The organism is Rhodococcus sp. G-MC3 (assembly GCF_030063335.1).
Classification (GTDB): domain Bacteria; phylum Actinomycetota; class Actinomycetes; order Mycobacteriales; family Mycobacteriaceae; genus Rhodococcoides.
Window position 1 is genome coordinate 1 of the sequence record NZ_JASISW010000007.1, and the last position, 57671, is coordinate 57671.

At 62.6% G+C, this 57671-nt stretch carries 45 protein-coding genes and 3 tRNA genes (1 of these 48 running past the window's edge); 22 read left to right on the forward strand and 26 right to left on the reverse strand.

Annotated features, from left to right (window positions below; all coding sequences use genetic code 11):
• Window positions 1-301: 301 nt before the first annotated feature.
• Window positions 302-775, reverse strand: coding sequence for a hypothetical protein (locus QMK17_RS09245; protein WP_283508478.1), 474 nt, complete (start codon window positions 773-775; stop codon window positions 302-304).
• A gap of 185 nt (window positions 776-960) precedes the next feature.
• Here QMK17_RS09245 and QMK17_RS09250 point away from each other — a divergent pair, with 185 nt between their 5' ends.
• From QMK17_RS09250 to QMK17_RS09270, 5 genes are all read left to right on the forward strand, one after another.
• Window positions 961-2205 carry a fatty acid desaturase family protein gene (locus tag QMK17_RS09250; protein ID WP_283508479.1) on the forward strand — a complete coding sequence of 415 codons (1245 nt, stop codon included), beginning with the start codon at window positions 961-963 and terminating at the stop codon, window positions 2203-2205.
• 110 nt (window positions 2206-2315) lie between these two features.
• A complete protein-coding gene (gene lysX / locus QMK17_RS09255; RefSeq protein ID WP_283508865.1) occupies window positions 2316-5600 on the forward strand; it encodes a bifunctional lysylphosphatidylglycerol synthetase/lysine--tRNA ligase LysX in 3285 nt (1094 codons plus the stop codon).
• A 94-nt stretch (window positions 5601-5694) separates the two neighbouring features.
• The gene (locus QMK17_RS09260) at window positions 5695-6606 is read left to right on the forward strand and encodes an alpha/beta fold hydrolase (protein WP_283508480.1); all 912 of its coding nucleotides are present in this window, start codon (window positions 5695-5697) and stop codon (window positions 6604-6606) included.
• Window positions 6607-6681: 75 nt separating this feature from the next.
• The gene (locus QMK17_RS09265; RefSeq protein WP_283508481.1) at window positions 6682-7689 is read left to right on the forward strand and encodes a beta-ketoacyl-ACP synthase III; all 1008 of its coding nucleotides are present in this window, start codon (window positions 6682-6684) and stop codon (window positions 7687-7689) included.
• Between the two features lie 79 nt (window positions 7690-7768).
• Window positions 7769-8167 (forward strand): PPOX class F420-dependent oxidoreductase, encoded by a 399-nt coding sequence (locus QMK17_RS09270; RefSeq protein ID WP_283508482.1) that lies wholly within the window; start codon window positions 7769-7771, stop codon window positions 8165-8167.
• A gap of 45 nt (window positions 8168-8212) precedes the next feature.
• Here the strand turns inward: QMK17_RS09270 and QMK17_RS09275 are convergent, their stop codons facing one another.
• Window positions 8213-9415 carry an MFS transporter gene (locus QMK17_RS09275; RefSeq protein ID WP_283508483.1) on the reverse strand — a complete coding sequence of 401 codons (1203 nt, stop codon included), beginning with the start codon at window positions 9413-9415 and terminating at the stop codon, window positions 8213-8215.
• A gap of 83 nt (window positions 9416-9498) precedes the next feature.
• Here QMK17_RS09275 and QMK17_RS09280 point away from each other — a divergent pair, with 83 nt between their 5' ends.
• From QMK17_RS09280 to QMK17_RS09290, 3 genes are all read left to right on the forward strand, one after another.
• Complete coding sequence (locus QMK17_RS09280; protein WP_283508484.1) at window positions 9499-10401, forward strand: LysR family transcriptional regulator; 903 nt, start codon at window positions 9499-9501, stop codon at window positions 10399-10401.
• Between the two features lie 4 nt (window positions 10402-10405).
• Window positions 10406-11002, forward strand: a complete 597-nt coding sequence (locus QMK17_RS09285; RefSeq protein WP_283508485.1) for a histidine phosphatase family protein — start codon at window positions 10406-10408, stop codon at window positions 11000-11002.
• Window positions 11003-11118: 116 nt separating this feature from the next.
• Window positions 11119-12582 (forward strand): phage infection protein, encoded by a 1464-nt coding sequence (locus QMK17_RS09290; RefSeq protein ID WP_283508487.1) that lies wholly within the window; start codon window positions 11119-11121, stop codon window positions 12580-12582.
• Here QMK17_RS09290 and QMK17_RS09295 read toward each other — a convergent pair.
• A complete protein-coding gene (locus QMK17_RS09295; protein ID WP_283508867.1) occupies window positions 12565-12861 on the reverse strand; it encodes a putative quinol monooxygenase in 297 nt (98 codons plus the stop codon). The two genes, QMK17_RS09290 and QMK17_RS09295, sit on opposite strands and share 18 nt — an antisense overlap.
• 93 nt (window positions 12862-12954) lie before the next feature.
• Here QMK17_RS09295 and QMK17_RS09300 point away from each other — a divergent pair, with 93 nt between their 5' ends.
• Window positions 12955-14490: an MFS transporter gene (locus QMK17_RS09300; RefSeq protein WP_283508488.1), complete on the forward strand. Its 1536-nt coding sequence runs from the start codon at window positions 12955-12957 to the stop codon at window positions 14488-14490.
• Here QMK17_RS09300 and QMK17_RS09305 read toward each other — a convergent pair.
• From QMK17_RS09305 to QMK17_RS09320, 4 genes are all read right to left on the reverse strand, one after another.
• A complete protein-coding gene (locus QMK17_RS09305) occupies window positions 14487-15395 on the reverse strand; it encodes a cutinase family protein (RefSeq protein ID WP_283508490.1) in 909 nt (302 codons plus the stop codon). The genes QMK17_RS09300 and QMK17_RS09305 overlap by 4 nt on opposite strands.
• Window positions 15396-15684: 289 nt before the next feature.
• Entirely contained in the window at window positions 15685-17136 is a 1452-nt protein-coding gene (locus QMK17_RS09310; RefSeq protein ID WP_283508492.1) for a glutamate synthase subunit beta, read from the reverse strand.
• Entirely contained in the window at window positions 17129-21718 is a 4590-nt protein-coding gene (gltB, locus tag QMK17_RS09315) for a glutamate synthase large subunit (protein WP_283508494.1), read from the reverse strand. The genes QMK17_RS09310 and gltB overlap by 8 nt, the downstream gene beginning before the upstream one ends.
• A 582-nt stretch (window positions 21719-22300) precedes the next feature.
• Window positions 22301-22383, reverse strand: a tRNA-Leu gene (locus QMK17_RS09320).
• A 164-nt stretch (window positions 22384-22547) separates the two neighbouring features.
• On the opposite strand from QMK17_RS09320, the gene QMK17_RS09325 reads away from it, so the two are divergent.
• From QMK17_RS09325 to pknB, 7 genes are all read left to right on the forward strand, one after another.
• On the forward strand, window positions 22548-23957 hold the full coding sequence (locus QMK17_RS09325) for an FhaA domain-containing protein (RefSeq protein ID WP_283508495.1): 1410 nt from the start codon (window positions 22548-22550) through the stop codon (window positions 23955-23957).
• Between the two features lie 198 nt (window positions 23958-24155).
• Entirely contained in the window at window positions 24156-24620 is a 465-nt protein-coding gene (locus QMK17_RS09330; RefSeq protein WP_283508497.1) for an FHA domain-containing protein FhaB/FipA, read from the forward strand.
• Window positions 24617-26047, forward strand: coding sequence for a PP2C family protein-serine/threonine phosphatase (locus QMK17_RS09335; protein ID WP_283508499.1), 1431 nt, complete (start codon window positions 24617-24619; stop codon window positions 26045-26047). Before QMK17_RS09330 ends, QMK17_RS09335 begins: the two co-directional genes overlap by 4 nt.
• Entirely contained in the window at window positions 26044-27501 is a 1458-nt protein-coding gene (locus QMK17_RS09340; protein WP_283508501.1) for an FtsW/RodA/SpoVE family cell cycle protein, read from the forward strand. Before QMK17_RS09335 ends, QMK17_RS09340 begins: the two co-directional genes overlap by 4 nt.
• Window positions 27498-28985 carry a peptidoglycan D,D-transpeptidase FtsI family protein gene (locus QMK17_RS09345; RefSeq protein WP_283508502.1) on the forward strand — a complete coding sequence of 496 codons (1488 nt, stop codon included), beginning with the start codon at window positions 27498-27500 and terminating at the stop codon, window positions 28983-28985. Before QMK17_RS09340 ends, QMK17_RS09345 begins: the two co-directional genes overlap by 4 nt.
• 7 nt (window positions 28986-28992) lie before the next feature.
• Window positions 28993-30453, forward strand: coding sequence for a serine/threonine-protein kinase (locus QMK17_RS09350; RefSeq protein WP_283508503.1), 1461 nt, complete (start codon window positions 28993-28995; stop codon window positions 30451-30453).
• A complete protein-coding gene (pknB, locus tag QMK17_RS09355) occupies window positions 30450-32369 on the forward strand; it encodes a Stk1 family PASTA domain-containing Ser/Thr kinase (RefSeq protein WP_283508505.1) in 1920 nt (639 codons plus the stop codon). Before QMK17_RS09350 ends, pknB begins: the two co-directional genes overlap by 4 nt.
• Window positions 32370-32387: 18 nt before the next feature.
• Here pknB and QMK17_RS09360 read toward each other — a convergent pair whose 3' ends face one another.
• On the reverse strand, window positions 32388-33044 hold the full coding sequence (locus tag QMK17_RS09360) for an aminodeoxychorismate/anthranilate synthase component II (RefSeq protein ID WP_283508507.1): 657 nt from the start codon (window positions 33042-33044) through the stop codon (window positions 32388-32390).
• A 25-nt stretch (window positions 33045-33069) separates the two neighbouring features.
• Window positions 33070-33843, reverse strand: a complete 774-nt coding sequence (locus QMK17_RS09365; RefSeq protein ID WP_283508509.1) for a DUF881 domain-containing protein — start codon at window positions 33841-33843, stop codon at window positions 33070-33072.
• A gap of 242 nt (window positions 33844-34085) precedes the next feature.
• On the opposite strand from QMK17_RS09365, the gene crgA reads away from it, so the two are divergent.
• Entirely contained in the window at window positions 34086-34349 is a 264-nt protein-coding gene (gene crgA, locus QMK17_RS09370) for a cell division protein CrgA (RefSeq protein WP_283508511.1), read from the forward strand.
• 87 nt (window positions 34350-34436) lie between these two features.
• On the forward strand, window positions 34437-34919 hold the full coding sequence (locus QMK17_RS09375; RefSeq protein ID WP_283508513.1) for a PH domain-containing protein: 483 nt from the start codon (window positions 34437-34439) through the stop codon (window positions 34917-34919).
• A 22-nt stretch (window positions 34920-34941) separates the two neighbouring features.
• Here the strand turns inward: QMK17_RS09375 and QMK17_RS09380 are convergent, their stop codons facing one another.
• Together QMK17_RS09380 and QMK17_RS09385 are read right to left on the reverse strand one after the other, a co-directional pair.
• Window positions 34942-35841, reverse strand: coding sequence for a rhomboid family intramembrane serine protease (locus QMK17_RS09380; RefSeq protein ID WP_283508515.1), 900 nt, complete (start codon window positions 35839-35841; stop codon window positions 34942-34944).
• 31 nt (window positions 35842-35872) lie between these two features.
• Window positions 35873-36400, reverse strand: coding sequence for a peptidylprolyl isomerase (locus tag QMK17_RS09385; protein WP_283508517.1), 528 nt, complete (start codon window positions 36398-36400; stop codon window positions 35873-35875).
• Between the two features lie 99 nt (window positions 36401-36499).
• Here QMK17_RS09385 and QMK17_RS09390 point away from each other — a divergent pair, with 99 nt between their 5' ends.
• A complete protein-coding gene (locus tag QMK17_RS09390) occupies window positions 36500-36886 on the forward strand; it encodes a hypothetical protein (protein WP_283508518.1) in 387 nt (128 codons plus the stop codon).
• Window positions 36887-36905: 19 nt separating this feature from the next.
• On the opposite strand, the gene QMK17_RS09395 is transcribed toward QMK17_RS09390, so the two are convergent.
• The 15 genes from QMK17_RS09395 to dnaA all read right to left on the reverse strand — a co-directional run bounded on the left by QMK17_RS09395 (window position 36906) and on the right by dnaA (window position 56371).
• Window positions 36906-38486, reverse strand: coding sequence for an alpha/beta hydrolase (locus tag QMK17_RS09395; protein ID WP_283508520.1), 1581 nt, complete (start codon window positions 38484-38486; stop codon window positions 36906-36908).
• Between the two features lie 122 nt (window positions 38487-38608).
• Complete coding sequence (locus QMK17_RS09400) at window positions 38609-39625, reverse strand: GGDEF domain-containing protein (RefSeq protein WP_283508523.1); 1017 nt, start codon at window positions 39623-39625, stop codon at window positions 38609-38611.
• Between the two features lie 275 nt (window positions 39626-39900).
• On the reverse strand, window positions 39901-40839 hold the full coding sequence (locus QMK17_RS09405; protein WP_442972733.1) for an acyl-ACP desaturase: 939 nt from the start codon (window positions 40837-40839) through the stop codon (window positions 39901-39903).
• A 393-nt stretch (window positions 40840-41232) separates the two neighbouring features.
• A tRNA-Ala gene (locus QMK17_RS09410) sits at window positions 41233-41305 on the reverse strand.
• A gap of 213 nt (window positions 41306-41518) precedes the next feature.
• A tRNA-Ile gene (locus tag QMK17_RS09415) sits at window positions 41519-41592 on the reverse strand.
• 109 nt (window positions 41593-41701) lie between these two features.
• A complete protein-coding gene (locus tag QMK17_RS09420; RefSeq protein WP_283508525.1) occupies window positions 41702-43090 on the reverse strand; it encodes a DUF3566 domain-containing protein in 1389 nt (462 codons plus the stop codon).
• Entirely contained in the window at window positions 43090-45636 is a 2547-nt protein-coding gene (gene gyrA / locus QMK17_RS09425) for a DNA gyrase subunit A (RefSeq protein WP_283508526.1), read from the reverse strand. Before gyrA ends, QMK17_RS09420 begins: the two co-directional genes overlap by 1 nt.
• Before the next feature lie 42 nt (window positions 45637-45678).
• Window positions 45679-47721, reverse strand: coding sequence for a DNA topoisomerase (ATP-hydrolyzing) subunit B (gene gyrB, locus QMK17_RS09430; RefSeq protein WP_283508527.1), 2043 nt, complete (start codon window positions 47719-47721; stop codon window positions 45679-45681).
• A 286-nt stretch (window positions 47722-48007) separates the two neighbouring features.
• The gene (locus QMK17_RS09435) at window positions 48008-49105 is read right to left on the reverse strand and encodes a PDR/VanB family oxidoreductase (protein ID WP_283508528.1); all 1098 of its coding nucleotides are present in this window, start codon (window positions 49103-49105) and stop codon (window positions 48008-48010) included.
• Window positions 49106-49140: 35 nt separating this feature from the next.
• Window positions 49141-49989 (reverse strand): metal-dependent hydrolase, encoded by an 849-nt coding sequence (locus tag QMK17_RS09440; RefSeq protein WP_283508529.1) that lies wholly within the window; start codon window positions 49987-49989, stop codon window positions 49141-49143.
• Window positions 49990-50212: 223 nt separating this feature from the next.
• On the reverse strand, window positions 50213-50773 hold the full coding sequence (locus QMK17_RS09445) for a DUF721 family protein (protein ID WP_283508530.1): 561 nt from the start codon (window positions 50771-50773) through the stop codon (window positions 50213-50215).
• Complete coding sequence (recF, locus tag QMK17_RS09450) at window positions 50770-52038, reverse strand: DNA replication/repair protein RecF (RefSeq protein WP_283508532.1); 1269 nt, start codon at window positions 52036-52038, stop codon at window positions 50770-50772. The genes QMK17_RS09445 and recF overlap by 4 nt, the downstream gene beginning before the upstream one ends.
• A 2-nt stretch (window positions 52039-52040) precedes the next feature.
• Window positions 52041-52961, reverse strand: a complete 921-nt coding sequence (gene gnd, locus QMK17_RS09455) for a phosphogluconate dehydrogenase (NAD(+)-dependent, decarboxylating) (protein ID WP_283508534.1) — start codon at window positions 52959-52961, stop codon at window positions 52041-52043.
• 81 nt (window positions 52962-53042) lie between these two features.
• The gene (gene dnaN, locus QMK17_RS09460) at window positions 53043-54227 is read right to left on the reverse strand and encodes a DNA polymerase III subunit beta (protein WP_283508536.1); all 1185 of its coding nucleotides are present in this window, start codon (window positions 54225-54227) and stop codon (window positions 53043-53045) included.
• Between the two features lie 596 nt (window positions 54228-54823).
• Entirely contained in the window at window positions 54824-56371 is a 1548-nt protein-coding gene (dnaA, locus tag QMK17_RS09465; protein WP_283508869.1) for a chromosomal replication initiator protein DnaA, read from the reverse strand.
• Between the two features lie 658 nt (window positions 56372-57029).
• Between dnaA and rpmH the strand changes: the two genes are divergently transcribed.
• The 3 genes in view from rpmH to yidD are tightly spaced (at most 32 nt apart) and all read left to right on the forward strand, a layout consistent with a single transcriptional unit that may run on beyond the window.
• Window positions 57030-57173 carry a 50S ribosomal protein L34 gene (gene rpmH, locus QMK17_RS09470; protein WP_283508537.1) on the forward strand — a complete coding sequence of 48 codons (144 nt, stop codon included), beginning with the start codon at window positions 57030-57032 and terminating at the stop codon, window positions 57171-57173.
• Window positions 57174-57205: 32 nt separating this feature from the next.
• A complete protein-coding gene (gene rnpA, locus QMK17_RS09475) occupies window positions 57206-57592 on the forward strand; it encodes a ribonuclease P protein component (RefSeq protein ID WP_283508540.1) in 387 nt (128 codons plus the stop codon).
• Window positions 57589-57671: the 5' end (the start) of a membrane protein insertion efficiency factor YidD gene (gene yidD / locus QMK17_RS09480; protein ID WP_283508542.1), read on the forward strand. It continues 241 nt past the right edge of the window; the window shows 83 of its 324 coding nt (coding positions 1-83); it begins with the start codon at window positions 57589-57591; its stop codon lies off the right edge, out of view. The genes rnpA and yidD overlap by 4 nt, the downstream gene beginning before the upstream one ends.

A 57671-nucleotide genomic window follows, 5' to 3' on the forward strand; every position in this document is an offset into this window, starting at 1 on the left:
ATTTGCGCACGATGTCTTCAGCAGAGTTGCGCTTTCGTCCAGCCATGTTTCTCCGTCGTCCTATCCGCCCAGTTCACGGGCAACAAGACTCTAAAACAAAATGGCCCCGTTCACCGGGGACACGCCAGCCAGACCTCAGGCGGCCATCTCCGTTATAGCGGCTGCCGACAACGAGGCCGCCGCGCGCAGCGTTGGTTGAGCTGCTCGGCGTCACCAAGCTCGGTGCCGACTCGGTCATGAACATGGCCTATCGGGCAGCTCCGCAGCCATCACACCACCGCCGATCGGCGCACCCTCCAAGTCATGGAAGAGCGGTACCGACCTCGGCCACCGAATGCGCACCGGCCGACAGCTCATGAAGTACTCGACGAGGGACCGCACTTCCACGCCCGCTCCCTTCGTTCAATTCGACCAACAGACTCTCCACATCGACCGCCCCGCGCTGAACGACCTCGGCGATGAGTGCCGTGCATATCCGTTCGTCCGCGATGCGTCGTGCCGCATCGAGTAAGCACCTCCCCAGTGGAGCGACCGGCAGCCCTGACAATTGTGTCGACTCGGGCAACCTCCACGTCCGCTCCACCTCCACGAACGACACGTCCTTGCGATGCTTGTCGTGCGGTATCAGCAGCGGGACTCCATTGGTGTTCACGGCCTTCGAGAATCCGTGGAGAACCAGGCCGGCCCGACCGGTCAACATCGCATCGCTGCCATGGGCCGCCTGCAGTTCTATCGACGATGGTCTTGGCTCCGACTGGGTGACCGAATGCGGCATTCGGTCACCACCCCGAGACCACATGACGCACTCGGTCCCAAGAACCCCAGCCGGCACGACCGTCTCCTCAGTACATGTCGACGCCCAGGCCCGCGACCCGTACCGTTGGGTAGGTGACGGGGGCCACTGTTGTGAAGATATGCCGCGATCGAGCGCGTTCTCAAATTCTGCACGTGGAGGGGTAAATGGCGATATCGGACATCAAGGAGTACGCCCACTTGACCGAGGCGGACATCGAGGCCCTCGGTAAGGAACTGGACGACATCCGCCGCGACGTCGAGGAGTCGCGGGGCGAGCGGGACGCGAAGTACATTCAGCGCGCTATCGGGTTCCAGCGTTCGCTCGTGGTTGCGGGCCGGGTGGTGTTGTTCGCGAGCAAGAACAAGCCTGCGTGGCTGTTGGGCACGGCCCTTCTCGGTGCAGGCAAGATCATCGAGAACATGGAGTTGGGCCACAACGTCATCCATGGTCAGTGGGATTGGATGAACGATCCCGAGATCCATTCCAGCAATTGGGAGTGGGACAACACGTGCCCGTCGTCCGGCTGGAAGCACTCGCACAACTTCACCCATCACAAGTACACGAACATCGTCGGCCTCGACAACGACGTCGGCTACGGCATCCTTCGTATCACTCGCGACCAGAAGTGGACTCCGCAATATCTCGCGCAGCCCCTTGTCAACGCGCTGCTGGCCACGTTCTTCGAGTGGGGCGTCGCGCTGCACCACCTGGAAACGGACAAGCTCCGCACCGGTGAGGTGAAGTGGGAAGACAAGAAGGAGATGGCCTACGACGTGCTTCGAAAGATCGCGAAGCAGGTCGGCAAGGACTACATCCTGTTCCCGGCACTCACCGGACCTGCGTGGAAGACGACGCTGACGGCGAACGCGACGGCCAACTTCATCCGCAACTACTGGACGTACGGCGTCATCTTCTGCGGGCATTTTCCCGATGGTGCCGAGAAGTTCACGCTCGGCGAGTACGAGACCGAGACTCAGCCGGAGTGGTACCTGCGACAGATGCTGGGCAGTGCCAACTTCACCGCGGGACCTGCACTGGCCTTCATGAGCGGCAACCTCTGCTATCAGATCGAGCACCACCTGTTCCCGGATCTTCCGAGCAACAGGTATTCCGAGATCGGCGTCAAGATCCGCGCGCTGTGCGACAAGTACGACCTGCCGTACACGACGGGTTCGCTTGCACATCAGTACGGACAGACGCTTCGCACCATCATGAAGCTCTCGCTGCCGAACCGCTTCCTGTCGGCTACCTCCGATGATGCACCGGAGACGTCCTCGGAGCTCAAGTTCCGCATCCGAGGCGGCATGAAAGAAGTATTCGGCGTGGATCCGGAAACGGGTAAACGTCGCGGACTACGCACAGCTCTGTCCATGGTCGGCAGACACACCCCGGTGCACCAGAGTCAATGATCAGCTGATTCTCGCCGTCGGCGCTACCGTTGCCCTGGGGCAACTGGTAGTGCTGACGGTAGGAGTGAGCTGTGACGAGTACATCGGTGTCAGCGGAGCAATCGGACAACGTGGCAAAGAAGGCGCCACGCGCATTCGTTCCGCCTGAGCACGGACGACTCAGCCAGGTCCCTCACATCTGCGGATCGATCCTCGGCGTCTTCGCTGTGCTCGTCTTGCTGTGGAGTATCTCGCCTGCATTGCGCTTGCTGGTGCGTGTGCCACGCGAGTACGTCGACAATTACTACATCGACGCCCCTGACACGTCATTGGCATGGGCCCTCGTTCTGGGACTCACCGCGGCGGCACTCGCGAGCCGCAAACGCATCGCTTGGTGGTTCCTCACCCTCTATTTGGTGCTTGTCGCTCTGACGAACCTGGCCGACGGCATCGGCGAACACAACATCAACAACTGGATTGCCCTCGGAGTGCATGTCGTCGTCATCGGGATTCTGATCGCGGCACGCAAGGAGTTCTACACCCGGGTCAGGCGCGGGGCCGGGTGGAAGGCACTGGGCGTGCTGATCCTCGGTGCGGTGGTCGGCACCCTCGTCGGGTGGGGGTTGGTCGCACTCTTCCCCGGCACTCTCCCGGAAAGCCAGACCTTCCTGTGGGCGTTCAACCGCGTCACCGCACTCGCCACAGTCGACAACGAGCAGTTCGACGGACGTCCCAACGGGATCGTCAACACGCTCCTCGGATTGTTCGGTGCACTCGCTCTCCTGGCAGCGGTCATCACTCTGTTTCGGTCGCAGCGCTCGTCCAACGCCCTCACGGGCAGTGACGAATCCGCGCTCCGCGGCTTGCTCGACAAGTGGGGCGCCGATGATTCTCTCGGCTACTTCGCCACCCGGCGCGACAAGGGCGTCGTCTTCGCCCCCAGCGGAAAGGCAGCGGTCACCTACCGCGTCGAGATCGGTGTCTGCCTCGCCAGCGGCGACCCCATCGGCAACCCCGAGGCCTGGCCACATGCAATCGAAGCCTGGCTCGAACTTGCTGAGAAATACGGGTGGTCCCCTGCTGTCATGGGCGCGAGCGAGAACGGCGCGACGGCGTTCAAGCGTGCCGGACTCAGCGTCCTCGAGCTCGGCGACGAAGCCATCCTCCACACCAAGCAGTTCAACCTGAACGGCCGCGAGATGCGGCCCGTTCGCCAGGCCGTCAACCGCGCCCGCAAGGCAGGCATCACCGTCGAAATCCGGCGCCACCGCGACATCCCGGCAACCGAAATGGGCGGCATCATCGACTGCGCCGACACCTGGCGTGACACCGAGACCGAGCGCGGATTCTCGATGGCCCTCGGTCGTCTCGGAGACCCGCTCGACGGCGACTGCCTCCTGGTGCAGGCACGTCAAGGCGAGAAAACGGTCGGCGTGCTTTCACTCGCACCGTGGGGACGTACCGGCGTCTCACTCGATCTGATGCGCCGCGATCCCCAGTCTCCGAACGGAGTCATCGAACTTCTCGTCTCCGAATTGGCAACCGGTGGAGAGCCATTCGGAATCAGCAAGATTTCGCTCAACTTCGCGGTCTTCCGGGCGGTGTTCGAGGAAGGCAGCCGAATCGGCGCCGGACCTGTGCTGCGCATCTGGCGCTCGGTGCTCGTATTCTTCTCACGCTGGTGGCAGCTCGAAGCGCTGTATCGCTCCAACCTCAAATACCAACCGGATTGGGAGCCGCGGTACCTGTGCTTCGCGGACAACCGCGAACTCCCCAAGGTCGGCATCGCCTCCGCGATCGCCGAGGGCTTCCTCACGCTCCCCACGTTCCGGCGCGCACGCAAGCACACCGGCAGCCACGTTGCGATCCCGCAGGCGCTTGTCGGCAGCGCGGACATCCATCCCGACGGTAGCGGCCCCGAGCTGTCCGAGGAAAAGGAAGAGGCGACGGGCCCCAGGCGTCCCGACCAGGTACGCGTCCGTATCGCGAAGCTCGAACGACTCACCAGTGAAGGGATCGACGGCTACCCCGTCGCCTATCCCCCGACGCATTCTGTCGCCGAAGCGCTGGCCGCACCCCAGGGTACGAAGGTCAGGATCGCCGGACGCATTCTCCGGAACCGGGACTACGGCGGTGTCGCATTTGCGCTTGTACGTGACTGGACCGACGACATCCAGGTGCTCTTCGACCGCGAGCGTGTCGGCGATGCGCTCGATAGCTTCGATTCGGACTTCGACCTGGGCGACCTGATCGAGATCAGCGGAACGATCGGTCGTAGCAAGAAGGGCGAGTTCTCGCTTCTCGCATCCGACTGGCGCATGAACGCCAAGTGCCTGCATCCGTTACCGGACAAGTGGAAGGGTCTGACGGACCCCGAGTCGCGTGTTCGCCAGCGCTATGTCGACCTCGCGATCAATCGCAGCGCACGGGATCTGATGATCGCGCGCAGCAATGTGGTCAAGTCCCTTCGAGATTCGCTCGGCGATCGCGGGTACATGGAAGTCGAGACTCCGATCCTTCAGCAGGTGCACGGCGGCGCGAACGCGGCACCGTTCATCACCCACATCAACGCCTACAACCTCGACCTGTATCTGCGTATCGCACCGGAGCTGTACCTCAAGCGGTTGTGCGTCGGAGGCATGGACAAAGTATTCGAAATCGGACGAGTTTTCCGCAACGAGGGCGCCGACTTCAAGCACAACCCCGAGTTCACCATCCTCGAGGCCTACGAGGCACACAGCGACTACGAACGCGCAATGGTGTTGTGCCGCGAGCTTATTCAGAAGGCAGCCGTCGCGGCACACGGACGCGAGATCGTCCTTCGCCCCGACGGACCCGACGGAGACATGATCGAGATCGACATCTCCGGTGAATGGCCGGTCAAGACGGTGCACGGGTCCGTCGCGGAAAAACTGGGCGTTGACGTCTCCCCTGCCTCCTCGCTCGAGGAACTGCGGCGACTGTGCGATGAGAACGAGATTCCGTACGAAAAGGATTGGGATGCAGGAGCCGTCGCACAGGGTATGTATGAGCACCTCGTCGAGGACTACACCGAGTTCCCGACGTTCTACAAGGATTTCCCGACGTCGATGTCGCCGCTGACCCGGCCTCATCGGTCGATTCCTGGCGTCGCCGAGAAGTGGGATCTCGTTGCTTGGGGCGTCGAACTGGGGACCGCGTACAGCGAGCTCACCGACCCCGTCGATCAGCGCCAGCGCCTGACCGAGCAGTCGATGCTCGCTGCGGGCGGCGACGAGGAAGCGATGTCGCTCGACGAGGACTTCCTGCAAGCTCTCGAGTACGGGATGCCGCCCACCGGCGGCCTCGGCATGGGCGTCGATCGCGTCGTCATGCTCATCACCGGCGGAAGCATCCGCGAGACACTCGCGTTTCCGCTTGCCAAACCACGTCAATAATGTGGATCGCGATCGCGCGGACTGATCAACTGCACACTGCGTTTTTCGCATTTTCGCTGGTAATCCTTGCCGGAGCGGCCCACGAAAGCAGAAAATGTTTAACGTGAAACATCGGCGGCACGTCGAACAGCAGCCTCCGGGCCGGTTCGTCACTGTTTCTGGGCGCAAGACCCACGTTGTGATTACGGGTGGCGGCCCAACGGTGGTGCTGTGCGGCGGCTTGGGGAGCAATTGGTTCGACTGGGACGACTGCGCTCGGGTTCTGGCCGCATTCCACACGGTCGTGATATTCGATCGGCCCGGTTTCGGGCTCAGTGAGCCGCTGCCGCATGGAGAAACTCCGACCGTGACAGCGGAGGCAGCCCGCATCCTCGGAGTTCTCGACGCACTGGAGTTGACGGGGCCCGCAGTCGTCGTCGGGCATTCGATTGCCGGCTTCTATGCCGAAGCCTTCGCCCGCCTGCACCCGGATCGGACGTCGGGCGTGCTGTTGCTCGAATCCAGCGCCGAACGCGACCCATGGCGAATCGTGCCCAAGAGGTTTCGGATTGCGGTCGCCTACGGGCTTTCAGCAGCACTGAGCACGAGCGGACTGCAGCGGTTGCTCGGCACCACCGTCAGGCGCATCCTGAACCAATCGATCCCGCCCGACGGGATTCCCATTGAAACCTACGACTGGATCAACCGGATCTATTCCACGCCGTCGTACCTGGAGGCGGCACTGATCGAGGACTTCGTCTACCCGGACATGGCTCTGGAACTGAACACGATCAGGCGTCGCATATCGATGCCTGCCATTCCCGTCACCGTCGCTGCTGCTCACACCGGCAGGACGACTCCGTGGGGACGCCGGTGGCTGGCGAAACAACGAAGACTCGCGCGGTACCTGGACGCACAGTTCATCGTGGTCGCCGATGCCCGTCACCACGCGATGATCGACCAACCAGCCCAGGTGGCAGGCTTGATCGCCGAACTGGTGTCACAGCACGAAGTGCTCGACACGTAACGTGTGCTCCCGAGCCCGCACCCAAGACCCGAGCCAAAGTTCGGCGATGGCGCGGTAGCACGAGAGGAACAGAAGATGGCTGTATCGATCAGCACGACTTCAGGCCGGCAGTCCAAGCTTCTCGGCTTGGGTGTCCACCGACCCGAGCGGGTGGTGACCAACGACGAAATTTGCGAGTTCATCGACTCGAGCGACGAGTGGATTCAGACGCGGTCGGGCATCAAGAATCGGCGATTCACCGAGCCGAAACAAAATGTCGTCTACATGTCGATCGAGGCGGGTAAGAAGGCTCTCGAAGCCAGCGGCGTCTCCGCAGAACAGATCGACACCGTTATCGTCGCGACGTCGACGCACCTCGAGCAGACACCGCAAGCTGCGGCCAAGGTTGCCCATGCGCTCGGCACCAGCGGCCCGGCTGCATTCGACATCGGCGCAGGCTGTGCCGGATTCTGCTACGCACTGACCGTCGCATCCGACTTGGTCAAGGCCGGCACTTCCCAGTACGTCCTCGTCATCGGCGCCGAGCAGCTGAGCGAGACCACCGATCCGTACGACCGCACGACGCGATTCATCTTCGCCGACGGCGCAGGTGCCGTGGTGGTCGGCCAGAGCGACGAAACCGAGATCGGACCTGCAGTGTGGGGCTCCGACGGCTCACAGGCAGACGCCATCCACCAGACCATCGACTGGTTCGACTACATCAAGACCGAGGGCGCCGAGCGTCCCTGGATCAAGATGAACGGCATCTCCGTGTTCCGCTGGGCCGCATTCGAGATGGGCAAGGCTGCCCAAAAGGTTCTGGACGTCGCCGGAGTCAGGGCGGACGAGCTGCACGCGTTTGTGCCGCACCAAGCCAACAGCCGCATCACCGAGCTGCTGGCGAAGAGCCTGCACCTCAACGACGACACACCGGTCGCCAACGACATCGCCGAGACCGGCAACACCTCGGCTGCATCGATCCCGCTGGCGATGGAGGAGCTGCTCCGCACCGGTAAGGCCAAGAGCGGTGACACCGCATTGCTGCTTGCGTTCGGTGCCGGACTGTCCTACGCAGGCCAGGTCGTCAAGCTTCCGAAGCTGTAACAACACGTTCGACGATGCGGCCGGATTTCACCCGAAATTCGGCCGCATCGTCGATTCCGGGGCACGTAGGGTTGACCTCATGCCGAAGCCACCGTTGCCCGAAGATGCCATCGAACTGCTGAAGAAGCCGAACCCTGCCGTCATGGCTGTGGTGCGCGCCGACGGCACCCCCATCACCGCACCCACCTGGTACCTGTGGGAGGACGGCAAGATCGTCCTCAACTTCCAGGCCGACCGTAAGCGCCTCGAGCACATCAAGGCCAATCCGAAGGTCTCGATCTCGGTGCTCGACGAGTCCAGCTGGTACACCCACGTAACCGTCCACGGCACCATCACGCTGCAGGACGATCCGGATCTGGTCGACATCGACCGTATCTCCGCCCACTACACAGGTGACCCGTACCCCGTGCGCGACCAGGCACGCGTCACCGGCCACCTCGGGATCGACGCCTACGTCGGCTGGGGCAAAGTCGGCTAGTGATGCGCCTCGCGGCCGTGCGCGCTCGGTGACACAGGGACGCATCTAAATGCGCACGAGCCGCGCCGCGGCCATTGCTACCACCGCTAGCCCCATGACGAACAACGCCATGGCGGTCCACCCGAACTGCTGGAAGATCAACCCTCCGCACCAGCCGACCACGCTGGATCCGCCGTAGTAGAAGAGGTTGTACAGCGATGTCGCCTGCGCCCGCCCGACGCTCGCGCGCTGACCCGTCCAGCCCGACGCGATAGCGTGCGCTGCGAAGAACCCGATCGTCAGCACGACGAGCCCGGCGAGCAACACGACCAGGTTGCTGCTGATCGTCAGTGCGACGCCCGCGATCATCACTGCCGTCGATCCAGCGAGGACCGGCCCGCGGCCGTGCTCGAGAGCGAGCCGGCCCGCCACACGCGAGGAAACGGTTCCGCTGAGGTAGGCCACAAAAATGAGGCTGATCAGCGACTGCGGCAGGCCGAACGGCGCCGCCTCCAGCCGGAAGCCGAGGAAGTTGTAGATCGCGACGAATCCGCCCATCAGCAGGAAACCTTGCGAGTAGAGCGCCAGCAATCCGGGGTCGCGGAGGTTCGCCCACACACGCGCTCCCAATGACGGCCCGTCCTGTTCGATGACCGGCGATCGCCGCGGCGTCGGCGCGAGCAGAAGAAACAGTCCTGCAGCGACAGCGGCGATGACGGACACGGTCAGCGTTCCGATCCTCCAGTTCGTCAGTTCGGCGACCGGGCCCGACACAATTCGTCCGAGCAGCCCTCCGAGCGTCGTCCCCGATACATAGGTCGCCGCAGCCAGAGCAGTGTGTGTGCGATGCACTTCCTCGCTCAGGTATGCGATCGCGATCGCGGGCAACCCGCCGAGCGCAGCACCCTCGAAGAATCGCAGCGTCAGCAACATGGGAAGCGAGGACGACAACGGCACGAGCAGCCCGAACACCGTCGCGACGATGATCGAGGCGCTCATGGCCTTGACTCGGCCGATCCTGTCGGCCGCCACGGACCACGGCAACACCGACACAGCGACGCCCACGGTGGCCAACCCGACTGCGAGGGAGGACTGCGACGGCGTGATCTCGAGGTTCGACGCGATGAGCGGGAGGATGCCCTGCACCGAGTAGAGCTGCGCGAACGTCGCGATTCCGGCGAACAGCAGCGCTGCGACGAGCCGCTTGTATTCGCGTGATCCCTGCGGGTGACCCTCCCACTCGAGGGTGCTCTCGGTTGACGAACTCATTGCTTCGACGTTAGAAGTTTGCCGGGCATGCGTCCAATGCATGAAGGAGCGGATACCCATACGTCAGCGATATGATTCTGTTCATGCGCGTCGAAGCCCAGGAGCTGCTCCCCCTCATACCGACGCTCCTCGCCGTCGCCGACACCGAACACGTCACCGAGGCATCGCATATCTTGGGAATCCCGCAACCGACGGTCAGCCGCCAGATCGCACGTGCATCGAAAGTCTTGGGCGTGGAGATCGTCGAACGTCATGGTCGTGGAATTTCCCTGACTCCCGCGGGCAGGATCTTGATCCCCTACCTGCAGCGCGTTGCCGTCGACCTCGAAGCAGGCCTCGACGCGATGAGCGAGCACGACGCCCGCGCGCGCGGTCACATTTCGATCAGCTTCCAGAACACGCTCGGTGAGGACCTCGTGCCCGCGCTGGTCAAGCAGTTCCGCACCGATCACCCCGCCGTCACGTTCGGACTCGATCAGGGCGCGCGGGCACGGTGCCTCGACGGCCTCGACGACGGCCGGTCCGACGTCGCATTCGTCGCCCTCAGCAACGAGCACACCGACAGCAACTCCTTCCAGCTGTACGAAGAGCGACTCGTCCTCGTGGTCCCATCGGACCACCGTCTTGCGATGCGTCGAAGTGTGAATCTGAGCGACACCGCCGACGAGAACTACGTCGCCATGGGACACGGCTTCGGCATGCGATCCATCTGCGACGAACTGTGGGCCGAAGCAGGCTTCACCCCCACGATCGCCTTCGAGGGGCAGGACATCCACACCATCCGCGGGTTCGTCGGCGCCGGACTTGGAATCAGCATCCTCCCGCGACTGCGCGGCCACGGGCCCGAATCCGTCGAAATCCGCATCGATAACCAGACTGCCCGGCGACGTATCGGCATGGTCTGGTCCCAACGCACCGCCGCGAGTCAGGTCGCGGCGTTCCGGGCAATGGTCGTCAGGATCGGGCGCTCTCTCGTGGTTAGGTAGGTCGGTGCAGCTCATTCTGGTACGCCACGCGCTTCCACAACGTTCGGACGATTCTGCCGATCCCCCACTCGCCGAACTCGGGCACGAGCAGGCCGGAAGAGTGCCCGCGGCCCTGGCCAGGTTCTCCATCACCCGCACGGTGTCGAGCACGCAGTTGCGTGCCGTACAAACCGGTACCGTCTCCGCCGCCGAACTCGGCCTGCCCCTAGAGACCGACGAACGCCTCGCCGAGTACGACCGAGATTTCGGCGGTTACATCCCCATCGAGGATGCCCGCACCGAGTTCGGCGCTGCGTTCGATCGCATCAAAGCCGGTCATCTCCCCGAGCAGGTGGACGAGGACGCCTTCCGGGAGCGTGTGCTCGCCGGGATCTCCTCGGCCATCGAGAGCGCCGAACATACCGATACTGTGGTCGTCTTCGCGCATGGCGGAGTGATCAACATTGTGTTGCAGGACATCCTGGGCACCCCGAGAGTCCTCGGATTCCCCATCGATTATTGCTCGATCACGCGAGTCTTGTACTCGCGCAATGGTAATCGATCGGTGACGTCGGTCAATGAAACCCAACACGTCTGGGATGTTCTGCCCCGTAACCGCTGATGGCCGACAGATCCTCAGAGAGCTCTTAAAGAGCCTGGTCAGACGGTAGTTTCCGTCCACTTCGCCGTCCAGCGTGGTCTGCTCGCGACCTGCAGCAAGCTAGCCTCGAGATCACTATGGGTAAATTTCGCATCCTCCGCAGGCCGTCCGCTGCACTCGTCGCCATCGCTTTTCCGCTGGTGGCTGCCGGTTCTTTCGCGCTCGGCGCAGGGTACGACCTGAGCCCTGACTCCTCGTCGACCTCCACGACCACGACCGCTGGTGCGGAAACTCAACCGAGAACGACCGGCGATCCTCTCGCCGACTCGAGGAAGAGTTTGCAGGATGCCGGGCTACCCATCAGCTTCCTGTCCGGCGGCGTGTCTCAGCTGACCGATGGCGGAAAACAACTCAACGACGGGGTCGTGCAGCTCACCGGCGGCATCACTCAGGCACACGACGGCACGATTCAGCTAGCGGACGGCTTCGGCCAGTACCGCGCCGGCATAGGCCAGCTCGGCGACGGTGCTTCGCAGATCAGCGGCGGCGTCGACCAGCTGGTTGATCGCCTGACGGGCTTCGGCGATCAACAAGCTGACTTCACGGCCAAGTTGGAAGCCACCGCCCGGCAGGTCGACAGCTTCCCGCACCCGGGTTCCGACGCGATCTCGGGCCAGATCCGATCCGTCATCGACACACTGAACAACCAGGGCTTCGGACCGTCGACACTGGACCAGTTGAGCACCCTCAAGGGCGGCGCCCGCCAGCTGTCCGGCGAACTCAACGATCCGTCGAGTCAGTTTCTCTCTGCCACAGGACAACTTGGCGACGCCACCGTTCAACTCCGCGACGGACTAGGGCAGCTCGACGTCGGCGGCGAACAACTTCGCGCCGGAACCGACCAGCTGGTGACGGCCGTAGGCCCGGTCTCCGGAATCGTCACTGGCATCCAAACCAACGTGCAAGCAGCATCGGCGGGACTCCCGACGGCCAAGGAACTCGCGGTGACTGACACCGCAGCGCCGATCTCGGAGACAACCACGTCCTCGAACCCAGTCGCGCCGTACCTCATCGCTGCTCTGGTCGCTGTCGGCGCAATCGGTGCGGTCAGCCTCGTCCGCGTGCTCAGCCGCGACTCACGACTGCGGTGGATGGCGGCGACCCTCGCCATCCTCGCCGTCGGTATCTGTGCAGCGCTGGCATTTGCGTTCACCGCACCGGACGCGAAAATCGCCGACCTGCTCGGGGCAGGCGTCTTCCTCGTCGTCTCCGCTGCCGCGTATCTGGCCGCCGCCGGTGCAATCCAACGGATGCTGGGCGCCACCGTCGGGCAAGCGGTCAACGTCGCTCTGCTGGTAGTTCAGGTTGTGGTGTGCGGCGCTGCGTACGCATCGAGCGCGGCCATCTGGGGACAGCTGTCGGCCTTCATGCCGATGGCGTACACCGCTGCCGGGGCCCGCGAGATCGGGTACGGGCAGATGACGTCGACCGGATGGTTGGCCGTCGCCCTGACGGCGGTGCTGCTCGCCGTATCCGACCTCGTCTACAAGACCGGCACGGCGAAAGAGCGTTCCGACGCGGAACTACCCAATTACGCGTAGCGGGTGAATGGCCGGCGGCGCGGCCAGATGCTCACCGAATTCGCCCAGTGCCTTCTGCAGGTGCGGCGACTGCATGTGAGCAGCCAGATCGTCCTCCGAACGCCACACCTCGATGGTGACGAACGTGCCGGGCTCAGAACCCGATTCGAACAGTTCGTACGAGACGTTGCCGTCCTCGTGAAGCGTCTCCGCAGCGAGCGCGGCCAAGCCCGCACGGACTGCATCCACGGACTCCGGCTTCGCGGTGATCGTTGCGACGACCTTCAGATCACTGAGCACAAAATTTTCCTCTCCGAAGTGGTTGCCTTTCACAGCAACCTGAAGCTCCGACGGTACCGTCATGGGGACCTGCACACCGGGTGAAAGGAAATCGTGGCCCACAGGTACGACATCGACACCAACAGGGCGACACGCAGGGACTGGCTCGGACTGAGTGTCCTGGTGATACCCATACTGCTCGTATCCATGGACATCTCCGTTCTGTATCTGGCATTGCCCGCGGTGGTCGCCGATCTGGAACCGAGCAGCAATCAGACACTCTGGATCCTCGACCTCTACGGATTCTTCCTCGCAGGACTGCTCATCACGATGGGATCCGTCGGCGACCGCATAGGTCGACGACGGCTGCTCATGATCGGCGCACTCGTCTTCGGCGCAGCCTCGCTGATCGCCGCGTTCTCCACGACCCCTGAGATGTTGCTGGTCTCACGGGCGTTGTTGGGTGTCGGCGGTGCGACGATCGCGCCGAGCACACTGTCGTTGATCCGCAACATGTTCCACGACCCGGCCCAGCGCAAAGAAGCTATCGGGATGTGGACCGCGGGCTTCGCAGGCGGAGGTGCGATCGGCCCGGTCATCGGCGGTTTCCTGCTCGAGCACTTCTGGTGGGGCTCGGTGTTTCTCGTCAACATCCCGGTCATGGTCGTACTGCTGATCGCGGCGCCACTGCTCGTCCCCGAGTTCAAGGATCCCGAACCCGGACGCTTCGATCCGATCAGCGTGATTCTGTCGGTCGCCTCGATGCTGAGCATCGTCTACGCCATCAAACACGGCGCGCAGGATGGGTTCGACGCAACCACCATCGTCACTGCCGTGGTCGGACTCGTGCTCGGCTTCTTCTTCGTACTTCGCCAGCGGCGCGGCAAGGATCCGCTCATCGACATCTCATTGTTCGCCGAACGAGCTTTCACGGCCGCGGTTCTCGTGCAGTTCTTGGTGATTTTCGCGCTCACCGGTTTCAGCTTGTTCGCCTCTCAGTATCTGCAGCTGATCGTCGGGCTCGGCCCGCTCGCCGCGGGGCTGTGGCTTCTGATTCCCGCCGTCGCCGCCGCGACGGGCGCTGTCTTCTCGCCGAGCCTGAGCAAGATCATCCCCACCGGCACCATCATCGCGGGCGGACTGCTGCTGATCGCCGCAGGTTCACTCACATTGAACTTCCTCGGCGCCGATTCCGGTATTCCACTGATGATCATCGGGATGTCGCTCATCACGCTCGGCGTCGGAGCGGCGTCGACGTTGAACTCCGATATCGTGCTGACCGCGGCCGCTCCCGAGAAAGCCGGTGCCGCTTCGGCATTGTCGGAGACCGGAGCCGAGCTGGGTGGAGCCGTCGGCATTGCAATCCTGGGCACCATCGGAACCACCGTCTATCGCCACGGCATCGAGGGCTCGCTCCCGCCCGGCACACCACCGGAAATCGCCGGACCAGCGTCGGAAACCATCGGCGGCGGCATCGCTGTCGCGGATGTCCTTCCGGCGCCGCTTGCCGACGGCTTGCGTGATCTCGCCGCCTCCAGCTTCGTCGACGGCCTGAATCTGGCCGCCGTGTGGAGCGCGGCACTGATGGCAGTCAGCTCCGTCGTGATCTATCTGCTCTTTCGTGGCAAAACGACTACCCAGAAAAGCTAGATGCTCTCGCGGAGGTAATTCGCCAACCACGTGGTAGCGCTGGTTCCACCCGAATCCACTGCGTACGAGCCGTATTCCTGATGAATCCCGGAGCGGTAGAACGCCTCGATCTCGCGGCGACGTTGCTCGTTCGCCTGGTCCGACAGCTGTCCCTGCAGGACCGGCAAACCGCCGGCCGACGCGATGTCGCCGAGCAGGACTTGTGCATCCCGCTGTGCCTGCGCGACGACGTCGGGAGTCGGATCCGAGGACACCGCGAGGAAGCCTGCGAGACGGGCTACGTAGTCGTCCTTGGGCGTCGAGCAGTACAGATCGCCTACGGCACAGAACGTCTTGACCACGGGGCTGACATATCCGAACCCGCCGACGCGAGGGCCACCCACACCGGTCCCAACCACCTCGGGGCCGACCAGTGCATCGGTGTCGGATCGTTTCGGATCGGAGATCAGCCCGACGGCGACCACCCGATCCGCCGGCACAACGCCCAAGCCGGTTCCAATGGACGCGGCGAGATCGCCTGCGGCGTCGGCACCCTGGCTGTAACCGATGATGCCGAACTTCGTTGCTCCGCACTGCGCGGCCATCGCCGAAAGCATGCCGCCTGCATTGGCCGTCGCGACGGCGCGCGATTCGCCGTAGACGCCGCCTTCCCACGGAAACGCCGTCGCCGGATAGGACACGTAATCGGTCCTGATGGCGGAACTCGAGATGCGATCCGTGACAGCGGTCAACATGCCGGGCTTCGGAGCTGCGCCCGAACTGGTCTCCCAGGTACCGGGAATCGCGACGACATAAAGATCGGGGCAACCCGGCTCGGCGGAAGCGGCGGGCGCCGACAAGACGGAGGTTCCCGCCAAGACGGCGGCAACGGATCCGATGGTGGCGACGATCTGTTTCACGCGCATATCTGTGGCCTCACTGAATTAAGCACATTCCATCGACGAACGTCCGACTTCGAAACCGAGGATGCCAGGCTTCTATGTCGAATCGATGCCCAATCGGTGAACAGATGTTACCTAAAGCTGTGACGTGTCACCACGTATAACGAAAAGGAGGTTATCGAGGGGAAAACGTGCTTTTGGCTTCACGCACATGCCCCTCGAACGCATGAATGGACCATGGCAACTGTCTAACCGTTGCCATGGTCCATCGATGCGTGGAACTACCGCTGCGTGGAACTACCGCTGCGTGGAACTACCGCTGCGGCGCAAGCGTCGGGACGATCGGCGAGGGAAGCGCTGTCGCACCCTGCAGGAACGTGTCGACGGCAGCGGCACACGAGCGGCCTTCGGCGATGGCCCACACGATGAGCGACTGACCGCGGCCCATATCGCCTGCCACGAAGACGCCAGGGACGTTGGTGACCCACTCGTTCGAGCGAACGACGTTTCCGCGCTCGTTCAGGTCGACACCGAGATCGGTGATCAGGCCCGGCTTCTCGGGTCCGACGAAGCCCATAGCAAGCAGAACCAGATCCGCCTCCAGCGTGAACTCACTGCCCTCGACCTTTTCGAACTTGCCTGCCTTGAACTCGACCTCGTGCGCCTCGAGTCCGGTGACCTTGCCGTCCTTGCCGACGAAGCGTTCGGTGTTGACGGAGAACACACGCTCGCCGCCTTCTTCGTGAGCAGAGGCGACGCGGTACATCAGCGGGTACAGCGGCCACGGGGTGGATGTTGCACGCTCTTCCGGTGGGCGAGCCATGATCTCGAACTGGTGGACGCTCGCCGCACCCTGGCGGTGCGAGGTACCGAGGCAGTCTGCGCCGGTGTCGCCGCCGCCGATGATGACGACCTTCTTGCCGTGCGCGGTGACGGGTGGCTCGGCGTAGTCGCCCTGCTGCACGCGGTTCGCGCCCGGCAGGAACTCCATTGCCTGATAGATGCCCTCGTTCTCGCGGCCTTCGATCGGCAGGTCGCGCCATGCCGTCGCTCCACCGGACAACACGACCGCGTCGAACTGAGCCTTCAGCTCGTCGGCCGAGATGTCGACTCCGACGTTGACGCCGGTGCGGAACACCGTGCCCTCGGCCTCCATCTGCGCCAGACGGCGGTCGATGTGGCGCTTCTCCATCTTGAACTCGGGGATGCCGTAGCGGAGCAGACCACCGATGCGGTCGGCACGTTCGAACACTGTGACGGTGTGTCCTGCGCGCGTGAGCTGCTGCGCCGCAGCAAGTCCCGCAGGCCCCGATCCGACGACGGCGACGGTCTTACCCGTCAGGTGCGTCGGGTAGACCGGGGTGACCCAGCCTTCGGAGAAGGCCTTGTCGATGATCTCGACCTCGACCTGCTTGATCGTCACCGGATCCTGGTTGATGCCGAGGACGCACGATGCCTCGCACGGCGCCGGGCACAGCCGACCGGTGAACTCCGGAAAGTTGTTGGTGGCGTGCAGACGATCGATGCTCTCGCGCCAGCGGTCCTTGAACACGAGATCGTTCCACTCGGGAATCAAGTTCCCCAGCGGACAACCGTTGTGGCAGAACGGAATGCCGCAGTCCATGCACCGGCTGGCCTGCGTCCGGAGCGTGTCCTTCGAGAAGTCCTCGTAGACCTCTTTCCAGTCCATCAGTCGCAGGTCGACGGGCCGCCTCTTGGGCAGCTCGCGAACAGTGTTCTTCAAAAATCCCTGTGGGTCACCCACGAGCTGCCTCCATGATTGCCTCGTCCACGTCCGCGCCGTTCTTCTCGGCCTCGGAGATGGCGAGCAGTACCTTCTTGTAATCGCGAGGCATGACCTTCACGAAATGATTCACCTGCTGTGACCAGTCGCTGAGAATGCGCTCGGCGACTGCGGATCCCGTCTCGTCGTGGTGACGAGTGACGATCTCCTTGAGCCACGTGAACTCGTCGCCCTCGATGTTCTCGATGTCGACCAACTCGGTGTTCAGGTTCGCCTCGAACGTCTTGTTCGGGTCGAAGACGAACGCCACACCACCGGACATTCCTGCACCGAAGTTCCGTCCGGTCTCCCCGAGGATGACAACCTTGCCGCCCGTCATGTACTCGCAACCGTGGTCGCCGACGCCTTCGACGACGGCCACCGCACCGGAGTTACGAACCGCGAAACGCTCACCGACGACTCCGCGGATGAGGGCTTCACCCTGCGTCGCGCCGAACAGGAATACGTTGCCGCCGATGATGTTGTCCTCGGCGACGAATCCCTTGGGAGCGTCGAGCGACGGCCGCATGATGATGCGTCCACCGGAGAGGCCCTTGCCGACGAAGTCGTTGGCGTCGCCGTGGAGGCGAAGCGTCATACCCGAGGGCACGAATGCACCGAAGCTGTTGCCGGCCGAACCGGTGAAGGTGATGTCGATAGTGTTGTCCGGCAAGCCGACTCCGCCGTATGCCTTCGTCAGCTCATGCCCGAGCATGGTGCCGACGGTGCGGTTGACGTTGGTGATCTTCGACTCGAACGTGACCTTCTCACCCTTGTCGAGAGCGTTGCGGCTCGACGCGATGAGCTGCTGATCGAGAGCCTTGTCGAGGCCGTGATCCTGAACGCCCGTGTTGTAGAGGTCCTGGTTCATGAATGCCGACTCGACCTCGTCGAGGATCGGCGACAGATCGAGCTTCGACGCCTTCCACGCATCCTTGGCCGCAGTGGTGTCGAGCAGGGCGACCTGGCCGACGGCTTCGTTCAGCGTGCGGAAGCCGAGTTCTGCCATGAGCTCGCGAACTTCTTCGGCGATGAACATGAAGAAGTTCTCGACGAACTCGGGCTTACCCGCGAACCGCTTGCGCAGCACCGGGTTTTGCGTTGCGACACCGACCGGACATGTATCGAGGTGACAGACACGCATCATGATGCAGCCCGACACGACGAGGGGTGCAGTGGCGAAACCGAACTCCTCACCGCCGAGCAGCGCGGCAACCATAACGTCGCGGCCGGTCTTGAGCTGGCCGTCGACCTGAACGACGATGCGATCGCGGAGTCCGTTCAGCAGCAACGTCTGCTGGGTCTCGGCAAGGCCGAGCTCCCACGGTCCACCGGCGTGCTTGACCGAGGTCAGCGGCGTCGCGCCGGTGCCGCCGTCGTGGCCCGAGATGAGCACCACGTCGGCATGCGCCTTCGAGACACCAGCGGCGACCGTACCGACGCCGACCTCGGAGACCAGCTTCACGTGGATACGAGCCTGCGGGTTGGCGTTCTTCAGGTCGTGGATCAGCTGAGCGAGATCCTCGATCGAGTAGATGTCGTGGTGCGGCGGCGGCGAGATCAGGCCGACACCCGGTGTCGAGTGACGGACCTCGGCAACCCATGGGTACACCTTGTGCGCCGGAAGTTGGCCGCCCTCACCGGGCTTGGCACCCTGAGCCATCTTGATCTGAATGTCGGTGCAGTTGGTCAGGTAGTGCGAGGTGACACCGAAGCGTCCCGACGCAACCTGCTTGACTGCGCTGCGACGCCAGTCGCCGTTCTCGTCGGGCTCGAAACGTGCGACATCCTCGCCGCCCTCACCGGAGTTCGAGCGACCGCCCAGACGGTTCATCGCAATGGCGAGCGTCTCGTGTGCCTCGGCGGAGATGGAGCCGTAGCTCATCGCACCCGTCGAGAAACGTTTGACGATCTCCGACGCCGGCTCCACCTCGTCGATCGAAATCGATTGACGCGATCCTGTTTTGAAGCGGAAGAGGCCGCGGAGTGAGGCGAGGCGCTCGGACTGGTCGTCGACCATCTTCGTGTATTCCTTGAAGACGTCGTACTGACCGGTGCGCGTGGAGTGCTGCAGCTTGAAGACGGTGTCCGGGTTGAAAAGGTGGTACTCCCCTTCACGACGCCACTGGTACTCGCCGCCCGTCTCGAGCTCGCGGTGTGCGCGCTCCTGACGGTTCTCCAGGTAGGCGACGCCGTGGCGGGTTGCCACGTCCTGCGCGACCTGCTCTAGATCGATGCCACCGAGGTGGCTGTTCAGTCCGGTGAAGTACTCGTCGACCAGTTCCTGCGACAGGCCGATGACCTGGAACAGTTGCGCGCCGGTGTAGGACGCGAGAGTCGAGATGCCCATCTTGGACATCACCTTGAGAACACCCTTGCCAGCGGCCTTGATGTAGTTGGCAACGGCCGAACCGAAGTCGATACCGGTGAGGGCGCCGCGCTCGATCATGTCTTCGATGGACTCGAATGCCATGTACGGGTTCACTGCTGCCGCGCCGAAGCCGACCAACAGCGCCATATGGTGCACCTCGCGGGCGTCACCGGACTCCACGATCAGACCGACCTTGGTGCGTGTCTTCTCGCGAACGAGGTGCTGGTGAACGGCTGACGTCAGCAGCAGCGACGGGATCGGCGCGAGCTTTTCACTCGACTCGCGGTCCGAGAGCACGATGATACGAGCACCACCGGAGATCGCAGCGGTGACCTGAGCGCGGATGGCCTCCAGCGAGTTTCGCAGTCCTTCGCCGCCCTCGGCGACCGGGTACAAGCCCCGAACGACCACCGAACGCAGACCTTCCTGCGTGCCGTCGTCGTTGATGTGGACGAGCTTGGCCAGTTCGTCGTTGTGCAGGATGGGCGTCGGCAGCACGATCTGCTTGCACGCCTCGGGGCCTGGGTTGAGCAGGTCTCCCTCGGGCCCGATGGTGCCGCCGAGACTCGTGACGATCTCTTCACGGATCGCGTCGAGTGGCGGGTTGGTGACCTGGGCGAACAGCTGAGAGAAGTAGTCGAACAGCATGCGCGGACGGTTCGACAACACAGCGATCGGCGTGTCGGTTCCCATCGAACCGATTGCTTCGGCACCGCTCTTCGCCATCGGCGAGACCAGAACGTTCAGCTCCTCGGTGGTGTAACCGAAGATCTGCTGACGAATGAGGACGCGGTCGTGCGGCATGTGTACGTGCGGGCGCTCGGGGAGATCGTCGATCTCGGTCAAGCCCTCGTCGAGCCACTGCTGGTACGGGTGCTCGGCGGCGAGTTCTTCCTTGATCTCGTCGTCGGAGACGATGCGGCCCTGCGCGGTGTCCACCAGGAACATGCGGCCGGGCTGCAGTCGAACCTTGCGAACGACCTTGGACGGATCGATGTCGAGAACCCCGACTTCGGAGGCCATGACAACGAGACCGTCGTCGGTGATCCAGAGGCGGCTCGGGCGAAGGCCGTTGCGGTCGAGGACCGCGCCGATGACGGTGCCGTCGGTGAAGCACACCGACGCTGGTCCGTCCCAGGGCTCCATGAGTGCGGAGTGGTACTTGTAGAACGCCCGACGAGCGGGGTCCATGGATTCGTGACGCTCCCATGCTTCGGGGATCATCATCAGAACCGCGTGCGGCAGGCTGCGGCCACCGAGGTGCAGGAGCTCGAGGACCTCGTCGAAACGTGCTGTGTCACTTGCCCCGTGGGTGACGACGGGGAAGATCTTCTCGAGGGCCTCGGATCCGCCGAAGACATCGGAGGTGATGAGTGCCTCGCGGGCACGCATCCAGTTCTCGTTGCCGGTGGCAGTGTTGATTTCACCGTTGTGTGCGACGCGACGGAACGGGTGCGCCAGCGGCCACGACGGGAACGTGTTGGTGGAGAAGCGCGAATGCACAAGTCCGAGAGCACTTTCGACGCGCTCGTCCTGCAGATCCAGGTAGAAACCCTTGAGCTGAGGCGTCGTCAGCATGCCCTTGTAGACAAAGGTCTGCGACGACAGCGACGGGAAATACACGGTTTCACGGCCGGGGCCGTCTTTGCCTGCACCCTCTTCGCCGAGTTCGTGCTCGACACGCTTGCGGATGACGAACGCAGCGCGCTCGAGTGCCATACCGGTAACGGTCCGGTCGGGGGCGGCGAAGAACAACTGACGGAACGTCGGCATCGCGTCGCGAGCGAGCGCCCCGAGGGAGGAGTCGTCGGTGGGAACTTCACGCCATCCGAGGACAGTCATGCCCTCGTCGACCACAATCTTCTCCACGCCCTCGCACGCGCGCGCGGCGTCGCTGCGGCCCTGTGGAAGAAATGCAACTCCGGTGGCATATGCGCCCGCGGCGGGCAGCTCGAAATCGACGACGGCACGGAAGAACGCGTCCGGTACCTGGATCAGAATTCCGGCGCCGTCACCGGTGTTGGGCTCGGAGCCGGCGGCGCCCCGATGTTCGAGATTCACCAGCGCAGTGATGGCCTTCTCGACGATGTCTCGACTACGACGACCATGCATGTCCACAACGAACGCGACACCACAGGAGTCGTGCTCGTTGCGGGGGTCGTAGAGGCCTTGGGGGCCCGGAGTGTGCTTCATACCTAGCCTTTACGATAAGTCAAGCCTTCAGGTACGTCGGATCGGCACGGCACAGATCGCCTGCCGTCGCGGGACGCAAGATTTGGTGCCGTTCGCCGTTGAAGCAGCACCCCGAACCGCAATCTTCGACTAGCCTCGAGCAGGTTGGCTCCAGGTAATTCGAAAGACTCGTACGGGCGGATCGGGCTTTTGTACGCCGGTCCAACCACAAACGATAAGTCAGTACCTATCCTATCTCGCAAATAAGGTAAGCCTACTCAGGCCCTCTACCTGGCCTTTTACAATTCCTCGGATGTCACAGTGCACGCCCCTGCGCCTCGAAGCGAATCATTTTCTCGACCCCGAACGATGAAAAGTACACCTTCCAGGGCCCACATGTTCCCAGATCCGCGCTCCGTCAGGAAAATTCATTGATTACAGGCGTGTAATTCGCGGTAGATCCCGGACCGGCACAGCGCCGAACGGCCTTGTTCGAGTGTGTGTCTCGCCACTTACCGACTGCCGAAGAGGGGAACACGCCGGAAATAACTCTCCGGAAATAACTACTGACCGCAGCGATGGAATCAGCTGCGGCCAGTGTTGTGGGCGGAGGGGGACTTGAACCCCCACGTCCCGAAGGACACTGGCACCTGAAGCCAGCGCGTCTGCCATTCCGCCACCCGCCCGAGTGACCGGTGAACGTTAACATGCACATCCGGGACGGATGAAATCGCGTGGCACAGACGCCACAGCCGATCCAACAGGCAAGCTGCAACGTATATCATGCTGGGACGAGGACCTCGAGGCGACACGCGCGCTCGTGGCCCGCAGATCGGGAGGAGAGGTCACCATGGGAATTGTCCAGCGTTTCGAGCGCAAGCTGCAGGGCGCGGTCGGTGACGTGTTCGCCCGGGTATTCGGTGGCGGCGTGGTGCCGCAGGAGGTCGAGGCGGCACTCCAGCAGGAGGCGTCCGACCGCGTTCGCCCGCTCGACGGTGGTCATTACCTCGCACCGAACAGCTATGTGATCACCATCAACAGTTCCGATCACGACGAGTTGGCTGCGGACCGGGATCTCACCGTCAAAGCGTTCTCTCGTCACCTCAGCGATTACATCCGTGACCAGGGCTGGCAGACGTACGGGGAGGTCGCGATTCGTTTCGAACCGTCGCCCACGTTGCACACCGGCCAGTTCCGGGCCAGTAGTTCGGTCGACCCTGATGTGGGACGATCACCGACTGCACCGGGTAGCGCCCAAGCGTCCGGCAGTGCCGCAGCAGCCAACAACGCCCAAGCGACCCGTCCGAAGCGACCGTCAGCGAACCCCATGTCGACATCAGGAGCCGGCCACATGACGCAGAACCCAGGCCACGACCCGCAACGCGATCCAGCCGAAGGCTCTCGCCCTGACCCGCGTGCACGCAACGGCTATCCGCCCCAGGGCGAGGATCCGCGGTACGCGCATCAGAACGGTTACGACCCGCGTGCCTATGGCCAGGATCAGGGCTACCGCAACGGTGCCGCGTACGGGGGCGGAGCTGACGCATACGGTGCTCCCGCCCCGCAGGTCCCCGCTCAGGGCGAGCAATACGATGCCCAGGCTTACGGCCAGGGCTACCAGGACGCAGACCAGGGTCAGGCAGACCAGGGCCGTGCAGACCAGGGGCAGGCCGGTCGGGGCTACGACCAGCAGGCATACGGCCAGCAGGCGTACTCGGATCAGGGCTACGACCAGAACGGCCAGGCATACAACCAGCAGCAGGCATACGGCCAGCAGGCGTACGCGGATCAGGGCTACGACCAGCAGGCTTACTCGGAACCCGCCGCGTACTCCGAACCCGCCGCTTACCAGCAGCCCGCCTACGACTATCCACCGCAGCAGAACGGATACCAGCAGGCTGCGTATCCGACGGCCGGGTATCAGCAGCAGCCCGCCTACGGCTACGACGAGCCCGCCTACGCCGACAGTCAGGGTCTGGCCGCTACGTTGCAGCTCGAAGACGGCAGCGGTCGGTACTTCCAGCTCCGTGACGGCCAGAACATCATCGGTCGGGGTCAGGATGCCCAGTTCCGCCTCCCGGACACCGGGGTTTCTCGTCGCCACGTGGAGATTCGTTGGGACGGCCGGGTAGCCATGCTGTCCGATCTGGGCTCCACCAACGGAACAACGGTCAACGGATCACCTGTTCAGGACTGGCAGTTGGCCGACGGCGACGTAATCAGAGCCGGACACTCCGAAATCCTGGTCCGCATCGTTTAACCCTCTCCACCAGTATGGTGATCGCGACGCGCAGCTTGCCTCTAGGATGCTGCGTGAGAAGACGTGCCGGTATCGACATGCGTACTCGGGGGAATCCAACCGGCTTCCTTGCGCGGCGTGTGTACAACCTTCGCGTGCATCGGACCCATCGATCATCACACCGACGAACACTGATCGATACGAAGGAGGTGGACGGCTGTGCAGGGTCTGATTCTGCAGTTGACCCGAGCTGGTTTTCTTCTGCTGCTCTGGTTTTTCGTCTGGGCCGTTCTCCGAACACTTCGTAGCGATATCTACGCAGCTTCGGGAATGCGAGTACCCGCGCGGTATTCGCGAGGCTCGAATGTGCTCCCTTCGTTCAACAAGCAGAAGGTTGCCAAGAACCTGGTGGTGACGCAGGGCGGGCTCGCCGGAACCCGAATTTCTCTCGGCACCCAGCCGGTACTCATCGGCCGAGCCGACGACTCAACGCTGGTGTTGACCGACGACTACGCGTCGACCAGGCACGCGCGCATCTCACCGCGCGGCGGGGACTGGTACGTCGAAGATCTCGGTTCCACAAACGGCACCTATCTCGATCGAGCGAAAGTGACCACGGCAGTGCGCGTTCCGCTTGGCACCCCCGTACGCGTGGGCAAAACTGTCATCGAGCTGCGCCCGTGACCCTGGTACTCCGCTATGCGGCCCGCAGCGACCGCGGACTCGTGCGCTCGAACAACGAAGATTCCGTGTACGCCGGAGCTCGCCTGCTTGCGTTGGCCGACGGAATGGGTGGTCACGCCGCTGGTGAAGTGGCTTCGCAGCTCATGATCGCGGCGCTCGCTCACCTCGACGACGACGAGCCTGGTGACGATCTTCTCGGCAAGCTGGAGGCCGCGACCCGCGAGGGCAACGCCTCCATCGCCGATCAGGTCGACGACGAACCCGAGCTCGACGGCATGGGCACAACGCTCACTGCAATCCTGTTCGCGGGCAAGAAGATCGGTCTCGTGCACATCGGAGATTCGCGGGCCTACATGCTCCGCGAAACCACACTGACGCAGATCACCCGCGACGACACGTTCGTCCAGTCACTCGTCGACGAAGGCCGCATCACCGCCGAGCAAGCGCATTCACACCCGCAGCGCTCGTTGATCATGCGTGCGCTCACCGGAAACGAGATCGAGCCGACACTCACCGTCCGTGAGGTGCGGGCGGGCGATCGCTACCTGCTGTGCTCCGACGGATTGTCGGACGTCGTGAGCGACGAGACCATCGAGAACACGATGAACGAGGGCGATTGCGCCGAGTGCGCCGATCGCCTCATCGAACTCGCGCTCCGTAGCGGCGGTCCAGACAACGTCACCGTCGTCATCGCCGACGTCATCGACCTCGATTACGGGCAGAGTTCACCAATTCTGGGCGGCGCCGCCAGCACCGAAGAAGAAGAGGACTCGCCGCCGCCGAACACCGCTGCAGGCCGGGCGGCCGCCATGCGTCCCCCTCGGACCACACCCAAGCGCATCACCACGCCTGTGCCGGAGCCGGAAAAGAAATCGCACAAGCTGCGATGGTCGCTCATCGCGCTCGTCATCGTCGCCCTTCTCGTCGGCGGTGCATTCGTGGCCAACGCAGCGATCAGGAACAACTACTACGTCGGCGCGGACGACAACCGCGTCGCTGTGATGCGCGGTGTTCCCGGTTCGATCCTCGGATATTCGCTGCAGACCGTCAGCAGCGTCGGTTGCCTCGACGCCGACGGGGCAATGACGGTGACGCCGCCGGAATCGGCACCCACCGGGTGTGACCTTTTCGAGATCGACGATCTGGCACCCGCTGCGCGCGAACAGGTCAGGGCCGGATTGCCGTCGGGCAAGCTCGACGACGCCGTCAGTCAGATGAACCGACTCGCCTCGGGAGATCTATTGCCTCCCTGTGAGACCCCGGCCGAAACCACACCGGCAGTACCAGCACCACCGGCAGTGCCTGCTCCTGCGGCACCTGCCCCCGAAGCACCACCCGCTCCAACCACCGAAGCGGCACCCACAACCACTCCCGCTCCGTCGGCTCCTCAGCTGCCCGGGCAGAACTGCAGGGCCGGTACTCGATGAGTTCCAGTCCATCTGCCGGGGCGTCCTTTCCGAGCCCGCCGGGCGGATTCGCACCGGCTCCCGTTCAGTCCAACAGGCGCAACGTCGAGTTGCTTCTGCTGGGCGTCGCTGTGCTCATCACGACGCTGTCACTGGTGTTGGTGGAGGCCAGCCAGGAACAGGCCATCACGTGGGACCTGGCCAAGCTGGGTCTCGCCTACCTCGCCTTGGTCACCGTTGCCCACCTCGCGGTCCGCCGTTTTGCTCCGTACGCGGACCCGTTGCTGCTGCCGATCGTTGCGCTGCTCAACGGCCTCGGACTGGTGCTGATCCATCGACTCGACCTCGCCGACGAGCAGACCGCTCTGTACCTGGGGCAGGAAATTCCGTCGCCCGATGCGAACCAGCAGGTTCTGTGGACGACGTTGGCGATCGCAGGCTTCATTGCCCTTCTCGTTCTCCTGCGTGACTACCGCACGCTTGCCCGCTACGGCTACACCGTCGGTTTGTGTGGGCTCGTCCTGCTTGCAATTCCGGCGCTGTTGCCTTCGGCATTCTCCGAGGTCAACGGCTCGAAAATCTGGATCAGGCTGCCAGGGTTCAGTCTTCAGCCCGGTGAGTTCGCAAAGATTCTTCTACTCATCTTTTTCGCGTCGCTGCTCGTCGCCAAGCGGGAGCTGTTCACTACCGCCGGCAAGCACTTCCTCGGGATGGACTTTCCGCGTGCCCGTGACCTTGGACCGATTCTGCTGGTCTGGATCGTCTCCGTCGGCGTCCTCGTCTTCGAGAAGGACCTCGGCACCTCGCTGCTGATCTTCGGCACCGTGCTGGTGATGATCTACATCGCCACCGAACGCGTGGGCTGGCTGATCATCGGATTCGGCCTGCTGATTGTCGGCTTCCTCTTCGCCTATCAGGTGTTCGGCCACGTCAAGATCCGTACCGACACCTGGCTGCACCCGTTCGCCGACTACAACGACACCGGCTATCAGATCGTGCAATCGATGTTCAGCTTCGCTACCGGTGGGCTGGCAGGCACAGGCCTCGGCAGCGGTCGCCCCTCGCAGGTGCCGTTCGCGAAGACCGACTTCATCATCGCCGCAGTCGGTGAGGAATTGGGTCTCATCGGTCTGGCCGCCGTTCTGATCCTGTATCTGATGTTCATCATCCGCGGCCTGCGCACTGCGCTCGCGGTGCGCGACAGCTTCGGCAAGCTTCTCGCGGCCGGGCTCTCGTTCACCATCGCAATCCAGTTGTTCGTCGTCGTCGGCGGCGTCACCAAGCTCATTCCGCTGACCGGACTCACCACGCCCTACATGTCCTACGGAGGATCCTCGCTTCTCGCCAACTACCTTCTGGTGGCACTTCTGATAAAGATTTCCGACGCCGCCCGCGAGCCTGCGACGCCGAAGAAGAAGCCGGCGCCGGCAGCGCCGATCGCCGAGGCCCCCACCGAAATGGTGAAGCGCCCATGAACACTCCCCTTCGCCGCGTCTCCATAGCCGTCATGGTCATGGTCGTCGCGCTACTGGCCAATGCCACTTACCTGCAGGTCATCAAGGCCGACGACTTGCGCAGCGACCCGCGCAACTCACGGGTGCTGCTCGACGAGTACTCCCGTCAGCGCGGCCAAATCTCCGCAGGCGGCCAGGTCCTCGCCGCATCGGTGGCCACCGACGATCGATACAAGTACCTGCGCACCTACCCACCGAATCCGGCTGCGAACACCAGCCCGCAGGCCAATGCACCGATCACCGGTTTCTACTCGATGCTCTACTCGAGCACGGCTCTGGAACGGTCCGAAGATCAGGTGCTCAACGGATCCGACGATCGGTTGTTCGGGCGCCGCCTGTTCGACCTGATCTCGGGCCGTGATCCGCGAGGTGGGAACGTCGTCACCACGATCGATCCCGTCATACAGCAGGTCGCCTACGACCAGCTTTCCTCGCGCGGTTACACCGGCTCGGTCGTGGCCATCGAGCCCTCGACCGGCAACATTCTCGCCATGGCCAGCACCCCCAGCTACGACCCCAACCTGCTCGCCAGCCACGACGGTGCGCAAACCTCCGAAGCCTGGGACGAACTCAATGCCGATCCTGCGAAACCACTGTTGAACCGCGCCATCTCGGCCACTTACCCGCCTGGATCCACCTTCAAGGTTCTGGTGACGGCCGCAGCCCTCGGCAAGGGGACGACACCGGACGATCAGCTCACTGCAGCGCCGACCATCACGCTCCCCGACACCAACACCACGCTGGAGAACTACAACGGCAGTACCTGTGGCAGTGCCCAGACCGCCTCTCTGCGTGAAGCTTTCGCACGGTCCTGCAACACCGCTTTCGTCGAACTCGGCATCAAGACCGGTGCCGATTCACTGCGCGAGACGGCGAGTGCGTTCGGTGTCGGAGAAGACACGACGTCGGTTCCGCTCCCGGTTGCGGACAGCACAATCGGCAGCATTCCCGACGATGCCGCACTCGGGCAGTCCAGTATCGGCCAGCGCGATGTCGCGCTGTCACCGCTGCAGAACGCGGTCATTGCAGCAACGATCGCCAACAACGGAGTGCGGATGGCTCCGCACATGGTCAGCCAGCTTCAGGCTCCTGATCTGTCGAATCTGGCGACGACGAACCCCGAGTCGGAGGGCCAGGCGATCAGCCCGGACGTCGCGTCGACGCTCACCAGCCTCATGGTCGGATCCGAGAACAACACAAGCGGCGAAGGCAAGATCGCCGGGGTCCAGATAGCGTCCAAGACCGGCACCGCCGAGCATGGAACCGACCCGCGGAACACACCTCCGCATGCCTGGTACATCGGGTTCGCGCCCGCCGAGAAGCCGACCATTGCCATCGCCGTCATCGTCGAGGACGGTGGCGACCGCGCTCTTGCGGCCACGGGCGGTTCTGTTGCCGCTCCCATCGGACGCGCAGTCATTGCTGCCGGATTGCAGGGGAGGTGACCTGAAGATGCCACTGAGCAACGGTGCTGTCATTGCCGAGCGCTACCGACTGCTGCGATTGATCGCAACGGGCGGCATGGGCCAGGTCTGGGAGGCCATGGACAATCGCCTCGACCGCAAAGTGGCCGTCAAGGTCCTCAAAGCGGAGTTCTCCGAGGATCCAGAGTTCCTTCAGCGCTTCCGCTTCGAAGCCCGGACGACGGCTCAGCTCAACCACCCCGGTATCGCCGGGGTCTACGACTACGGCGAGACTCGGGACACTGCAGGCGAATCGCTGGCCTATCTCGTCATGGAACTCGTCAACGGCGAGCCTCTCAACGCAGTTCTCGGGCGTGTCGGCAGACTCCCGCTCGGCCATGCCCTCGACATGCTCGAGCAGACCGGACGGTCACTGCAGGTCGCGCACACAGCAGGTGTCGTCCACCGTGACGTGAAGCCGGGCAACATCTTGATCACACCGGCAGGCCAGGTGAAGATCACGGACTTCGGTATCGCCAAGGCAGTCGACGCCTCACCGGTCACCAAGACCGGGATGGTGATGGGCACCGCCCAGTACATCGCTCCCGAGCAAGCCCTCGGCGAGGAGGCGACGTCCGCGAGTGACGTCTACTCGCTCGGCGTCGTCGGGTACGAGGCCTTGGCGGGTACTCGCCCGTTCGTCGGCGACGGGGCCCTGACCGTCGCGATGAAGCACGTTCGCGAGATGCCTGCACCGCTACCGGCCGATTTGCCGCCGGGAGTGCGCGAACTCATCGAGATCACCATGGCCAAGGATCCAGCTGCTCGATACGGCAGCGGCGGCGAGTTCGCCGATGCCGTCGCAGCGGTTCGTGCGGGACGCAGGCCACCGGCACCCGGTAACGGCCGTGGTCCAGGCACCGGCCGAGTCATGATGCCGGGCGTCGTGCCCGCGCCGAGCAGCACACAGATGATGCCGACGTCGCAGAACCAGTACACCGGACCGAAGACAGGTGGAGTTGCTCCGGCCGTGGCCGACCAGCCCGAGAAGGCCGGTATGTCCTCGGCCCAGAAGGCACTGGCGTGGGGCGCCGGCGGGCTTTTGCTGCTGGCTGTTCTCGTCGGAGGGTTCGTGCTGTTGAACCAGGACAGCCAAACGCCTGCCCGGTTCAACCCTGCCACCACGACCCAGGCTCCCGTCGCCACGACAACGGCGCCCAGGACCACCACCGAAGAGCCGACGACAACAACCCGAGAAACCACGACGACGACAACGCCGCCACCGACAACAACCACCACCACGACCACGGCGCCGACGACAACCACGACTGCGCCGACAACGACAACCACGACCGGCGGCGGCATCACCATTCCCTCGTTCACCCTCCCGGCTATCCCCGGACTCGGCGGTGGCTACGAGGAAGAGCCGCAAGCCTCAGGTGATCCCTTCTCGGACGAAAACAATTCGACCACCGGCGTTTCGGACACTGATCGACAAGGACAGCGATGACGACTCCCCGCGAACTCTCCTCTCGTTACGTGTTGGGAGAGATACTCGGTTTCGGTGGAATGTCCGAGGTCCATCTTGCACGGGACAACCGACTCGACCGCGACGTGGCAATCAAGGTGCTGCGTGCCGATCTCGCGCGCGACCCGACGTTCTATCTGCGGTTTCGCCGCGAGGCGCAGAACGCTGCCGCACTCAATCACCCGGCTATCGTCGCCGTCTACGACACCGGCGAGGCAGAAACCGACGCCGGTCCGTTGCCGTTCATCGTGATGGAGTACGTCGACGGAAACACACTGCGCGACATCGTCAGAGCAGAAGGACCCATGCCTGCGCGGCGAGCGATGGAGGTCATCGCCGACGTCTGTGCAGCACTCGACTTCAGCCACCGCAACGGCATCGTTCATCGCGACGTCAAGCCCGCGAACGTGATGATCAACAACGCGGGCGCAGTCAAGGTCATGGACTTCGGTATCGCGCGCGCCATCGCGGACAGCTCGAGCCCGATGACGCAGACTGCCGCGGTAATCGGTACAGCGCAGTACCTTTCGCCGGAGCAGGCCCGCGGTGAGCAGGTGGACGCACGCTCGGATGTGTACTCCCTCGGCTGCGTGCTGTTCGAAATCCTTACCGGCGAACCGCCGTTCAAGGGTGACTCGCCGGTCGCTGTGGCGTACCAGCACGTGCGTGAAGATCCAGAACTGCCGTCGCTCGTGAACCCTGACATTCCCCGGGAACTCGACTCCATCATCCTCAAGGCAATGGCCAAGAATCCGGCCAACCGCTATCAGTCCGCAGCGGACATGCGCACGGACCTGGTACGCGTCCTCGGCGGGCAGCGGCCGAGCGCACCGACCGTCATGAACGACGAGGACCGCACCACCATTCTCGGTTCGATGGATGCTCGTGCACCGCATCCTCGCCAGACGAGCGGACCGGCCGAGGTCACCTCGGGCCCGAGACGCTCGGACGACAACGAAAAGCCGAAGAAACGCGGCCTCCGTATCGCTCTGCTTGCGGTCGCAGCCGTCGTGATCATCGGCATCATCACGGCATTCCTGGCGTCGCTGAACTCGTCCACCGATCGCGTTACCATCCCCGCCGTCGCCAACCTCGATTCGTCCGAGGCAGCGTCGACACTGCAGGACCTCGGCCTTCGAGTGAACATCCAGGAAAAGCCCGACGCGTCGATCCCCTCGGGAAAAGTGATCGGGTCTCAACCTGCATCGGGTAGCGAGGTGGACTCACCGAGCAACGTGAACCTCGACGTCTCGACCGGTCCTGCGCAGGTTCAGGTGCCGCCGCTGAGCGGCAAGACACAGCAGCAAGCCGCGCAGGCCCTCACTGCACTTGGACTGCAGGTGGACGGCACCGTCGCGCGGGTCACGTCGACGCCCGAAAATCTCGACAAGGTCATCGAGCAGAACCCGTCGTCCGGGGTCGGGATCACTGTCGGGTCGTCGGTCAAGATCACGCTCGGTAGCGGACCCGCGGAAATTCGCGTGCCCAATGTAGCCGGACAGCAGGTGGAGGTTGCGCAACCCAACATCGAAGGTGCGGGCTTCAAGGTCGAGATCGAGAACATCGACTCGGGCCTGCCGGTCGGCGAAGTAGTCTCGACCGACCCGGCAGGTGGCACGAACGTGACCGAGGGCAGCACGATCACGTTGCGCGTCTCCAACGGAGACAAAATTCCGATGCCCGACCTGCTCGGACTGACGCAGGCTCAGGCACTCTCCGCGATGCAAGCTGCGGGATGGACGGGTACGAGTTCCAACATCGTCACCGGAACTCGGCCTCAACTCGACGCCACGATGGTCGGCAAGATCGTCAACCAACAGGAGCCTGCGGGGTCGGAGATCACGAAGACTCAGACCGTCAACGTCGAACTCGCAATTCTGGGGATCCCCGGTCGTTGATCCGAACCGCCGATCGGGCTAGCTCGAGGTCGTAGGAGCGAACGCTTCCGCGACCTGGGCCTCGAGTTGCCCGATCAAAGCGTCGTCCTGTTGCCGGCCGCACACGGTCAGCCAGTTGGACAGCATCCTGTGTCCGCCCTGCGTGAGGATGGATTCAGGGTGGAACTGAACCCCATGAATCGGCAGTTCACGGTGGCGCATCGCCATCACGAGCCCCGAATCGGTCCGTCCGGTGACCTCCAGCTCGGCAGGAATTGTCTCGGACGCGACGGTCAGTGAGTGGTAGCGCGTGGCGGTGAACGGATCAGCAAGGCCGGCGAGCACACCGACGCCGGAGTGGTGAACCAAGCTCGTCTTACCGTGCAGGAGTTCGGGAGCGCGGTCCACAGTCGCTCCGAAGGCGGCCCCGATCGCCTGGTGGCCGAGGCACACACCGAGCAAGGGGGTGGCGGCCTTCGCCGCGGCGGTCACCAAATCCATGGTGGCGCCCGCCCGCTGCGGAGTACCCGGACCTGGGCTGAGCAAGACTCCATCGAAGTCGCGAACTACGGCGTCCCGGTCGTCGAGCCTGGAATCATCGTTGCGCCAGACCTCGGCGTCGACCCCGAGCTGGCCGATGTACTGAACGAGATTGAAAACGAAGCTGTCGTAGTTGTCGACGACGAGGATGCGCATGCGCCCCAGAATAGGTCAGCCGCGCTCACCCAGGTTGTCCGCCTTGTACAGGCTCGGCGTAGCGCATTCGGATCGTGCCGTCGTACGCCGGCACCGTCAGGTCCTGGGACGCGTTCGCACGGTAGCCAAGGCCATATCTCAATGCGTACTGCTTGAACACCCGAACGCCAGGAGCATTGTCCAGTGCCTTCGACAACGCAGCAGGGTCGCCCAGCGCCGACACGACGTACGGGGGGCTGTAGGTGCGGCCGTCCAGAAGCAGCGTGTTACCGATACAGCGTGGGGCGATTCGACTGACGATGCGCTGATCCTGCATGGCAATCGCCCCTGCCCCGCCGGACCACAGAGCATTGAGAACGCTCTGAATGTCCTGCTGGTGGACGACGAGATCATTCGGGGAAGCATCGGAGGCGTATCGGCCGTCCTGTCCCCGGGGCGCGTCGGTCAATGTGACGACGATGCCCGAGCCGGACTGGGCATCGAGACCGGCGGGGGCGCTCAATCGGTCTGTCTGCGACCGAGCCACACCCACATCGGAATTGTTTCTACCCGCCGCGACCTGTAGGGCGTCCACCCGAGCAGTCAGGTCGTCGCGAACGGCCTCGGCATCGTCGGCGCTGCTCTGAGCGTCACGGACGAGGCTGGACAGCCGCGTGGTGTCACTGCGGCGGATCTCGTCACCGTGCGAGAACTGCCTCGTCGTGGCCAGAAGAATTCCGACGACGAGGCACACGGCAAGTACCAGGATGCCCCAAACCCGTGGCGCGGCACCCTGTAGGCGCGAAGTTTCCGAAGCCATCGCCTCTCCGGTGCTCTCCTGTGTGTTTCTGCTGAGCTAGCGTGTACTTGGCATGTGCTCGTTTTCGGGCGCATACCGTGAAAAATCACGCTACCTGCTCGCTGGGCGACACTGGTGTCGAGGGCTGGAACCGTGGCCGATCGGCGGGAAGAGTTATCCACAGCCCCTCGGTGCGGTCGTCCACAACCTTGTGTCTACAACCTTGTGCCACCTATCGACTTTGCGACAACGAAGGAGAAGACATGCCGAAATCGAAGGTTCGGAAGAAGAAGGATTATGTGATTGCACCGGGGTCGCGCACCCCCGGTGCAATCAAGTCCGGCCCGTCAAGCCCGTTCTATGTCGCGGTGATGCTCGGATTCATGCTGGTAGGGCTGCTGTGGCTGCTTGTCTACTATCTCGCTGCCGAAAATATCGGGTGGATGAACAGCCTCGGTGCATACAACTTCTTGATCGGATTCGGCTTCATGGTGGTCGGCCTCGCGATGACGATGCGTTGGAGATAAACAGGGCGTTGGAGAAAAACGAGGTGCTCATAAGGCGTCCATGTGTAGGTGCTCCCCGCTTAGTTACACCGGTGTCATTCATCCCCAATGTGGATAAAGCCTGTGGATAACTTTTCCGACGGTCCACAGCCTGTGGACAAAGAGGCGTGGGCGACGCCCATCGCCGCGGTCGTTGCGCTCACTGTTGGCGGATTTGTGCTGGTCGTAGCCGCAGCGCTGACCAACACCGATCCTGCCGGGCGTTTATTGATCTCCCTCGGAGCCATTGGCCTGTGGATAATCGCCGGTTTGGCGGCGTATCAGCGGCCGCGCCTGTGGATAGATGCAGGCGCGTTGTCGATGAAGCGCCTGACCGGTGTCCGGACGTACCGACGTGACGAGATCGTTCGGATCAAGCTGGTCCGTTACCCCCGGCTGGGCCGGCGGGTGCCGATGCTCGAGATCGACGTCGTACGCGCGGGCGATACCGAAGATCGCCTCATCATTTTTGGGCGCTGGGATCTAGGAACGGACCCGCAGGACGTGTACGACACTCTCGAGCGGCACGGGCTGGTTCCGCCAGAGCGCTAGCCTGACGTCGAATTGCGAGTAGTTACAGGCCCATCTGCGAACGCAGATCGAGCACGCGGAAACCGATTACGGCCAGCGCCAGTACAGCCACACCGGCGACGGCGATCCAGCCGATCCTCGGTGAACGGACGCTCCCCGGTACGAACAGGATTGCGGCGGTAGCAAGCGCACCGGCCGCCAGTCCGCCCATATGCCCCCAGAGTGAGATGCCGGGGAGCGAGATGCTGATGACGATGTTGAGCCCGATCACCACCAGCACCGGCGTCGGGCTGCGTTTAAGTTTGAGCAGGATGACCGCTTGCGCTCCCAGCAGGCCGAAGATCGCCCCGGAAGCACCCGCGGTCACGGTGGTTGGATTCTCGAGGACCATCACCGAGGCGCTGCCGCCGAGCAGCGACACGGCGTACACCGCTATGTAGCGGGCACGACCGAGAATGGCCTCGACGTCGCGGCCGATGATGTAGAGCGCGAACATGTTGACGAGCAGGTGGATCGGCCCGATGTGCAGAAACCCGCTGCCGAGGAGTCGTTCGACGTCACCCGTCGCCACCGCGGGCGGAAACAACGCCCAGGCTTGGAACAGCGGGGATCCGACTGTGTTGTCGATGAGGCTGCGCGATTGAAGGGCAGTCACGGCGAACGCCAGTACGTTCAAGCCCATCAGGATGTACGTGACGAGTCCGTACCTGGACCCCGACCGGGCACCTGCCACGGTTCGAGCCGGGCGAACCGAAGCACTCCCCGCCCGGACGCACTCGGTGCAGTGCTGCCCGACCGACGCCGAATGCAAGCACTCGGGGCAGGCCGGTCGCCCGCAGCGCGAGCAAGCAAGACCGGTGGGACGGTCGGGATGCGCGACGCACCTCGACTGAGGCGGGGTGGGCTCGTTGCCGTACGCGCCACCCCAGCCGGGGTTCGTCATCGTGAAATTCTTCCGCGGATCTCGGGGAGCGTCAGGCCAGCGTGATGCTGTTGATGACGACCTCGTCGACCGGGCGATCGCCGCGTCCGACAGGCGTGCCGGAGATACTGTCGACGACCTTCTTCGATGCCTCGTCGGTCACCTCGCCGAAAATGGTGTGCTTCCGGTTGAGGTGAGGCGTCTTCGTCGTGGTGATGAAGAACTGCGATCCGTTGGTTCCGGGTCCGGCGTTGGCCATGGCCAGCAGGTATGGACGGTCGAAACCGAGCTCCGGGTGGAATTCGTCGCCGAACTTGTAGCCGGGGCCGCCGGTGCCGGTGCCGGTGGGGTCGCCACCCTGAATCATGAAGTTGTCGATGACGCGGTGGAAGACGGCGCCGTCGAAGAACGGCCCGGTCTTTCCACCGGACGCGTTGGTCGTCGTGTACTCCTTGGAACCGTCGGCGAGACCGGTGAAGTTTTCGACTGTCTTCGGCGCGTGGTTGCCGAACAGATCGATGACGATGTCGCCGCGGTTGGTGTGCAGCGTTGCCGTGGATGTCTTGTTTGGTGAAGTCACACCCCCATCGTGCCACTGACGCCCATCTTGCAGCCACTGACGCCCGTCTTGCAGGTGAGGCAACCGTCTTTCGAGGACCGAATATGGAACAGTGGAGCCATGACGAGCACATCGAAGTCTGCACCGTATCGCGATGTCGCCGCGAAGACCGGGACCACTCTGGTGCGGGCAGCGAAGGTTTTCGGAACCGGGTCTGCTGGTATCGGACTTCAACTCGCGACTCGCGGATACAGCCTCGCCAAGCACGAACTCGAGCGCCGAAAGGTTCGTCGAGCGTCCAAGGTCACAGCCCAGCCGCGAGTCTGCTCTCGCAACAAGAAGCTGATCGCACTGGGCGCGGTGGCAGGTGTCGCGGCGGGCGCTGCGCTCCTCGCGGCGAAGCGCAGGCACACCCCCGAGCCTCCAGCGGACGCCCCGCCAAGCCTCGAGGACTACGCCGATACCCCGATGAACGGGTCGGCAGCGCCTACACCGACGACGCAGTAGCCGCCGCACAGTCGTTCACTCAACCTGGGATCTCGGCCGAACGGCCCGCGACCACCAACGCAACGTTTTTCTGAGTCACTGTTCCGTCGGTCAAGTACTCACTGTGGCCGTGACTCGGTGCCAGGGCGGTGTCCGATCGGGTTGCCAACGGTACGACGCCTGCCTTCTCACTCGGATCCCCGCCGAAGATCCCGAGGTCAGCGATGACATCGCCTCTGCTCTCTCCCACGAACACATGCTCCGGTGGGACGGAGAGGGTGTCGATTCGATCCACTCCGAGACCTGGTGACCCCAGCGCCACCATCTCGTCGACGCCGGTGGAGTCCACACCCTTCGATGCCAGTGCGGCGGTGAGGGATCCATACGAATGGCCGAGCAGAGTCAGGTGCGGATCCTGCGAGCGTGAGGCATCGAGTCCATCGAGAAAGCTCGTCAGACGTGGTGAGCCGAGCGCGGCGGCCATCGGCGACATCACCGTCGTACGCGGATCCAACAGACTCCAGCCGAGATGGGGAGCCTGATAGTTCATCCACGTCACGCATGCGACGGTCTCACCGCTCGGAAGTGCATGCTCGACGGTATTCTCGAGACCGTCCATGTCCTGGTCGTACCGGCGCATGTCACCGGCGACGTCCGAATCCAACCCCGGCACGAATACTGCGACATGCGTTGCCGTGTGCACATCGCCGACCGCGATGGCAGCCAATGTCTGCTCCGCACTCGTGTTGTCCAACACCAACAATTGACGGTGTCCCGTGTCCAGGGTTTCAGCGATCTCGTCCAGGGCCTCCAGCCGCTTCTCGGTCTGCTCGAGCCCGGCGTCGGCGTTGCCGAACAGACCGCCGAAATGATTGTTGCCGAGTCGCACTCGGAGGTCTGCAGCGACTCCTAGCAGTCTCGTCCGTTCGAGCACCAACATTCGCCTGTTCGCGGAGTCGCGGATGTCTGCCGGAATGCCGTCGAGATTGCCGATCACACCTGGCTGCTCGACGAGCAGAGTCGTGCGCTGCGCCGAAGTCAACGCGTCCCAGTACGCGGCGTTCGCGGGCGCGGTGGCCAGGTCGAGGTCGGGCTGGGCAGCAGCCGAACCCGGTCCGGTCGGCGTTCGATCGATTGCAGCCGCAGCGTCGTCGTCGATCTCGGTTGCCCTGGCAAGCGCTGCCCGGACGCGTTCCTCGATCTCCCGCCTCATCCTTGTGCGGTCGCGGGCTGCGGTCCACGCATCACCGGATGCTGTGGCGTAGACACCGAGTGCGTCGACGATGTTCCCCGTCACTTCGACGACCATCGTGTTGGTCTCTGCCATGTCTTCACAGTCACGTACCACCGCGGACAGCGGATACATCGAAGTCGCAAGTCCGGCAACACATACACCGACCCGGCTGAGTTCGTTTGTCTGCCCGAGAAAGTCGTCGTGAATGGCCAAGATTGCTCGACGTGCGGCATCTGCCGCATCCCCGTACCACCGCAGCAGCCCCACAGCGTCGATCAGAGACTCGGTCTCCCGGCGGAGTGCGTCGGCGATTCCGATCAACCGACCGCCGAGCGCGGCGACTTCGGAGGCGTTCCAACTCTGAATCTCGCTCCACACAACCATCATTCGCCCCCACCAGCCGACTCGACCGTCGACCCGCTGGTCGACCTGTGAGTAGTACACACCAGTGAGGAGCGAGACCGCCGAAATCTATCCACAGCCTGTGGATGAATCCTGTGGAGCGTGAGTCAGCGTGCTATTCTCCACTCCGTTTCATCGGACCCGGGCTGCTGCGCGCGCTGAACCTGCTGATTTCGTGGACGACTTCGCTTGGCCCGGTATAGGTCTGCGTCGGCCGCTCGGTAGATTTCCACCCACCCACGCGCGGCAGGCATACACACCAGACCCACGCTCCACTCGGCGCGATGCGCACGGCGCAGGCGGTCGATGATCTGCCACGCCTCGGCTTCGAGGACTCCCGGCATGAAGAGAACGAACTCGTCACCTCCGAGTCGCCCCACGACGTCCCGACGACTCAGCTCGGCCTTCCATGCCTTCGACACACGGGCAAGCAGTACATCGCCGGCGATATGTCCGTACTCGTCGTTGATCTGCTTGAAATTGTCCAGATCCATCACTGCCATGCTGACCGAAAGACCGCGCGCTGCGCATATCGGCAGAATCTTCTCGACCTTCGATTCGAATCCGAACCTGTTGAGCAAACCGGTCAGCGCGTCATGCGTTGCCGAGTAACGCATCCGCCGCGCGAACGCACCGAACACTTCGGTAGCCCCCACCACACCGAGTGCGATGAGAACGTACGAGATGAACGAAGACCCGAACGGTCCGACGGCGGCGCCGAAAACAGCTGCGACTGCCAGCAGCGCAACCCAAATGCCCGCGGTGCGTTCGGACCAGAACGCACCGATGTGCATACCGAGGAACATCGTCGCCAATACACCGATCAAGAATCCCGGCAGGGTGTCGGTTGCAACGAATGCCAGTGCAACAGCAACGATCGACATCGCCGTGACCGTTCCGACAGTTCGTTTGGGACTCGGCCTCTTCGTTCGCAACAACAGGACGATGGACGCGATGCCGAGGGTAATCGAGCCGACAACGGCAAACCTGCCCAACGAGCTCGTTGTACTCCAGGCAGCACTGCTACCGGCCGCGTACAGCACAGTGGTACCGCCTGCGTACACCAGTAGCGTAAGCCCCGATTCGTCGAGCTTGGGCGTCTTGGCGAGCATCCAGTCGATCATGGGCGGGAGACCGAATACGGAGACCGCTGAGCCCCGCTCATCGCCACGCCAGGCGTGACTACCGAGGATGTGACTACCGGGGATGAGGGTGCAGCGGATGAGGGTGCAGCGGTCCGACCAAAACGATTCAGCACTACCGACCTCCCCCACGACATCGCGCTCGGCGCCTCTGGCCATGTCTGTCGTGCGGGACTTTAACACTTTCTACCGACATTCGACCTGGCACCGAGCAATGAAGCCACCAGGGTTGTGACGATTGCTGGCAACCGCAGTAGTCAGGAGGCGAGCGCGGCCTCCCGTGCAAGCAGCCGATCACGCGACTCTTCGAACTTCGACGCCTTCATCAACAGGTCCTCCGTGAACTCCGCCAGCCGATCACGATCCTTCTCACCTTCGCCGGAGAAGTCGTTGCGCTCGAAGATCTGCCATTTGCGCAAGACGGGCATCAACACCTCGTCCAGGTGCTGCCGCAGATCGTAGATTCCATACTTGGCCAACTGCATCGCGTTCTTCCTGAAATTGGGCATGTTCAGGCCGGGCATTGCAAAATCGGTGACCACGTCGGCAATGGCGCGCACCATCTGGTCCGGTGTGAGATCGAGTGCCGCAGCACCCAGATTTCGGTAGAAGATCATGTGCAGGTTTTCGTCCGCGGCAATGCGAGCCAGCATCTTGTCCGCCACTTCGTCGCCGCACGCGTGTCCGGTATTGCGATGCGAGACACGCGTGGCAAGTTCCTGAAGCGTCACGTACGCCACCGAGTGCAGGAAGTTCTTCCCGTCCATCGGGGCATCTACTCCCGTGGTCATATGCTGCATCCGTGCTCGCTCGAGCTCGACGGGGTCGACTGCCCGCGTCACCACGAGATAGTCGCGCATGACGATGCCATGGCGGTGCTCCTCGGCCGTCCATCGCCCGACCCAGGTTCCCCACGCACCGTCGAGCGAGAAGTTGTCGGCCAGTCCCCGGTGGTACGACGGAAGGTTGTCCTCGGTGAGCAGATTGGTGATCATCGCCGTACGAGCGAGATCGGACAACGATGACTGCGACTCGTGCCAGTCGTCGCCACCCATGGCAGCGAAGTTTCGTCCTTCGTCCCAGGGAATGTAATCGTGGGGATGCCACTCCCTGGCCATCGACAGATGTCGATCGAGGTTCTGGGTGAGTGTCTCGTCGAGCTCTGTCAGCAGTTCGGTGTGTTCGAGGTAACGCATAGTCATCTTTCCTTTGTTCAGGAGAGCATTCGATCGACACCCGGGTATGAATCCTCGAACGGCAAGGCGCACTGACCAGATCGGTGGCACGCGGAGGGCTCGCGGCGTGGGCGATCGCACCCCCCTGCGGTGCGACCGCTCCACGAGCACTTCCTGGAGATCGACTTCGCACCGAACGGTAGGCGCTGCACATCACCTGTGTCTCGGGCGCACAGATTCTCTGGACAGGTCCACACCGACTTCTACCTGGGTTGGAACCGATCACAACACCCGTTGGAAACCCATCTGCACGCTCGAGCTGGTCCGACCCCGTACAGCTGAGCCCGACGTAAGCCTGAATTTCCCCGCGAACGAAAAAAGACGCCCAGCTGATGCTGGACGTCTTTTCCACTGTGGAGCCTAGGAGATTCGAACTCCTGACATCTGCCTTGCAAAGGCAGCGCTCTACCAACTGAGCTAAGGCCCCGGGTCGTGGCTTTCAAAATATACTAACTTCGCAAGCGAACAATACCCTACACTCTTGCGACCAACGAACTTCTCACGAAGGTGAAAGCTTGTGCCAGACACCATCTCCGCTACGTGCAGTACGTATCTTCGACGCCGCCACAACACTTGCAGCCACCGCCGCGACAAAGAGAAGAATCTTCACAGAATCTTTCCCTCTCAGTATCGTTCGGTGTGGGCCTAGGAGGACTTGAACCTCCGACCTCTTCCTTATCAGGGAAGCGCTCTAACCGCCTGAGCTATAGGCCCGCGTACCTCGATTCGCGTGAAGATTTCTCTTCTCGAACCGAGGAGTGAGGTTACCGTATCGAACCGCTGTACTCCAAAACGTCTCGACACGGCCCCTCGTCCGCTGCGCTCAGTCTCGATCCGCCAGCGTCACTTCGACGCCGCCGACCAGGTCTGATGACAAGTTGTAGATGAACGATCCAATGGTCGTCAGAGCCGTGAACAAGACAACGTTGATGATGCCGATCACAGCTGCGTAACCGAAGACCTGACCGGCACTGACCAGACCGCCATCCCCTGATTCGTTGACGATCTCGGTGAACGCACTGTTCAGGCGATCCCAGACGCCCATGCCGTCCAGCACCGCGTACAGCAGGCCGATCGCAACCATCCATACGAAGAACAGCGAGACGGCGATAACGAGCGAGATCTTGAGCGTCGACCATGGATCGATCTTCCGCAGTTGGATCGTCGCACGCAGGACATCACCTCCCTCGCGGGGATCGACCGCAGCAGGCTGAGCAACCTGTCGAGTCTCGGCCGCCGGGCCGGAGTGGCGAACCTCCGACAGGTCCGGCATGTCCTTCGCGAGATCCTTGCGCTCGATGTGCCGTGTGGGTCCGTCGATCACCGCTGCCTTCGACTTCGCGGCCTCGCGGCGCTGAGTCTTCGCGTCCGGATCCTCGGCGTACCCCGCTTGGCGAACTGCGGCAACCGACGTTGCAGCCGCCGCGGACTCCACTGGACCGCCCTGCGGAAGAGAACCTCCACGAGCGGACAGATTGGTCTGCGGTTGGTTCTGGGTGTTGTTCGGTACTTGAATCTGGGGCCCGCGGGCATCGCCGCCCTGCTGCGGATTCCTCTGCCCACGCTGCCACGGGGGTGGTCCTGACGGCGCGCCCTGGTTCGGGTTGCCCTGGTTCGGGTTGCCCTGAACTGGGTGCGACTGGACCGGACTCGACTGCGTGGGTGCACCGGGCCGAGGAGGTTGTGCTCCGGCCGCACGGAGCGAATCCAGATGCTCGGATGCACCCGTCGAGGAATCGCTTTGCTGCTCGACCCGTGGAGCGGCTTGTGTCGGGGGCTGCTGCTCGGCCACCGGCCGTGGTGCCACCGGCGGCCGCTGGGTAGGAGGCTGAACACTTGGAGACTGGAGAGTCCGAGCATCCGCTGTAGAGCGACCCGCAGACGCTGGGGCCTCCTGCCGTTCTGCCGGAGCAGGCTGACCCGCCGACTGAGGAGCAGCTGGCCGCTCGGGCGACGGAGATGCAGCCGGAGCCGCGGGACGCTGAGCCGAGCCCGGACGACCGGGGACTTGTCCCGCGGCCTGAGGTCCACGCGCCTGCGGACGTGCATCCTGCGGACGTGCACCCTGCGGAGGTGGCGTTGCAGCAGCAGGTCGAGCTGCAGGCTCGCCGTCTGGCCTCGTCGCGGGCTGCGGCCGCGCGGGCTGGCGCGGCTGCTCGGCCTGCTCACTCGACGGAACGGGCCTGCTACCAGGCCTGTTGGGAGTGCTCACTACGACTCCTTCGGTGTTTCGTCTTCGGCAGGAACTGCGCCCGGCTCCGGGTCGTGCTCGTCGGCGTTACGGGCTATGGCGAGAAGTGTGTCGCCTTCCCCGAGATTCATCAACCGAACGCCCTTCGTCTGTCGACCGGCCTTCCGCACCTGCTTCGCTGCGGTACGGATTACGCCCCCACCCGAGGTGATTGCGTACAGCTCGTCGTCGTCGTCGACGATGAGAGCCCCTACCAGGGTGCCACGCTTCACGTCGTACTGGATTGTCAGCACGCCCTTTCCGCCACGGCCCTGCTGCGGGTAGTCCTCCATCGCAGTGCGCTTGGAATATCCACCGGACGTCGCGACCAGCAGATACTTGTTCTCGCGGACCACGTTGAGAGACAGCAGCTGATCCTCGCCGTTGAATCGCATGCCCTGCACGCCGGAGGTGGCCCGGCCCATGGGGCGGAGAACCTCGTCGGTAGCGGAGAAGCGGATCGACTGTCCCTGCGCGGAGACGAGAAGAAGATCGTCGTCGGAGGATGCGAGTACGGCGCCGACCAACTCGTCGTCACCACGCAGGTTGACGGCGACAATTCCGCCGCTGCGGTTGGAGTCGAAGTCGGTGAGCTTGGACTTCTTGACCAAGCCACCCTTGGTGGCGAGCACCAGGTAGGGAGCATCTTCGTAGGTCTGAATCTGGATGACCTGAGCGATTCGCTCGTCCGGCTGGAATGCGAGCAGGTTCGCTACGTGCTGGCCTCGAGCGGTTCGGTTCGCCTCGGGCAGCTCGTACGCCTTTGCGCGGTAGACGCGACCCTTCGTGGTGAAGAACAGGATCCAGTCGTGCGTGGAGCACACGAAGAACTTGCTGACGATGTCGTCCGTCTTGAGTCCCGCGCCCTGCACGCCCTTGCCGCCCCGCTTCTGCGAACGGTAGAGATCGGTCTTGGTGCGCTTGGCATATCCGGTTTCGGTGATCGTCACGACCACGTTTTCCCGCGCGATGAGGTCTTCGTCGTTGACGTCGCCGTCGCTCGCGATGATGCGGGTACGACGGTCGTCACCGAACTTCTCGATGATTTCGCCGAGTTCGTCGCGCACGATCTGACGCTGACGCTCCGGCCTGGCCAGAATGTCCTGCAGATCGGCAATCTCGATTTCGATCTCGGCCAACTCGTCGATGATCTTCTGACGCTCGAGGGCAGCGAGCCTGCGCAACTGCATCGCAAGGATGGCGTCTGCCTGGATGGTGTCGACGTCGAGAAGGTCGATCAATCCGGTGCGTGCGGCATCGACGTCGGGTGAACGACGAATGAGCGCGATGACTTCGTCGAGCGCATCGAGCGCCTTGACCAGACCACGCAGAATGTGGGCCCGTTCCTCGGCCTTGCGCAACCGGTAGCGGGTGCGTCGAACGATGACCTCGAGCTGGTGCGCCACGTAGTAGCGAATCATCTGGTCGAGACGAAGGGTCCGCGGAACGCCATCGACGATGGAGAGCATGTTCGCACCGAAGCTGGTTTGCAGCTGCGAGTGCTTGTACAGGTTGTTGAGCACCACCTTTGCGACAGCGTCGCGCTTGATGGTGACGACAATTCTCATACCGACGCGGTCCGAGGACTCGTCGTCGATCTTGGAAATTCCGGCCAGCTTGCCGTCACGAACCTGCTCGTGAATCGACTGAATCATGTTGTCCGGGTTGACCTGGAAGGGCAATTCGGTGATCACGATGGTCGTACGGCCCATCGTGTCTTCTTCGATCTCGACGACGCCGCGCATACGGATGGATCCACGGCCCGTCGAATAGGCGTCCAGGATTCCCTGGCCGCCGACGATGAGTCCGTGGGTCGGAAAGTCCGGGCCTTTGACGCGTTCCATACAGGCGGCGAGCGTTGCTTCCTCGTCCGCCTCGTGATTGTCGAGTGCCCAGAAGACGGCCTCCCCGAGCTCGCGAAGATTGTGCGGCGGGATGTTGGTCGCCATGCCGACGGCGATGCCGTTGGAACCGTTCATCAACAGGTTCGGCACACGAGCCGGAAGTACCGTCGGCTCTCGAGTCTTGCCGTCGTAGTTGGGGATGAAATCGACGGTGTCCTCGTCGATGTCGCGCAGCATTTCCATCGCGAGCGGCGTGAGGCGTGCCTCGGTGTAACGCATCGCGGCCGCGCCGTCGTTACCCCTCGAGCCGAAGTTGCCCTGGCCGTCGACGAGTGGATAACGCATCGACCACGGCTGAGCCAGTCGCACCAGCGCGTCGTAGATCGACGTGTCACCGTGCGGATGGTAGTTACCCATCGTTTCGGCAACGGGGCGGGCAGATTTCACGTAGCTGCGGTCCGGGCGGAAGCCCGAGTCGTACATCGCGTACAGCACGCGGCGGTGCACCGGCTTGAGGCCGTCACGCACCTCGGGAAGGGCACGCCCGACGATGACGCTCATGGCGTAATCGATGTAGCTGCGCTGCATTTCCTGCTGGATGTCGACCGGATCGATCCGGTCTCCACCTTCTGCGTTGGTCGTCTGTCCGGGAGGCCCGACAGGAGGCTCGGTTATATCCGACATCTAAACTCCTTCAAAGTCTTTGTGGCGAAGCAGGTTTCAGGCCTAGACGTCCAAGAAACGAACATCCTTGGCGTTGCGCGCGATGAAACTGCGTCGGGCACTGACGTCTTCACCCATGAGCACACTGAACAGTTCGTCTGCTGCGGCGGCATCGTCGAGCGTGACGAGTCGAAGCACTCGAACGGAGGGGTCCATCGTGGTCTCCCACAGTTCCTTGGCGTTCATCTCGCCGAGGCCTTTGTAGCGCTGGACTCCGTCTTCGACGTTGATCTTCCTCTTGTTCGCAATACCCGCCTCGAGCAAACCGTCGCGCTCGCGGTCGGAGTAGGCGAAATCAGGCTCGCCGCGGCTCCACTTGAGCTTGTACAGAGGTGGCATTGCGAGATACACGTGGCCGTTCTCGATGAGTGGACGCATGAAACGGAACAGCAGCGTCATGAGCAGCGTCGAGATGTGCTGGCCGTCGACATCGGCGTCGGCCATCAGGACGATCTTGTGATAGCGCAGTTTGGCGAGATCGAACTCGTCGTGGATGCCGGTGCCGAACGCGGTGATGATCGACTGGACTTCGTTGTTCTTGAGGACGCGGTCGATGCGTGCCTTCTCGACGTTGATGATCTTTCCGCGCAGCGGCAGGATCGCCTGGAACATCGAGTCACGACCGGACTTTGCCGAACCACCGGCGGAGTCGCCCTCCACGATGTAGATCTCGGACTTGCTCGGGTCGTTGGACCGGCAGTCCGCGAGCTTGCCCGGCAGACCGCCGATGTCGTTGGCACTCTTCTTGCGCACCAGCTCGCGAGCTTTACGTGCAGCCATGCGTGCCTGCGCCGACGAAACGGCCTTGTTGATGATCGTTTTCGCGTCGGCCGGGTTGGACTCGAACCAGTGCGCGAGGTGCTCGTTGCACGCCTTCTGCACGAACGAGCGGACTTCGGTGTTGCCGAGTTTCGTCTTCGTCTGCCCCTCGAACTGTGGCTCACCGACACGAACGGAGATCACAGCGGCGAGACCTTCACGGATGTCGTCGCCGGTGAGCTTGTCGTCTTTCTCCTTGACGAGCTTTTTCTCCTTCGCGTACTTGTTCACCGTCGCGGTGAGAGCAGTACGGAAACCTTCTTCGTGGGTGCCACCCTCGTGGGTGTTGATCGTGTTGGCGAACGTGTGCACGGACTCCGAGTAGCCGGCATTCCACTGCATCGCGACCTCGACCTCGTGGCCCTCACCCTTGGCGGTGAAGCCGACGACCGAGTTGTGGATGGGTGTCTTCTTCGCGTTGATGTGCTTGACGAAGTCGATCAGGCCGTCGGGGTAGTGGTACGAGCGCTTACGCGCCTTCGCAGGCTTGGCGGCGACAGCCTCCGCTTCTTGTTCTTCGGCGGACTTCGGCGCCAGCGCGGTCTCGCCGAGCTCTTCCTCGGTAACCTCGGCGACGGCAGTTCGCTCGTCCGTGAAGTTGATGGTCAGTCCCTTGTTGAGGAATGCCATCTCCTGCAGGCGGCGGTGCACTGTCTCGAAGCTGAAATCGAGGGTTTCGAAGATCTTGCCGTCCGGCCAGAACCGCACCGTTGTGCCTTGCTTGTCCGTCTTGTCGACGATATCCAGCGGGCCGGGCTTCGCGTAGTTGTACGTCTGCTTGTACAGGTTGCCGTCACGAGGGGCGATGGTCAGCTCGACTTTGGTCGAGAGTGCGTTGACCACCGAAATACCGACACCGTGCAGGCCACCGGACACCGCGTACGAGTCGGAGTCGAACTTGCCGCCTGCGTGCAGCTGGGTCATGACGACCTCGACCGTGGGAACGCCGGAGGAGTGGGTTCCGACTGGAATTCCTCGACCATCGTCGACGACCTCGACGCTGCCGTCCTCATGAATCGTCACATCCACGGTGGTGGCGTATCCCGCCATGGCCTCGTCGACCGAGTTGTCGACGACTTCCCAGATCAGATGGTGCAGACCGCGCTCTCCGGTGGATCCGATGTACATACCGGGCCTCTTGCGGACTGCTTCCAGTCCCTCGAGCACGGTAATCGACGAAGCGCTGTAATCTTTGTTCTCGGTCTTGCCTGACTTTTCGGCAGCCACGGTTCGGTTGTTCTCCTTTACGCGTCGGAAGACCATCGCACCGAAGTGCCGCCCCATGCACCGGAAGGTGCCAGGGCAAGGAGCCGCCTCCCCATGCCGAAGGCCCGGGTGAGTCCTCGCATGAAAAGGAGCCGATTCCGTCAGGCTTCTCTGTTACCAGTCCATCCTACTGGTACCCAGTGACGGCATGGGGACGATGACACCCCGAAATGCCCCCTGAATGCCTCACAGACGGATTTTTTGCGTCACCGGGGGCAAAGATGGACGGATGATCAGGCTTCGGCGGTCACAGGTCCAGCACGATACGACCGCCATCTGCGCGTGAGACGCAGATCAACATTTCGTCGTGCTGTTCTTCCGGCGTCAATCGGTTTTCCCGGTGATCGGGTGTTCCGACGAGGACACGCGTGCGGCAAGTGCCACAGAATCCCTGCTGACAGGAGTAGGCAACGTTGGGTTTGACCTCTCGAATTGCCTGCAGCGCAGACTTGTCCGCAGGCACGGTGACGATCGTTCCCGAATCGACGAGCTGGACTTCGAATTCCACACCGTCTCGCACCGCGGGCGGCGAGAAGCGTTCGAAATACAGATGTGTCGCGGGCACGTCGTCGAAGGCCAGACGCACCGCATCGATCATCGGGGGCGGACCACAGCAGTACACCGCACCGCCTACGGCAGCAGCGAGAAGTTGCGCAGCGGTCGGTATTCCGTCCACGTCATTGGTGCGGACTACCACTCGATCGCTGTTCCACGACTCGATCTCCTCGAGAAACGGCAACGAATCCCGCGTCCGGCCGCAGTACACCAGATGCCAGTCCATCCCCAGAAGTCGCGCCGATCGCACCATCGGCAGGATCGCGGTGATACCGATCCCGCCGGCGATGAAGACCGCGGCCCCACCGCGCACGAACGGGAACCCGTTGCGTGGCCCTCGCACCGTCAGCCCTGCCCCTAGCTCCAGCGAATGCATCTCGGCCGAGCCCCCACCGCCGTCCGGAACATGGCGCACCGCAACGGTATACGAGCGGCGGTCGGCTGGATCGCCGCACAGCGAATACTGACGCTTGCGTCCGGACGGCAGCTGGAAGTCCATATGCATCCCAGGAGACCACGACGGTAGATCGACGGCTTCGGCAGCGACGAACGTCAACCGAACCACCATCTGATCGCGGCAGAGAACCTCACGGCGCTCGAGTGTCAGTGCCAATTCGCGCGCGAGGGGCGGCGACGCGAAGTCACTGCTGTACTCGCCGTTGTCGAGCAGAGCAAACCATTTGTCCAGCGCATCGGTGACGATGGAGACCGTCTGGTCAGGCACCCCTCGGCCGTACAGGTCGGGTGGAACAGAACGTCCCACTCGATAGCCTTCGACCGTCTTGGTCATTTTGGAGAGAGTCCGGCGTAGGCCCATCGAACGTGTCACTGAGCCGCTGCACGTGCAGCAGGCGAATGTGCGAGGTACTGCACTGCCTGGTCGGTCGACCCCTCCTGTGAGGGGTGGTAGTCGCTGCGGAGGTATCGGAGCGAGGCCTTCCACAACATCGCTGCCGAGGGAAACAGTCCACGCCGGGTAACTCGTCGAAAGTCACCAATGGTGGGACGTCGCTTCTTCGACGGCAACGCCGCCAACGTCGGATCCTGATCCATCAAGTACCGAACACCTCTGGTCCAGAACCAGACCAATGTTGGTGCGATCACGATGTAGGTCCGTAAACGCCGGATCGGCCGAACGTCGAAATACTGCATCACCTCGAACGCAACGGACCTGTGTTCGACTTCCTCGGCACCGTGCCAGCGCAGTAAATCGAGCATCGTCGGGTCGACCTTCACGGCGTCGAGTTCGCGGGCGTTGAGCACCCAGTCTCCGAGGAACGCCGTCAGATGTTCGACGGCGGCGATGAGCGCTACACGCTCGACGAGACTGTTTCTTCCATGGCTGGAGCGATTGCCGAGTGCGCGGCCGAACAAAAACTGCATTTGTTCGACATAAGGAGCCACGTCGATGCCGTGGGCGGTCAGGGAATCGAGAACCTGCGTGTGCGCGGTGGCATGCATTGCCTCCTGACCGATGAAACCGATGACGTCCTCACGAAGCTGATCGTCGTGAATGAGAGGCAATGCCTCCTTGAACGTTCGGACGAACCACTCTTCACCTTCAGGCAGAAGTAGGTGCATCACGTTGAAGAGGTGAGTGGCCAGTGCGTCGTCGTCCACATAATGCAGCGGGAGCGAGCTCCAGTCGAACGCAACATTGCGCGCGTGCAACACAACTCGATCCTCAGGCTTGTCCTCAGGCTTACGGGAAACTCTCACAGGTCCCGGTTGCTCAACAGAAAACACGAGTTCCCTTCGTCGGTGTGACACTTCCTCATGCCATGTTCGAACCCGACACTCGCCACAGCAAAGTAAAACGCTACGGGCACCCGAGTACCAATGCAACCAAGATCACTCTTGGGGTTTCATAAGTAAGTATTAAGAGGGAACAAGACTTTTACCCATAGGTGTCGCGGGGACCGCGCCCTTTTACGTGGCGATCCCCCTTGCGCCAACTCATCGTCGTCGGTCCGTGGATCTTCAGCGATTTCACGACGCCGTGCCCGACGGCCGCGGCGATCTTGGCCAGAATCTGCGGCTGCATCAGCCGAAGCTGGGTTGCCCACGCCGTCGACTCTGCGGTGATGCTGAGAATGCCGTCGTCGAGTTTTGTCGGGGTCGCATGCGAGGCGATGTCCTCACCCACCACCGCAGGCCACCTACCGAGCACCGTGCCCTCCGACACCTTGTCGGACCACCCTCGTTTCTTCGCGATGGATCCAGTGAGCGAGCCGAGCGTCTGCGGATCACGATCGTCGGGTCCGGGGCCAGACCATCCACGCTTGCGTCGCCCGCGCAATGCTCGAACACCACCGGTCGGCGACGACCGGCCCTGTCCGACAGACTTTCCACTGGCTTTCGCGGCCGCACGCGCATCCTCGAGGGCTCGCCGTGCAAGATCGATACCTTTGAGTTCCGGTTCCGGTCCAGACGTTCCCTCAGCTTCATCCTCGTTCATCGATCCACCTCGTCCTCGACCAGAGCATCGATGACCTTGCCGGTATCGGAGACAGTCGAGGTTCGTACCGAATCGCCTTGCTTGGAATCACCTTGCTTGGAATGACTTTCGAAAGCTTCGATATCGAAGCGATGTGCATCGAGCTCCGGCGGGACGTCCTCGCCGACGGCTGCGGTGATCAATACCTGCTCGGCCTCGGCTGCAACCTTGGCAAGAGCACTACGACGCTTACGGTCGAGTTCGGCGAAAACGTCGTCGAGCATCAACACCGGATCGGTTCCTTCCGCACGGAGCAAAGCAAAAGACGCTAATCGTAGCGAGAGCGCGAACGACCACGATTCTCCATGGCTTGCAAAGCCTTTGGCTGGTTGTTCACCCAGCACGAGTTCCAGATCGTCCCGATGAGGACCGACAAGGCAGACGCCTCGCTCGATCTCGCGCTGCCGGACCTGGGTGAGCTGATGTAGAAAGGCAGCTTCGAGAACCTCGACATCATCGGGTTCGGGAGTTCGATCGGGTTCGGCGAACTCCGGCGGCAGCGCATCGGCGAGGCTGCAGCGATACACCGTTGTAGCCGAACGTGATTCCGGCGCGATCGACGCATAGGATTCAGTGACATACGGCGTCAGTTCGTGAACCAGCCCGATCCGTGCCGCCAATAACTCGGCGCCGTGCGCGGCCAGATGACCGTCCCACACGTCGAGCGTCGCCAACGCGCTCGCGCCGTCGCTCGAGCGTGACCCCCGCCGAAGGGCACCCCCGGCAGTCTTCAGCAGCGCCGAACGTTGTCTCAGCACTTTCTCGTAATCCGCACGCACACCGGCCATTCGGGGCCGACGAGTCGTGAGGAGCTCGTCGAGATACCGTCGCCGCTCACCTGGGTCGCCTCGTACGAGTGACAAATCCTCCGGCGCGAACAAAACACCGTGCAGTACACCGAGAATCTCACGCGGCCGCCGAACCGGCGACCTGTTCATCCTCGCCTTGTTCGCCCTGCCCGAAACTATCTCGACGTCGATTTCGAGTTCCCGACCACGATTGACCACCGATGCACCGACGAAGGCTCGCTCGGCCCCCACCCTGATCAGAGGAGCGTCATTGGATACTCGATGGGAAGACAGAGTCGAAAGATATCCGAGCGATTCGATCAAATTCGTCTTGCCGTGCCCGTTCGGGCCAACGAACACCATCGAACCCGGCCCGAGATCGATGGTGACGTCGTCCCACGAACGAAAGTCACGCAGGGTGAAAGACCGAACGAACAAAACTAATTCTTGGGATCGGGTGCGCGAAGTGTCTCTTCGGTCGTTGCGCGCTTCACCGCGTGGCCACCGAACTGATTACGCAACGCCGAGACTGCCTTCATTGCCGGTGAGTCGTCCTGACGTGAGGCGAAGCGAGCGAAGAGCGCAGCCGAGATGACAGGTGCCGGAACCGCATGCCTGATCGCCTCTTCCACCGTCCACCGTCCCTCACCGGAATCCTCTGTGTAACCGGAAATCTCGGCAAAATCGGGATCCTGAGCGAGTGCCTGCACCAGGAGATCGAGCAGCCATGACCGCACAACGGTGCCCTTGCTCCATGCCCGCAGCACACCGTGGGTGTCCTGAACCAGCTCTTCGGCCTCGAGGAGTTCGTACCCCTCGGCGTAGGCCTGCATCAATCCGTACTCGATACCGTTGTGAACCATCTTCGAGTAATGGCCGGCTCCCACGGGGCCTGCGTGGACGAAACCGTCGGCACGCTCGCCCTCAGGGCGGAGAGCATCGAAAATCGGCAATGCACGCTCGACGTCCGCGTCCGAGCCACCGACCATCAGGCCGTAGCCGTTCTCGAGGCCCCAGACACCGCCCGAAACTCCCGCGTCGATGTAGCCGATGCCCTTTTCTGCCAACAATGCCGCGTTGGGGCCGTCGTCGGTGAACCTGGAGTTACCACCATCGATCACCAGGTCGCCCTCCTCGAGGGCATCGGCAAGTCCCGAGATGGTCGACCGGGTGATGTCGCCCGATGGAACCATGACCCACACGACCCGAGGGGCTGGAAGCGCATCGGCCAACCCCTGCAGTGAAGGTGTGTCGGTCACCTCCGGCCGCGGGTCGTAGCCGATGACCTCGTGACCGTGAGCGCGCAGACGCTCACGCATGTTGAAGCCCATTTTTCCGAGTCCGACCAGTCCCAGCTGCATGCGGAGCGTCCTTCTCTAGTTACGTCGGTGATGGTACAAGCGCAGCCCTCTCGAGGAGCGCTCACACTCCTGTTTACCGGATCAGCCTGGGAGACGAACCGGCATCAACAGATACGTGTACGCGCTCTGAGGTGCCGGAAACTTGCCCGAAGAATCTGGTACCAGTTCATCATCGGTGGTCGGGCGCAGAACCGCAGGCCTACTCGGTGTCGTGAATCCGAACGTCACCTTTTCGCTGTGCAGCGAATTCAACCCGTCGATGAGGTAACCCGGGTTGAAAGCGATGGTCAGAGCCTCACCCTGGAAATCTGCGAGAAGACCTTCCTCGGCACGACCCGCATCGTCACCACCTGCGGACAACAAAACGCCCTCGGCGGAGAACTCGAGGCGAACCTGTGCGCCGCGCTCGGCGACCAGGGCAACGCGTTTGATCGCCTCGACCAGCGGAGCGATCTCGACGACGGCCACCGCGGTGTGCTCGGGCGGGAGGAGCTGACGGAACTTGGGGAAATCTGCGTCGAGGAGCCGAGTCGTAGTACGGCGACCTTCGCTGATGATACCGAGCAGACCGTCCGCACCGACCGAAGAACCCGAACCGAGAGCCAGATCGACGGGCTTACTTGCATTGCTGCTCAACGTCTTTGCCGATTCCGACAAAGTTCTGGCGGGTATGAGAACCTCGGTCTTGATCTCACCGTTGGCAGGAGTCCACTCGAGTTCGCGAACTGCGAGCCGGAACCGATCGGTTGCCGCGAGGACGACTGTGGTGCCGTGGATCTCGACGCGAATACCTGTCAGCATCGGCAGAGTGTCGTCCCTGCCTGCAGCAACGGCTACCTGGGCGATGGCCTCCGAGAAGACATCGACCGGTATCGAACCGGTTTGCGTCGGCAGTTCCGGAAGCTGCGGGTAGTCCTCGACGGGCATCGTTGGAAGCGAGAACTTCGCGCTACCGCACGTGATCAGCACCCTGGTGCCGTCGACGCCCACGTCGACGGGCTTGTTCGGCAGTGACTTGGTGATATCGGCCAAGAGTTTTCCCGACACGAGGACCCGACCAGCTGTGGCGACCTCCGCGGACACCCGTACCTGTGCCGAAACCTCGTAGTCGAAACCCGAAACGGTCAGACCCTGCTCGTCGGCGGCCAGGAGAACCCCACCGAGAACAGGAACCGGTGGCCTCGAGGGCAAACTTCGGGCAACCCACGCAACGGAATCGGAAAAATCTTCGCGAGCAACGCGAAACTTCAGACTTCCAAGCTCCATCGCTCGGTTTTTCCTCTCGTTCGGCAGCGGTTCTTCTCGAAGGGTGGTCTTCGGTGAGCGCGGTGTGCGCTCGATAACCGGTGCATCGATGAGTCTGACACAACGGCGGTGATGCACACCGTATGCCCTTCGCGAGCAACTTGAAAGCCGAACTGTCCGGCTGGGGGCCGGCGGGTGTACCTCGAAAGTGGGGTGTGAATAGATCCTTCCCCAACACCTGTTTTCAAAGAGATTCTCTTCAAGGGAAATTCTTAGTATTAATAGGTCCTGTGGAATCTGTGCGTGAAGCACTCGAAAGCCAGGTCGCCAAGCGTGGTGTCTTGGGGATGAACTCGGGACGAATCACAGGTTGCTCGAGGGGCAATTGTGGACGAATCACATCTATCAACAGCCCTTCACACTTCATCCCCAGATGTGGCGGTCTATCCACATGGTTATCCACAGGTGTGAATCATTGGAAATCTGCTCCAAAAATTGTTCTCGATCGAGATCTACGTTGGTACCGATGGCATGAAAAAGCGACGAGGACCGGCCCATGTCGTGGATCGGTCCTCGTCGCTTCGGTCCTCGTCGCTCGAGGGGTGTAGCTCTTTGCTCTATCGCTTGGAACGCTGCTTGATGCGTGCCGTGAGTTCCTGAACCTGGTCGTACACCTTCCGACGTTCAGTCATCTCTTTGCGAATCTTCTTGTCGGCGTACATCACGGTTGTGTGGTCACGGCCGAACGTCTGACCGATCTTCGGCAACGACAGATCCGTCAGTTCCCGGCACAGATACATGGCGATCTGACGTGCCATGGCCAGTGCACGCGCCTTCCCTGGGCCGCAGAGGTCGTCGATCGAGGTGTTGAAGTACTCGGCGGTGACGGCCATGATCGTCGCGGCGTTGATCTCGAGGCTCGTCGAATCGGGTATGAGATCGCGCAGAACGACCTCGGCGAGCGTCAGATCGAGTGCTTGTCCGTTCAGAGAAGCGAACGCCGTCACACGAATAAGTGCGCCTTCGAGCTCACGGATGTTGCGCTCGATCCGGCTTGCGATCAACTCGAGAACGTCGTGCGGCACATCGAGTCGATCCATCCGTGCCTTCTTGCTGAGAATCGCAATGCGTGTCTCGAGCTCGGGTGGCTGAACGTCGGTTATCAGACCCCATTCGAAGCGAGTACGTAGCCGCTCCTCGAGGGTGGCCAGCTGCTTCGGCGGCCGATCGGACGAAACGACGATCTGCTTGTTCGCGTTGTGCAGTGTGTTGAAGGTGTGGAAGAACTCTTCCTGGATACCTTCCTTGCCTTCGATGAATTGGATGTCGTCGACCAGAAGAACGTCTGTCTCACGGTAGCGGCGCTTGAACGCCACTTTCCTGTCGTCCCGCAGGCTGTTGATGAAGTCGTTCGTGAACTCTTCGGTTGAGACGTACTTCACGCGCATGCCTGGAAAGAGGCGTTGCGCGTAGTGACCTGCCGCGTGCAGAAGGTGCGTCTTGCCGAGGCCGGATGCTCCCCAGATGAACAGGGGGTTGTATGCACGGGCCGGGGCTTCCGCGATAGCGACGGCTGCTGCATGGGCGAAACGGTTCGATGCGCCGATGACGAAGGTGTCGAATGTGTATTTGGAGTTCAGGCTGCCGGCACCAGGCGTCGGTGAAGAAGCTTCTGGAGGTTTTGTGAAGTAGGTGGGCCACGAGTTCTGCACGCTTGCCAGCGCTTCGCGCTCTTCATCGACCTCTTCGTAGTCGGCGGTCTCCGAATCCGAGGGTTCTTCGTCGCTACTGAGGAACCGCCGACGGTAAGTGGGTGAGCTCGGAGTCTCGGGATAACCTGCTCTTTCGGGATGACCTGGGCGCTCGAGCTCTCCCTTGTCTTCCTCGGGCGCGGAGATCCGAACTCCGAGACCTTCGACGCCCTGGCCGAGATGCCGACCGAGGGCATGGAGGATCGGCTCTCGGAGATCCCGCTCGATAGCTTCCTGAGCGAAAGACGACGGGACAGCGAGGAGAGCGAAGCCCTGCGTGAGGGTCAGCGGTTCGACCAGCGCCAACCAGGCTTTTTGCCCCTTTGTCAGGGGCTGTCCGCTGTGCCGGTCGGACGTCAACTCCGTGACAACCTCTGGCCAGACACGCGCCAGCGCACCCGGATCGTCGTGCACGGTGCCTCCCATTCGAACCAACTCGACCAGCAGAAATATGTAAGCGGGCAAACGCACGCGGACACACGTAAAAAATGTGCACAGGTCTGCACAACAAATGTTGTAAAAGCGCCCGCGACGCCTGCACGCCCGACTATCGTCGCCAACCACGAGGGTATCGGGGGATTTGCATCGAGCCGAGCGTCCGCGCTCGGTATGAATATGCCACCTGATCCGTGTTTCCACACAATTATCCACAGGTGTGGATGAACGACATCGGTGTGACCCATGGACAGCCCAAAACGACGTATTTGGTGACGAATCGCCGCTTGACCTGCCGTGTTGTGGGATCCAGAATTCTCGAGTTACGGCGTGCGGCTGTGGATGAATGAGATTGCACGCGTGAATGCAGTTATTCACAGGCGTCTGTCCCCAGGCCTGTGCATGAATTACAACGATGTAGTCTCCGCGTCGGAGTGGGACGAGTTTGACCACCGGGTACTCGATCAGTACTCTCGAACAGTCACCCAAAGGCGAGGTGGCCGATGCTTGCTGGCTGCTTACAGTCTGTCTTCACTCGGATTTCTCGCTTGGGGATGCACTCGAGTTCGACCGAACCCGAGTTTCTACCGCAAGCAGACGCCACAAGGGCGTCGATGATTTTCGAGGAGTGTTGACCGTGGCCAAGGGCAAGCGGACGTTCCAGCCGAACAACCGACGCCGCGCACGCGTTCACGGCTTCCGTCTCCGTATGCGTACGCGTGCAGGTCGTTCGATCGTTTCTGCACGTCGCGGCAAGGGCCGCAAGGAACTCACCGCCTAAATCATTGTTCGTCTGAATTTACGGAGCTCGGGGTGTTACCTGAGCCGCACAGATTGCATCGCAGCGCGGATTTTTCCCGCACGGTGCGTCGAGGCCGCCGAATGGGTAGACAAGACTTGGTTGTTCACGCCTTCACGCGTGATGACCTGAGTTGTGTCTTCAGCATTGGCGAATCCAGATTCGGACTGATTGTGAGCAAGGCTGTCGGGCCGGCGGTAACTCGTCATCGAGTTGCGCGCCGGCTTCGGCATATCTGTAGCGAGCTTCTCCCGGATGTTCCCGAGACCGCGGATATTGTCATCAGAGCACTCCCCGGTGCTGCTGCACTCTCCTCGAGAGATCTGCACCGCCAAGTCCGTTCCGGTCTGAAGAAGCTCGGCTTCATCGATACCGCGCCGTCGAAAGACGCACTTTCATGAAGCGGCTTCGTTTTCTCCGTTCGCTCCCCGCGACGGCGATCATTTTCTGTATCGAGCTGTATCGCAGCTATGTGTCTCC

Coding starts and splice junctions, on each gene's coding strand:
- QMK17_RS09245 (WP_283508478.1), bottom strand. CDS start 775: ATGCCGCATTCGGTCACCCAGTCGGAGCCAAGACCATCGTCGATAGAA.
- QMK17_RS09250 (WP_283508479.1), top strand. CDS start 961: ATGGCGATATCGGACATCAAGGAGTACGCCCACTTGACCGAGGCGGAC.
- QMK17_RS09260 (WP_283508480.1), top strand. CDS start 5,695: ATGTTTAACGTGAAACATCGGCGGCACGTCGAACAGCAGCCTCCGGGC.
- QMK17_RS09265 (WP_283508481.1), top strand. CDS start 6,682: ATGGCTGTATCGATCAGCACGACTTCAGGCCGGCAGTCCAAGCTTCTC.
- QMK17_RS09270 (WP_283508482.1), top strand. CDS start 7,769: ATGCCGAAGCCACCGTTGCCCGAAGATGCCATCGAACTGCTGAAGAAG.
- QMK17_RS09275 (WP_283508483.1), bottom strand. CDS start 9,415: ATGAGTTCGTCAACCGAGAGCACCCTCGAGTGGGAGGGTCACCCGCAG.
- QMK17_RS09280 (WP_283508484.1), top strand. CDS start 9,499: ATGCGCGTCGAAGCCCAGGAGCTGCTCCCCCTCATACCGACGCTCCTC.
- QMK17_RS09290 (WP_283508487.1), top strand. CDS start 11,119: ATGGGTAAATTTCGCATCCTCCGCAGGCCGTCCGCTGCACTCGTCGCC.
- QMK17_RS09305 (WP_283508490.1), bottom strand. CDS start 15,395: ATGCGCGTGAAACAGATCGTCGCCACCATCGGATCCGTTGCCGCCGTC.
- gltB (WP_283508494.1), bottom strand. CDS start 21,718: ATGAAGCACACTCCGGGCCCCCAAGGCCTCTACGACCCCCGCAACGAG.
- QMK17_RS09325 (WP_283508495.1), top strand. CDS start 22,548: ATGGGAATTGTCCAGCGTTTCGAGCGCAAGCTGCAGGGCGCGGTCGGT.
- QMK17_RS09340 (WP_283508501.1), top strand. CDS start 26,044: ATGAGTTCCAGTCCATCTGCCGGGGCGTCCTTTCCGAGCCCGCCGGGC.
- QMK17_RS09345 (WP_283508502.1), top strand. CDS start 27,498: ATGAACACTCCCCTTCGCCGCGTCTCCATAGCCGTCATGGTCATGGTC.
- QMK17_RS09350 (WP_283508503.1), top strand. CDS start 28,993: ATGCCACTGAGCAACGGTGCTGTCATTGCCGAGCGCTACCGACTGCTG.
- pknB (WP_283508505.1), top strand. CDS start 30,450: ATGACGACTCCCCGCGAACTCTCCTCTCGTTACGTGTTGGGAGAGATA.
- QMK17_RS09360 (WP_283508507.1), bottom strand. CDS start 33,044: ATGCGCATCCTCGTCGTCGACAACTACGACAGCTTCGTTTTCAATCTC.
- QMK17_RS09365 (WP_283508509.1), bottom strand. CDS start 33,843: ATGGCTTCGGAAACTTCGCGCCTACAGGGTGCCGCGCCACGGGTTTGG.
- crgA (WP_283508511.1), top strand. CDS start 34,086: ATGCCGAAATCGAAGGTTCGGAAGAAGAAGGATTATGTGATTGCACCG.
- QMK17_RS09375 (WP_283508513.1), top strand. CDS start 34,437: ATGTGGATAAAGCCTGTGGATAACTTTTCCGACGGTCCACAGCCTGTG.
- QMK17_RS09380 (WP_283508515.1), bottom strand. CDS start 35,841: ATGACGAACCCCGGCTGGGGTGGCGCGTACGGCAACGAGCCCACCCCG.
- QMK17_RS09390 (WP_283508518.1), top strand. CDS start 36,500: ATGACGAGCACATCGAAGTCTGCACCGTATCGCGATGTCGCCGCGAAG.
- QMK17_RS09395 (WP_283508520.1), bottom strand. CDS start 38,486: ATGATGGTTGTGTGGAGCGAGATTCAGAGTTGGAACGCCTCCGAAGTC.
- QMK17_RS09400 (WP_283508523.1), bottom strand. CDS start 39,625: ATGATCGACTGGATGCTCGCCAAGACGCCCAAGCTCGACGAATCGGGG.
- QMK17_RS09405 (WP_442972733.1), bottom strand. CDS start 40,839: ATGCGTTACCTCGAACACACCGAACTGCTGACAGAGCTCGACGAGACA.
- gyrA (WP_283508526.1), bottom strand. CDS start 45,636: ATGTCGGATATAACCGAGCCTCCTGTCGGGCCTCCCGGACAGACGACC.
- QMK17_RS09435 (WP_283508528.1), bottom strand. CDS start 49,105: ATGACCAAGACGGTCGAAGGCTATCGAGTGGGACGTTCTGTTCCACCC.
- QMK17_RS09445 (WP_283508530.1), bottom strand. CDS start 50,773: ATGAACGAGGATGAAGCTGAGGGAACGTCTGGACCGGAACCGGAACTC.
- gnd (WP_283508534.1), bottom strand. CDS start 52,961: ATGCAGCTGGGACTGGTCGGACTCGGAAAAATGGGCTTCAACATGCGT.
- dnaN (WP_283508536.1), bottom strand. CDS start 54,227: ATGGAGCTTGGAAGTCTGAAGTTTCGCGTTGCTCGCGAAGATTTTTCC.